Genomic DNA, 57,671 nt, shown 5'->3' with positions numbered 1-57,671 from the left:
CGTTCATACGTCCGACGCGAGGCCAAAACCTTGAGCTAGCACTAAGGAAACCGTGATTGTATTCACATTACGCGAATACAGATAAATTATACCGCAAAAAAGCATCAAACGTTTTATAAAATTTGTATTTTAAATACCGAACATTCGCAATTCGGTATCCGGCTTACGATTTGGCGTATCTATTCTGGCAGCGGTTCTGGACGGCAGTTCCGGAGAACGGTGCCATTCTACGGCTTCGCGTATGGTTGCCACATCCGGTTCCCGGTACCGGTTCCGTCGTGACGCTAAAAGACAGTGGTATCACGACGAAACGCTACAAAAATGGCGGTATCGCGACGAAACAACCACGAAGATGGCAACATCGCGACGAAACGCTATCGAACGATACCCAACAATAACGCTTACTTGCCGGCCGCAACGTGCTTGGCGAAGGCCTCGGCGAAACCGCGCAGGAAGTCTTCAGAGGCCTCCACGACCTTGCCGTTTTCGTCCAGGCCGGACGCGGCGTTGAAGTAGAGCTCGGGCTGGCCCATGAGCTTCATGTCGAGGAAGAGGGCGACGTTGCGCAGCGCCTGCTGGGCCTGCGTGGTGCCGAGCGCACCCATGGAAGCACCGACGATGGCCGCGGGCTTGCCAGTGAAAGAGCTCTTGCCCCAGGGGCGGGAAGCCCAGTCGATGGCGTTCTTGATGACACCGGAGAAGCTGCGGTTGTATTCGGGGGTGACGAACAGCACGCCGTCGGCGGCCTCGATCTGCTGCTTCATCTTGACGACCTTGGCGGGCATGTCGCCGTCGAGGTCCTGGTTGTAAAGCGGCAGGTCCATGTCGATATAGTCGAACTCGACGCCTTCGGGCGAAAGACGCTCGATGTTCTTGGCGAGGCTCTTATTATAGGAATCCTTGCGCAGCGATCCGACGAAAACGGCAATCTTGGTCATGATATTGACTCCTTTGAAGGTTGTGTATTTTGTGCTTCGATGTTCATATCGTCAAGCGAACTTGTAGAGGCAACACTAAACAAGATCTGACTTTGTGTCATATTTAGCTGCGAGGCAAGCGGGAATAAACGTCCGGATTTGAATCTGTCTAATTTTCGTTTCATCGATTTCCGAAAAAATTTCCTTCAAAACCTGTATTCGCAACGTTTCTGAGGTCTTCAAAGCCGTTCAGTAGACTTGAGATATTTATAGGAACCTATCGGAAACGGAGAGAAATTGAGCACCGATTTGACTATTATCAGCCCGATTTCCTGGGTTCAGGAGGCTTTCAAAGAGTATTTCGACAAAGCTCACATGACAGATAGCTCACATTGGCATGACGCTTCTGCACAGACGGAGAACAACGGGCAAAAGACGAGCCGCAACCCTAGCCACACACGGTTCGAAGCGCAGCCTGATAGGGAAAACCGAGCGGACCTCCCGGATACTTTTAGCAGAAAAACAAAACCGGAAACATCAACGACGAAGCAGACGCAATCAGAAAATCTTGTCGATAATTGGACAGCCACTTACGATTACGGATTCGAACCAGCTCGCGGAATCGAGAACGGCAACGCCGTCTGGATCACCCCCGACTTGCTGATTGCCAATAACGCCTGGCGAGCCCGACATAACCTGCCGTCACTGCTTTTTGAGGCACCAGCTGCCGATTGGCTTGCCAGGCTGCCCCAAGAATTGACGCAACGAAGCGTCATCACCCTCCCGGTTTCGCAAATTCGTGCCTGGAACGAACTACCGGACGGCTTGGGCGAACGGCCATGGTCTCAATTGAGCAGCGGACGGGTGCCGGAATTCAGAGCGGCTCGGCGAACTCTTCATCAGCTGAAACTCGACCTGAAGCAGGCTCCTGACGAGTCGTTGATTACAATCAGCAGTCATGTCGATTGCATTACGGAAGAATGGTGTGTCATTGTAGGCGGCGACAAAGCAGTAGCTTCCAGCGGATACTGCGTTCATCGTTCTGCTGACGAAGACAGCCATGACATTCTCACCGTCTTCGACGGCGCGCGATTCCATGATTCCTACCGCTTAATCGCCGAATCTCTCGCGGCCAAAGCGGCACAAGCAGTCCATCTTGACAACGCCAGTATCATTGTGGGATTCCGGGAATCGCGGGGAACGGCCGATAACGCGGGCGACGCAGAGCCATCAAATATGAATTTGCAAAGTCTCCAGTACCCAAAGGCTGCGACGCAACCTGTGATTATCGAGGCCGACCCAATCTGGTGCACCACCCCTTATCCTTTTGAAACAGCCAAGGAAGCCAACGCCTTTCTGAAAGCGATATCAGATAGTCGAATATATGAAACCGACGATGGCATGTTCAAAAAACGAAACGGGCAAAGCGTAATGGAGGCCGATGCCTACGCTCCCGATCCGTGGATGGTTCGCCATGCCGCACACCGATACGACCGGTTTTAAAGGACAGTTGACAAAACGGTCAAAGCGATTCTTCAAAAACGCATTGCTTCATTCAAACAAACGTATTGCATTAGAACATGTAGGAAATAGACACAAAGCGACTGAAAACACGGGAAATTCAACCAAACGGACGTAAAGAGTATCCTTGAAAACAGAGAAACGGCAATGAAGAAATGACCAATAGACGAAAGAGGACGACACGATGAAGTCCAATCCCCAACACGGCCCACGGCATGCAAACAACGCTTCCGGCAACGCCTCGGCTCACAGCGCCTCGACGCTACCTCGACTTTTGGGAGCGGGCATCGTGGTGCTGGCACTGCTCATCGTTGTGGGTGCAGCGCTGTTCTTCGGCATGAAACACCACAATGCGTCGACGGCTTCAAGCGACGCCGTGACTTCATCGAACGTTGCCGTCAACAAGAAAAACACGCCGAAACCGGTGGTGGTGCATCACGGCAACTCCCCCGACTGCCCGGACGACGACTGCATCGCCTTGTTTGTCAACGGCGACCTGCTTTTCCACGAGCATCTCTGGCAGCATTTCGCGAACAACCCGACCGCGACCGACGGCACCGCGTTCAACTTCGACCCGCTCTTTACGAATATGAAACCGTATATCCAAGCTTCCGACATTTCGGTGTGCGAGTTCGAGACGCCGATCGCGCCTCGCGGCGGGCCTTATGCCGCCTATCCCGTTTTCAACATTCCGCCGGAAGTTGTGGACGCTGCACAACATGCGGGCTACAACGCCTGCACCCACGGAACGAACCATTCCTGGGACCAGGGTGCGGCGGGTATCACACGGCTTTGGGATGCCTTGGACGCCGCTGGAATCAAGCAAACCGGCTCGTACAAAACCGAAGAGGATTCCGTCAAACCGCTGGTCATCGACTCACCGACCGGCGGCGGCAAACTCGGGCTTGTGACCGGAACCGTGTCGCTCAACGGCGAGGTGCCCGACCAGGATTGGCGCGTCGACCGGTTGCGCGAGTCCGGCGATCCGCATCATGATTCCGACATCCAGCGCGCCGTCGACAAGGCCAAGGCCGCACGAAAGCAGGGCGCAGACGTGGTGGCTATGGCCATCCATTCAGTGCAGGAATACCTGACAAAAGCCGATTCGTGGCAAATCTCGGAGGCCCACGAACTCGCGGACACCGGCGCATTCGACGTCATCTACGGGGCCGGATGCCACTGCGCACAACCGATCGAGAAATATCACAATACGTGGATTGTCTACGGGCTTGGCAATGCCATCACCGTCACCTCGCACATTCCCGGCCACGAAGTCAACAACCAGGGCGTGAGCGCGCGTATCCAGTTCGCAGGCAAACGCGGCAAACCCGGTTCTTGGCGGGTCAATCGCATCGACTGGGTGCCAACAGCCAACGAGCGGCAGGGGCAATACCAATGGTGTCCGATTGCGGGCGACCACCCCAACGGCGTGTGTTGGGACCCGGCCACCGACGCGAAACAGGAGCAACGCATCCACGACATCATCTACTCCATGGGCGCGGATAACAATGTCGTGCGTGAGTGGCGGCTTACCGACGAACATAAGTAGGTAGTCTCAATAATAAGAGCTGCGGAAAGCAAATATGGCAAGCTTTCCGCAGCTCTTACTTTATCTAAAATCTAAAGGACCCTTACGCCATAGACGCGCCAAGCTCCTTGATACGCTCGATGTGCTTGGCCGCGGCAGCATGGGCCTCAGGCGACGGATCCGCCATCTCAAGGTTGTCGACGTAGACCAGCTCTGCGTCGTCAACTCCGCAATAATGGTGGAACATGTAGTAGATGACCTGGTTGTAGATCGCGTCGTGAATGCCGGAATCGTGGTACCACTGTTCGGAACTGCCGGTGAGCATGATGAAGCGGAATTTCTTGTTGGCGATCGCGGACTTGCTGCCGTCGGGGTTATAGCCAAAGTGGCGGCACAGCACGCGCTCGGTGAAGCCCTTCATCATCGCGGGCATCGAGCACCAGTAGATCGGGCAGACCAGCGCGATGACGTCGGCGTCGAGGATCTTCTTCTGCAGTGCGACCACATCGTCGGGCATCGGCCCCTCCTTGAGGTACTGTTTGCGGTCGGCCATGCGATAGGTCGGGTCGAATCCGATGGCGTGCAGGTCGACGAACTCAGTGCCTGCGCCCTTGGTTGCCGCGCCTTCAAGAAACGCCTTGCCGATATATTGCGTCAGCGATTCCGAATCCGGATTCGCCGTAAATGCTAGGAATTTGCTCATGGCTCCATTGTACGGACGCAAGCCGATTTTTGAACGTTACTGCTTCGTTTGTTGCGTATAGTGCGACAAATGTAGCAGAAAGCATAAAATCCGCTGAATTTAACACTTTGCACGACATGGGAATATTCATGCTCAAAATCTCAAGAAAAGCAGGTTCAACAACGAACAATCAATACACCCGTTACAAAATATCCAGCGCAACTGTCATACTAATAACCAACAGTGACCCTCAAGCCTACTAACAGTGCTCAAATCGAGGGTCCGTTTATACCTGTAAAAACTGGCAGGTAGACAAGAAGGCTGGAATAATCTCAGCCCAACCATTTGCGTTGCTCCGGCGACCACTCTGCTTGAGATGACTCACCTAATTCATACAGCCGATTCAGCATCTTCTGCGCCAACGATTCGGTCTCTCCTAAACTGTAGTTTTCGGCGCCTGTATTTTTTGAAGATTTCCTAAATTGCATATCCGTCCAAGATTTGGGAATACGAAAATCCAAGGGCCAATTAAGTTTACGTTTGTTGGCCTCATCGAAAAGCGCCCTATAAAGCTCAGAAGCGTTCAGAGATTGAGTGGTCAATATAATGGTCAAATCAACAAGGTCCTTCACCCTTGTTGACTCACGCCCATTAACGAGCTCAACCACAGCACAAACCTTATCCGCAAATTGATTTGCGATTGGATATAGACGATATGGGAAAGTGGAAAGTTGACCCACTTTCACTCGGTTACGTGGTTCTACAGCTTTCCCGATATCCAACTTGCCAGTATGCTCCACTAAATCTATATTGACGTTTTCAAGCTGCTTCGCACCCAAGAACATTTTGAAACTAACGTTGATACCGGTGAGATATGGCTGATTATCGCCATTCGAAATAGACCTCACAGAATCGAAGACGAACGTGAAATAATCATGCAAATCGATAGCAGCCAACCTTTTCAAATCAGCTAAGGATTCATCGAGATCATAGCCATTACGGAAAATGTCTATATCAAGTGTTCTACGAGTCGAGGGAATACGTGCCAGCATGGCACTTCCGCCCTTAAGGACCCAATCACTTTCAGCACCTTCGCTGAAAACGCGACAAAGAAATCGGTCATAATGAATCTGACGAATGGTATCATCAACATTCCGGTTCGGTTCATGGACATGTACGGCTTTGGCATGCTCTCTAATCGCTGATTCAACAGCACTAGGGCTTAAATAAACTCCGTTCTTATTTGACATACTCGGCTCCTTCGCGGCGTACTTTCATTTATCTTTATTTGTTTCGGGCAAATGCCCATCCTTTGACGACGTCTTACCAAAAATCTTATCAGTAGACAAAGTTGAGATATTTTTCAACAAATGTGGAGAGAAAAGCGATTCCCCAATCATTGAGGCATTCTTAAGAAGTTCTTCCTGTATTAGTGATGCGACACGTTGCTGAGACCGATCAACGACATCCGTAATCACCTTTGCCCACTTATCCTGAAGCGGATGGAGTATCTCCAAACACAACGCTTGACCGTCATTCGTTTTGAAACCGTTTCTTTTAGCGAGTGGAGAAAGAAGCTTGGCCATGTAGTCAAAGTCCAGATTCTGAATAACCTCCATCGGAGCATTAAGAAACATATCCTGAATCAACGAAAAATCTGTATGGTCTTCCACCAAATCAGCCACGGTTTGTTCGACAGTGGTTGTAGGCAGCCCGGCACATATCGTCAGCGATTCTTTAGGATACTTTTTTATCTTCAAACGTACCTCATTGGAATTGACTTGTTTACGATCAGTGATGCTGAACCGATAAGGCTCCGGAACAAAATCGCCAAGACCATGCAGCCACGCCGCCGTTTCAAGACTTACCACCGAATCGTATGACTCACTGAAAATACGCTCATCGCCGGTACGACTTGGAGACAGCGCCAGCCAGGCCGCATAAAGTCCTTCTTTGGAATCAACAGGGACATTGGTGCTTCTGTAGACGCCTCGAAACACTCTCTCCAACTTGCCATTACCGACCATTCGAGAAAGCGTTGAGCGGGAAATGCCGGCACGACCGGCTTGAGCAGTGGTAATCATCCCCCACTGGGAGGCAACCAAATCTTTGAAAGATACTTCCAGCTTATCGCTTTTCATACTTCAATTGTATCCTATATTGCAACAAATAAAGTATCTATTATAACTTTTAAAGAATTTTATTGCATTTGCTACTTCGTTTGTATCATTTGAGGGACACAACAAACCAAGCCCTTAAAGGCATAAAGCACAAACATGAAAATTAGGAAAACATCGAGTGACACCTAACACCGAAATAGCCGTATTCCACGGATATAAAATGAGAGGCACCAGTATCGGACGCCTCTCATTAAAACCGCTTACCGACAATCCTTGCAGTGCGTATAGCCAGCAGGTTGCCCATGGCGCTTGTCTTCAGGCTTTATCTGCTTACCCGTAGGACAATTTGAATCATCATGCCAAACGAACGGCGGCTTATGAATAGCCGAATAATATGGCGAAACCCTCATCCTTCACCTCCTCTCCATCGGGAAGATCTATAACTTTAGTAACACAATGTATAACATTTTCTTGAATAAAATATTCCGACATTGCTTCTCTGCTCACTCGTAGACGGCAACGAGACGACCGCGGACGTCGCCGGCCTGCAGCTTCTTCAGGCCTTCGGGAATCTCGCCGAACGGGATCTTGGTGGTGACCGGGTCGAGCTTGCCGGATGCCATGAGCTCGTAAACGCCGGCGATGTCTTCCTTGGTGCCGCCGTTCGAGCCGCGCAGGTCGACCTGGCTCATGATGAGCGCCTTGGTGTTGATGGTGCTTTCGAGCCGGCCCATGCCCACGAGCACCACGACGCCGTGCTTGTTGCACGCCTCGATGGCCTGGGCCGTGGTAGTGCCGAAGCCCGCGAAATCGATGACCTTGTCAAACTTGATGCCGTCGGCGGCGAAATCGGCAATGGACTTCTTCACATCGATGGCGCCCAGATCCTTGGCCATCGGCCATGCGGACTCCTTGACTTCGGCGACGTAGAGGTTGGCGCCGAGCAGATACGCGACGCGAGCGCCAATCTGGCCCAGTCCACCGACACCGATGATGCAGACGTTCTCGCCTTTCTTCACGGCCGCGCGCGTGGCAACGGCGTGGTACGAGGTCATCCCCGCATCGGTGGCCGCCGCTCCCCTGACGAAATCGACCGAATCGGGAATCGGTACCAACGCCTGCGCCCCTATCTCGACCTTTTCGCCATAGCCACCATCGAAGCTACCGCCGGGAGTGCCGGCCGAGGTGGTCGGGCAAATCGCAACCCTATCGCCGACCTTGAAGCCTTCGACACCTTCCCCGACCTCGCTGATGACGCCCGCGTCCTCATGGCCGAGCGTGAACGGCACAGTGTGCCCAGTCATCCAGCCCGGATCGGTGAGGAACCCGACGTCCGTGTGGCAAAGCCCGACTGCCTTCATGTCGACGATGACCTCACCCGCCTTGGCGCGCGGCTCCGGCACCTCCTCCAGCTTCAGCGGCTTGTTAGTCCCGTAAAATCTCCATGCTTTCATAGCGGACACCTTCCTAATGCTATCTATAAACTTTTTGCAAATAACCGACATCAATACTAGTTGCCAAACATAAATATCGAGAACATATGACTATAATATTTATAGCCACTTGGCAAAGGAGATGCTATGCCTGAGAACAACAAACAACTCACATACATTGACCTTTTTGCCGGTTGTGGCGGACTCGCCATCGGATTACAGGCCGCTGGCTGGCATCCTATGTTTGCAATTGAAAAAAACGCACAAGCCTTTGAAACATACAAAGATAATTTAATCGATAAAGAGGAATACGATTGGCCTTCTTGGCTTGAAAAGACTAATCATGACATCAATGAAATACTAAAGAAATATCCCGATAAACTAGAGGCTTTACAAGGTAAGGTAGATCTAGTTGCTGGAGGCCCCCCATGCCAAGGTTTTTCTCTTGCAGGCGAACGGAATCAAGACGATTTACGCAATAAACTTGTCAAGGCTTATGTCAAGTTTATCCGTCTTGTTATGCCTCGCTTCATCATATTCGAAAATGTACGCGGCTTTACAGTTCGATTTACCGAAACTAAACGGCATGGGAAAACCCGTAAGTATTCAAGTTATATCGAGCATGCACTTGAACGTACCGGGTATCATGTTGCACATCAAATAGTTGACATGTCTGAATATGGAATTCCCGAGAAGAGGCATCGCTTTATTCTTGTAGCATCTTTAGATGCTTCTATACCCCCCTCCAATATCATGTCATTACTTTATTCAAATCGTGACGACTTTTGTAAATCAAAAGGATTGTCAACGACCGTTTCAGTAGGTCAAGCAATTAGCGATTTAGAGAAGAGCCACGGCACAGTTTCTTCACCTGATACTAAGGGGTTTATGGCAGGTGTCTATGGAGAGGCACAAAGTAATTATCAAAAACTAATGAGACACGGTATCATCATCAAGCAAAATAAAGCAGTGAACTGCCATCGATTTGTTAACCATACCGAAAAAACCATTAAGCTCCATGAAGCCCTTTTGGAAAAGGCTCCAAGGAATAAAAGATTAACCCCAAGCAATAATTTCGTACCAAATTTGAACCGAAGAGGGGTGACAGTGCTTGATTATAATTCACCCGCACCGACCCTTACCTCTATACCTGATGAGCTTGTTCATTACAGCGAGCCTCGCATTTTAACTGTACGAGAATACGCACGCATACAGAGTTTCCCTGATTGGTTCGAATTCAAAGGCCCCTATACTACTGGAGGGAAACGTAGAAAAATCGAAGTTCCTCGCTATACACAAATAGGTAATGCAGTCCCCCCACTTTTCGCTGAACAAATTGGTGTTGCACTCAAGAAAGCGTCTGCTTATGAACAAACAAATCAAACCTGAATATTTCAAAATCAGTTCCGGTCTGAAAAATATAATTGGCCGCGAACTAATTACCGACGAATACGTAGCAGTATTCGAACTCGTCAAAAATGCGTTCGATGCCAATGCAACTTATGCAAAAATTACCATTTCAAGAGATGACATTGGTAAACAACAGATTATAATATCTGACGATGGATGGGGCATGAGCATTAAAGACCTTATTAAAAAATGGCTCTTTGTTGCATACTCAGAAAAAAACAAAAAAAACAACGCAAGCAATTATCGTCACAATATTCGTAGGCAATATGCTGGTGCAAAAGGTGTTGGGCGTTTTTCTTGCGACCGCTTGGGATCTCAACTTATAATACAGACAAAAAAGAAAAACGAAACGAAGATTCACTCTTTGACTATCAATTGGGACGATTTTGAAGCTGACGAAAGCAAAGAGTTCGGTTCAATTCCAGCTTGGCTAGATGAACATCCACTTAATTCGGAGTTGCAAAAACAAAATTCGGGTACAGTCTTAATTATTTCCTCATTACGCGAAAACTGGGATGTACCTCGTGCAAGACATCTAAAGCAAGCTCTCACCAAACTTGTTAATCCAGACGCAGAAGATCAAAGTGATCCTTTCAAGATAGTACTCATTGATCAAGAAGCCGAAGAAGCAGACCAAAAAGCCGCCCAAAAACAAGAAAAGGGCTGGCAAAGAAATATTGTTAACGGAATTATCCGTAACGATATTTTTGAACGCATTAACGAGGGAACTTCAAAAATTTCTGTTATAATTAGTCCAGACGGGAAAACAATCGTCACAACTCTTTCTAATCAAAATCAACCCGTATTTTCTGTAAAAGAACGTAACACACGTTTTGTTAAGTTACATGATATTTCTATCCAATTGTATTACTTAGATCGTGGCGCGAAAATCCGATTTCATAAGCAGCAAGGATTACCCACAAAAGACTATGGGTCAGTTTTTGTATATAAAAATGGTTTTCGCATCAACGGCTATGGAGAGCCAGGCGAAGATTTCTTTCATATTGATGTAAGAAAAGCTCAGGGTTGGAAAAGGTTTCTTGGAACAAGAGACATTTTAGGGAAAATAGCCATCAAGGGGAAAAACGACGATTTCATAGAAACATCAAGTCGTGACCACGGTTTCATAGGCAATTCAACAGTTGATGCACTTGCTTCATTTTTTACTGAAAAAGTTCTTAAAGTTCTCGAGCGTTATCTTAAATATATGTTCTATTGGGGCATACCCATTTCAAAAAGGGAAACAGAAAAAATCCCACAAACTGAAGAACTAAAACAACAGCTTATAGCCGATTATGGAAAAGCATGGGATCCCAAAGATGTTTCAGACATTAATCTCAACCCAGTTGCATTTATCGCTTCTGAAAACCATAATGATAACTTACAAGATACGCTGAATTCCATCAGCAATATCGCGGCTTCACAAAACGATGAAGAGTTAAGTCGTTTAACAAAAAAGCTCAATCGTGGAACTAACGATATTATTTCAGATAACGAGCTACTTTCATCAAAAAACGATGAAACCCAGGCAGCCCTTGAACATAGTCAAACAGAGAATCAAGCCAGAAAAAAGCAAACTGATTTCCTTAAAAGTCTTACCAACCAGTCAGTAGAAAATCTCATTGATGGAATGCACTCAATCTTTACCAATACAGAGATTGTAAGAAATTATTTGATGAAAATTAACAGGCTCCTAGCACACCAAGGAGATGGAACATCAAAAAAGCTTGACAAATACTTCGCCATAATTGTCAACGCTAACGACAAAGCTAATAAATTCGCCGAATTAGCAATCAAAGGGAATAAGAATCTCTTACCATCCGAATCGGGAGATATTCAAAGTTTTATCCATGAATATATGACTTCTTCCACTTCTGATTCCGGTATAACATATGAGTCTTCCAGAAATGACAAAAAGATGCTCTGTCATTTCGAACCTGCAAATATCTGTATAATTATTGACAATATTGTAAGTAACTCTTTCAAAGCACATGCGGATCATCTCACAATTACATTTTCGGAAACTTCAAACAAAGTCATTATCGATTTTCTAGACAATGGAATTGGCCTAGATCCAGCATTATCAGTAAAAGATATTTTTGACTATGGACTAACCAAAAATCAATCGGCACATGGGTTCGGTATCGGGCTATATCAAATTAAAAAATTGGCCAACGAAATGAACGGCGATGTAAGTATCATTACTGATTATAAAAAAGGGTTTGGCCTACGACTGGAGCTTATAAAATGAATTATACATTCTCAGTTTTTTGGATTGATGACAGCGAAGATTGGTCTAAAGGAGAAAGCGAAGAGCTAGGTAATTGGCTTGCTGCAAAAGGAATGGAGCTAAAACCGTATTTCAGCAACGGACACGAACCGGAATTAAATGATTTTTTAGCCGGCAAAGATGGCGGAAAAACATCTCACTTTGCTGACGTTCCTGAGCTCAATGATATTGATCTTATTCTAATCGATTTCAACCTGCTCCAGGGTACCTGGGGTACAGAACTCATTTCGGAAATTAGAAAAAACCGAATTTACACAAATATTTTATTGTATTCTTCTCAAGATCTCTCAAAAATAGATTCTGAAAAAAATCGAAATGTTCCGTCTGAACAAAAAGATCTTTTAAAATCGCCACTAGGAGGAGTCTACTATGCAAAACGCGATGATAAATTTTCTTTTTTCCAGAATGAACTACATTCTGTAGTACAGAACCTCATTAAACGATCGGAAAATATAATCAATTTACGTGGCATGGTGATGGAAAACATGTCATCTTTTGAGGAACAATTCAATGACGGAATTCTGAGTTGCGCACAGCTTCTTCAACCAGAGCATGCAGTAGAACTTGACAATCTCGTAGAAAAAGCATTAAAGAGACAAACGAAACGAGACAAAGAAGAAATTGAGAAGTGGCACAATACTGGAACATCATTTTTTAATAATGCCATAAATGCACAATACGGACTTTCTTCAAGTCAAAAAGCAAATATTCTTTTCTGCGAGTTGCCATCCTTGCTTGAGAAGTACTGTAATCTAGATATCGGTGCTATTGGTAAAGAAGCCAATAAAGCTTATCGTGGGGAGTTAGGCGAGATTAGGAACAAACTCGGTCATGTTGGCAGTAAAGACAAAACAATCATACTTAAGGGGAAAAGCACGCCATTAGATTCTGATTTTCATCTCAGAGTTCGAAAAGATATTCAAAATTTTACTTCTGCTTTCACAAAACTGATGGAACTGATCGAAGATTCTAAAAATTCCCAGACTCAACCTGAAAACACTTAAGGCCTATTCTTCTCCACATCTCCACTACTTGATTACGATCATCAAATACCGCACAGACATTATAATTATCTTTTATACTATTAAGATAGATTTCTTCTTTAATGGTCGAATCCTTGCGGTTATCATCGTTTGCTCTCATAAACAATTTATCAATATTGGCGGTCCGACCATCTCCAAGATAATTTTTGAGCCAGGTTACGAGTACTGATCTACTTCGTTCTTTTCTTCCTGACACTAAAACAATCAAACAACCTGCATCCTGTAAATGACACAGGGTTCTTAATACCGGAATATCAGGAACATCATCCCCAGCAGCCAAATCATCATAAGGGTTGCGATCTAAACGATGCGCCAACGTACCATCGATGTCAAAAATATAAGCATCAGGAATTTCCTGTTTAACAGAAATATTACAAGGTTGACAATGCTTCTTCATGCCTCCGCACCCTCAATCAACATTGGATAAACCGGCGTAAGACTCTTATACCGGTTATAGAACGCGGTCAAGGAATCGACTACGTCTTGACGCTGCTCGGCGTAGGGATTGCCCTTGGCGAAACGGGATATTGGCTTCATGATGCGGCGGATTGCTGTACCTTCATCGGTCACTCCACCCGAAATGAAGGCTTCGGACATGAAGGATTTTGTTTCGGTTGGCTTCAGATTATGAGTTGCAATTATCTCGTCAAGTTCTCGCTCCATGGAGTCAGCAACGAAAGTCTTCCATTGGTCTGAAATAACCTCATGCCGTTCCTGACTGGTCAACGATTTAAGAAGAATGATTGGGTCTTTGTCACCAAAACCGACCAGTTGAAGGAATGCGTCGATAAGGTCAGCCTTGTCTCGAAGTTCCGGAGAAGATGCTACAGAGCTTCGAATCGTGTCGGCTATTTGCTTATCCTCAGTGTTTTCGCCGTGATACTGCTCAACCAACATGAGGATGTAATCGATGTTGACTTCAACCTGCTTCACAAGTTCCATTTCAAAGACCAAATCGTCGCCAATACTGACACGTTCGCCTTGATCACGTCGCTTGTATTTATCAGCGAGATCCAAATAATGGCTCTGATAATCCTGTAATTCGCGATCATGCCCTTTCAAGGGGTCACCGTCAGCAAACTGATCAAAGCAAGTAAGAATATTACGCAGCCTGAGCAAAGTGCCAAAGGTCTTGATGAAGTCTTTCTCTGCCTTCTCCCCCAATCCGGAGAAATCACTATCTAATGGGAAATCATCACGCAGGTGCGCCAAAGCTTCAGCATATTTCGAGAAATAATCTTCATACGGTTTAAGCAGAACAATACCTGCTGCATCAGGATCGCCGAAAAGTCCAAGTGCTTCGTCAACCTCATCAGACAAATCACGAAAACAAACGATATTCCCGAAAGTCTTGACTGAATTAAGAATACGATTGGTTCGGCTAAACGCCTGGATCAATCCATGAAGTCTGAGATTCTTATCAACCCACAATGTGTTGAGTGTCTTGGCATCAAATCCGGTAAGGAACATGTCAACGACAATGAGCAAGTCCAAATCACGGTTTTTCATATGCCGAGAAACGTCTTTGTAATAGCCATCAAAGCCCTTGCCATCGGTACCATAATTGCTCTTGAACATCCTGTTGTAATCTGAGATGGCCGAGTCAAGAAAATCTCGATCAGCCGGTTTCATACCAGCTGTGTCCATTTGCTCTTCGGTAAGCATGCCCTGGGCATCATCTTCTTCACCATTTGGAGCGTAAGTGAAAATCGTCGCCACTTTAAGATTTAACTCTGGATAGTTGGGAAGCAAGGATTGAATCTCGGTATAGTATGCCTTAGCCGACGAGATGGAATCGCAAGCCAGAATCGAGTTGAACCCCATGTGGTAGGCATCTTTGTATTGATATGCCGAATCCCTCTTGGTTTTCTGGACATAGTGGTCGAGTATATATTCAGAAACAAGTCGGATACGCTTCGGATTTTGCCAAGCCGTATTGGTATCGATACCTTCAACTTGTTCATCTGGGCGACCGTTTTTGTGGCTAAAAGTCTTAACGTAGTCCACTTTAAAAGGTAAAACATTGCCATCGTCTATCGCGTTGACAACAGTGTATTTATGCAAACAATCACCGAATGCTTGCTGAGTCGTCTTCAGTTCGGGATCCCCACTAGCTTGAGCATTCTTTGCAAAAATGGGCGTTCCTGTAAAACCGAACAGATGATAATTCTTGAACGCTGAAGTTATAGCCTTGTGCATCTTACCAAACTGTGAACGATGGCATTCATCGAATATAAAAACTACGTGCTCAGCAAATAACGGGTTATCCTTCTGAGCATGTGAAAGATACACTGCCAGCTTCTGAATAGTGGTAACGCAGATGCGTTTATCGGGATCATTCGATTCAAGATTCTCTGTCAATGCAGCAGTATTCGTTGAACCATTGACCGCGCCAGGCTGGAATTTGTTGTATTCCTTCATTGTCTGATAATCGAGATCCTTACGATCAACGACAAACAGTACCTTGTTGATTCCTTCCATCTGCGAAGCAAGAATAGCGGTCTTGAACGAGGTAAGCGTTTTGCCTGAACCAGTGGTGTGCCAAATATAGCCACCTGCAGCACTAGTTCCAAGACGTTTCTTGCTGATTTCAGAAATTAGAATTCGGTTAAGAATACGTTCCGTGGCACAAATCTGATACGGACGCATAACCAACAAATTGTCATCGACATCAAGCACACAATAATGAGTCAATATCATCAGCAACGTACCACGAGAAAGGAACGAGGCAGTAAAAGGTACGAGGTCCATAATTCTATGATTTTTTGCATCAGTCCACCAGCTGGTGAACTGATAAGAGGCACTCGTCTTTTTACCTCGCTCATTATGCGTCTTCTGCCAACGCGTTGTGTTGGAATAGTACTTGGTCAGAGAGCCGTTGGAAATGATGAAAAGTTGAACGTATTCAAAAAGACCTGATTGCGACCAAAAACTCTCACGTTGATAACGTTCAATTTGATTGAATGCCTGTCGCAGGTCAACGCCACGCCGCTTGAGTTCAATATGGACAAGAGGTAAACCGTTGACAAGTATGGTGACGTCATAACGGTTCTTGTGGGTACCTTCATTGGCTTCATATTGATTGAGCACCTGTAACTGATTGCGATGGATATGATTACGGTCAAGAAGCATGACGTTGTGAAGCGTACCGCCGCTAGTCGTAAAATCAATCACCGGCGAATGCTGGATAAGACGCGTCTTTTCTACAATGCCATCGGAAGCATTCGCAATTTTCATTTGAAAAAATGTTTCCCAATCCGCATCAGTAAATGTAAAACCATTAAGATTTTCAATCTGATGACGCAAATTAAGAATCAACTCTTCCTGGGTATGGATCAAGACTCGCTCATATCCCTGTGTGCATAGCTGTTTGATAAGCTGTGCTTCTAGCTCCGCCTCAGACTGATAAACGGCAGAATCACTCGGAATATTCGGAGCTTTAGCACAAACCGTTTCTTCCGGCCCCTCCAACAAGATGGAATACGTTTTGTCCAAATGCTCCGATGCAGAGGTTATCTGGTCATCAACGATCATGCCTCAGTCTTCTTTCTTGGAAAATCAAGTAACTTATTTCGATAATACTCATACTGTTGATGCCGTGCAGCAATCTCGGCGGGCAGTCCATCAGTGGATGAAGTCGTGAGCAAATTAAATCGGTCAAGAATATCTATAATCCTCTGTTGCTCGGCAAGTGAGGGCACCGGCACTCGGATAGTTCTTAGGCTTTTTTGAGTAAGTTTAGGCGGCGTACCATGCACCAATTCAGAGATATCAATCGAACTGAGAGCATACATAATATATCTGAGCATTGGCTTATTTTCCCTCTGCTCAAGAATATGGGCATGATTGTTCACCCAAATTTTTCCTGTTGCCCAATTTAATACCGGTTTACCAGCTTCTGTAAGTACTGATCCATCCTCTCCGACAAGCAAAAAAGTTCCGTCAAATATGAAATGTTTGACATAATCTTGAATCCCATTTGCACCATAATAAGGTATTTGCCCAGACTCTCTGTCCCCTCTCGTAACTGGCTTTCGCTGAGTATCAAGAATATTAACTAAATCGCCTAATTCCAGCCATTCAGCATTCGTCATAAAAGCAAATAGCTTCCCCTTATAAAAGTTGAATTGAATCTTACGCAACTCAAGCTCAGACTCAAGCTCAGACTCAAGCTCCGTAAATGTATCCAAGATTCGTAAAATCTCCTGTTGCACCTTTAAAGGTGGTACTGGAACAAGAATCTCTTTAAGTACACTTTGCGTAAGTGAAGGTCGAGCAGCACTGCTAGTACCCAGATTCTCAATATGCTCATTCAACATGACATAATATAAAAACCGCGGAATCATGCGTGCAGTATCAATAATCGTATAAAAAATAGTATCAACATTCCAAAATGGTTCGTCAACGTAAAAGATATTGCTAATTGATCCTTTGCGAGGCAATAGTACTGTTGGCTTGTCATATGCCGCTGCGTCGACTTTTACATCCATTTTGCCGCCACTACCATAAACGGAAATATTTCCAGCACCAAGATGCTTATAGTCTTTCCCGTTTTTAATATCGGCAACATCCTTTAAAGGCAGGTACGTTACTCCATCAGGACAAAGCTGCGTAAGTAATTTCTCGATGTTACTCATGGCTACCTTTCCCTCCAATAAACGAATCAAGATAATGACCACGGCAACAAAAAGCCCAATCCCATTCTTCCCCACTCAATGCTGCTCGGTTGAAAAGCCGCAAATCTTTACGGTTCAAAGATTTCTTCTCAAAGGTATGCTTATCATCATCAACAAGAAGAACGGCTAATCTGGAACTGAGAGGAAAATATAACAAACCATATGAACGCCCAAAATCATTTACTCCCTCAAAATGCGGCTCAGATATTCCGATAAAAGGCTGATCTACCGCCGTTGTTAAAAACTGAAAGCTACAATTTCTTAGATACTTTGCATATTCAATTAGCGGATACTTATTGCCCTTTTCTATACCTGATTTTGAGGGGGCTACTAACTCTGACAGTCCGAAAACCTGCGATGCCATTTTCGGCGTCAAATGAATTTTTTCAGACCAATTCGAACCCATCGTTTCTGAATATAACTGTTCGAGCGCATCGGATGTTCCCAACTGAGCCTGTTCAAAAAAGGGTATGAGATTCTTAGCATTTTTAAGCATCTTTCCGACGTTTTTAGGGTTTCTCACATAAAGCTCAGCAATAAAAATAGCTATTGCTTCGCAAATGTCTTGTAATTCTGTGTCTGTCCAACGTTTTCGGACTGATACTTCTAAAATTGTTTCAACTATTATACGAAAACGTTCAGCAAAAGAACTTTCAAACTGAGATAATAGCTTTTCAACCTCGTTCGGGAACAGATTATCCATTCCATTTTCCGCTTCCGGAACTTTTACCTCATATAAATTTCGTTCCACAGCCACATTCTCAACCCTTTGACTGTATAAACGAGTTACTCCAGAAGCTGTTCTCCGTAGAACATCAAACTTTCCATCTTTTTCGCGTGTGAAGCCTGATAAGAAAAATCTTGGAACATAGTGCTGTCTTTTGGTTTTCGCTTTACCTATTGGAGAAGGAACCGCTCTTTCAGCTAAAGTCATTATTCCTCCTTCAGACCAGCAACGATTCCGTCAATCTGCTTGCGCAATTCATTCTCACGTTTCACAATTTTTTTAATTTTCTGATTTAGCTCAACAATATCGACTTTCTCTGTTGTATCCTTTTTCTCCACCCAGATACCAACAGAAAGATTGTAATGGTTCACACTGTTACCGATTTCATCGATACTAACTAATTTCGAAAAGTACTGTTCTTCAGTACGTTCGACCACAGTGGAAGCAATCTTATCGATGTTTTCCGGCATAAGTTTGTTTTTGTTGCCGACATGTCCGAATTGCTCTGAAGCGTCCACGAACAATACTTTGTCATCAGATTTTGATTTGCTTAGCACCAGAATGCAAGTCGCGATAGTAACTCCGAAGAAAAGGTTAGCCGGCAACTGGATAACTGCACTGACATAATTTCCATGAACCAGATATTCTCTAATCTTTTCTTCTGCTCCACCTCGATAAAGGACGCCGGGAAACTCAACAATCGCTGCGGTTCCATCTGTAGACAACCACGAAAACATATGCATAGTAAAAGCCAAATCTGCATAACCTTTTGGCGCCAATACTCCGGCAGGAGAGAATCGTGGATCATTAATAAGTGTCGGGTCACTATCACCTTTCCAATGCGTCGAATACGGCGGATTGGAAACAATAGCATCGAATGGCTGGTCATCCCAGTGTTTAGGATTGATGAGTGTATCTCCTTGCGCAATATCGAAACGATCAAAATTAATATGGTGAAGGAACATATTGATTCGGGCAAGATTGTATGTAGTTGGGTTCTTTTCTTGTCCGAAGAAACCCTGACGTACGTTTTCTTGTCCAAGAATTTTTGCGAAACGCAACAACAATGAACCTGACCCACATGCCGGATCATAGACTTTGTTGACATAGGTTCGATGTCCTATCACGATGCGGGCAAGCAACTCGGCAACTTCCTGAGGCGTAAAGTATTCGCCTCCAGATTTACCGGCATTGCTAGCATACATATTCATCAGGTATTCGTATGCATCACCAAACAAATCAATATCAGCATCTCGAATGTTTCCAAAATCAAGATCTCGAATGCCAGTGATTATGCCAGCAAGTCTCGCATTACGTTCAGCAAGATTGGCACCTAACTTAGTACTGGTAACGTCAACATCATCAAACAACCCCTTGAAGTCGTCTTCAGAAGCAGTACCTACGCTTGAGCGCTCTATGTCAGAAAAGATATTTTTAACCGTTATATTGAGCTTGTCGTCTTTTTCGGGATTTTTCGCAACGTTCTGGAACAGCTGAGAAGGCAACACAAAGAAGCCCTTCTCCTTTGTCACATCTTCACGAGCCATCTCAGCGTCTTCATCATTTAAATCAACGTATGAAAAAGTTTTGTTGCCGGTTTCGTGCTCACCTTTATCAATATATTCAGCAAGATCTTCAGAAATGAAGCGATAGAACAGGAAGCAAAATATATATGCCTTGAAATCCCAACTGTCAACAGCATTGCGCTCCTTCTCAGCAATGTTCCAAATCGCCTTATGCAACTCATCGCGTTGGTTCTTGCTATCCTGCGTCGCCATGCCAAGTACCTTCCTGATAACGTCTAAAATGACATTATTCCTTCTGCATCAATCAAACAAATACTACTTTACCGTGTCTAATCAACACCCATACTTCATCAAGCTATTTACTACCCCAACAACTGCAACAAATCGTCCTTGGTGAGGTTCGAGATGCCGGCGGAAGTGCCGGTGCCGGCGTTGTCTACGAAACGATGGGCGAGATCGCTCTTGGACTGCTGCATTTTGAGGATGCGCTCCTCGATGGTGTCTTTGGCGACGATCTGATAGACGTTGACGTCCTGGGTCTGGCCGATGCGATGAGCGCGGTCGGTGGCCTGCTCCTGCGCGGCAGCGTTCCACCACGGGTCGGCATGCACCACCACGCAGGCGCCCGTGAGGTTCAGGCCCGTGTTGCCGGCCTTCAGAGAAATCAGGAAAACGGGAGTGTCGTCGGAGTTGAACTGGTCGACCAGCTCGAGACGCTTGCGCTTGGGGGTGGCACCGGTGATGACGTTGTAGGCGACACCGTTCTTGCGCAGACGCTCGGCGATCAGGTCGAGGAAGCTGGTGAACTGTGAGAAAATCAGCATCTTGCGGCCGGCGTCCTGACAGCTGGAGACCAGTTCCTCGATGGCGTCGAGCTTGGCGGACGTGACCTTGCGAGGTTTGGCGGACGTTCCGGATTTCGAAGTGTCAGAAGCATTGTGAGCCGTTGAACCGTCATTCCCTACAATCGCGTTCGCCGACGCATCAGCGGTTTCGCTGAGCTCGTCAATCGGCTCGTCATCGGCACGCTCGACCTCACGACTCGGTGCACCCCAGACGTGCGCGTCCTTCTTGACGACGTTGCTGCCGACATTGCTGAAGAGCAGTCGCGGGTCGCAACAGGCCTGACGCAGGCGGGTGAGCTGGGCCAAAATCTGAATCTTGCCGGTCTTGTATTCGATGTCGCGCTGCTTGTTGAGCGTCGCACGCAGCTGCTGCTCGAGCGCGGCGTAAAGCCTGCGCTGTTCCCCTTCCAGCTGGACGGTGATGACGTTTTCGATCTTGTCGGGCAGATCCTTCAGAACCTGCGACTTCAAACGCCGCAGAATGAATGGGCCGACGAACGCCTGCAGTTTGGCCTGCGCGTTTTCGTCGCCGGAGAGAATCGGCATTTCGAAGCGGTCGCGGAAGTGCTTGTAGGCCCCGAGCATGCCAGGCATCAGGAAATCGAAGATGCTCCACAGCTCGGAAAGCCGATTTTCGATCGGCGTGCCGGTCAGGGCGAAACGGTGTCGTGCGGTCACGGTTCGCACGGCACGGGCGGATTTGGTGGCGTGGTTCTTGATATATTGCGCCTCGTCAAGCGTCATACAATAGCATTGGAGGCCATCGTAATCGTCGATATCGCGGCGCAGCAAGTCATATGAAGTAATCAGCACGTCAGGCGCAACCCATTGTGGCGTGTCAGTTTCGTCATCTTCAAGCGGCTGCGGGCTATCGGCGCTTTGCCACCCGTCGTCATCCACTGCAGCGGATGCAACAGTATTACCGCTACCGACGCGTGCGGCGGAAACCGACGGATTATGAGACTGCGGATTTCCCGAAACCAACGAATTAGAATTACCACTCCGCTTCCCCGAGACTGACAGATTAGAAGTCAGTAGCTCGTCATCCGAACCATAGAGCACCTGATTGCGCTTCAGAAGGTCCGAATCATCCATCGAAATATCAAAACTCGCCTGCTGCACCCCGGAGACATTCTGATTAACAGTCAGACGCTCGGATTTGTCGGTATTCGAACCAGAATTACGAGACTTGTTATAACTGATTCCCGTTCCAGATCTACCAGCACTAGCCGCTTTTCTACCTTCGTACCAAGCTTTCGTATTCTTGAGCATCGCGCGGCGTTCGGCCTTGGAACCGGCAAGCACCTGCACGCTGAGTTCGGGAGCGAATTTGGCGCATTCCGCGGCCCAGTTATAGACCAGAGACGCCGGGCAAACGATGAGGTTCGGGCCGATTTGGCGTTGTTCGTCACGCCGCGCAACCAGATACGAAAGCATCTGCACAGTCTTGCCCAAGCCCATCTCATCGGCAAGAATACCGCCGAAACCTTTGTCGGCCACGGCGTTGAGCCAGCGGAATCCCTCGACCTGATACGGGCGCAGCACGCGCGCGAGCGACTTCGGCACCTTGTAAATCTTCGGGTCGATGACGCGCAAATCGTTCAAATAGCTGCGGAACTCGTCGCTTTTATCGCTGTCTTCAGCTTCATTGTCAAGGTAATAGGCCTCGTAAGCGGGCACGGAAACGGCGCCGGAATCGAGGTCGACCGGCTTCAGCCCCAAGTCACTGCTGACCTCGTCGAGCTTGCTGGTGTCGACGTCAGCCATGTTGACGAAAGCGCCGTTGCGCAGGCGGTGGAACTTGCGACGCTTGCGGTAGCTGTTGAGTAATGCCGGCACTTCGGACGGGTCGATTTCGTCGGCAATCGGCGAGATCTCAACCAGGCCGGACTTGATGGACAGGCCGATCTTAAAAACGGGATGCGGCGAAGAGGTGAGTCCGTCGAAACTCGGCGTGGAGAACACCTCGCCGAGGCCTCGCAAGACCGGTAGCCCCTCGTTCAGCAGCTTGTAAATCGCCTTGTCGTTGTCTTCCTTGATGCGCGCAATCGGACCGTCGGGCATCGGGAAATACTGGCGCACGGCTTCAACGGCCAGGCGCTCGGTTTCACGGTCGCGCGCAACAGGCTCGTTGGGACCAATACCTGAGAAGACATGGAAACGTTCGTCGCCGTAACGCGCCTGCACGTCGCAGGTGATGCCGTTCTTGTCCCGGTCGAGATACGTCTCGATATGGCAGGGCACGCGGCGCATTTTGATCAGTTCGGGCGGCAGCTTGACGGCGATACCATGATGTGAGGTGCCCCGCGAAGTGTTCGGCGTCAAATCGTCGGTTACTGCAGAATCTGTATCGGAAGTCGCACTCGCACCGTTTTGCAATAATCCATTTGACGGAGTCTTGCCAGTATCGCTTTGCACCAGATTATTGGAATCAGATACGTCCATCCCGTTTTGCGACGGATTTTCTGAATCGCCTTTGCTCATACCATCTTGCGACGGTTTATCCGCCGACGGATCGTCCACATTGGTTTTGCCGGATAAGGAATTACCTTCGGAATCGGTATCATTGGCAGCGTTGTCAATGTCGTCGGCGTTATTCGAATTACCAGCTCCGTCAGCATTACCGGCGTTCCCCGCAGGAATTGGGTCGAGTGCGGGCAGTACCGTGCGCGAAAATTCCTCGATATCATCGCCGCTCAAATACAGATCGCCGCGTTCGTCTGAAGCGCAGAGCACTCCCAGCAGGTTGCGGTTCGTGGTCATGGCACTGGAACAACGGTGAATCTCAGGCGTGTCCAAATTAAACGAACCACTCGCCGGTGACCCGGCGACTACAAACGACGAGCCTCGCCCAATAATGAATTTCTGAATATTCAGGGAATGACGAATAACATAACCATATTTTTGCGACGATTTATCATCTTTTTGTCTCGTAGATTTTTGAATCGACGCTGACGTTGAACCATCCGTCTCACCATCCTCGTCATCGGCACGAACGACCTCAAGGCCCAAATCAGGGTCACCTTCGACAACGCGAACCGGAACCGCCGAGGCGAAATTGCCGTGAAGCGGTACGTAGTCCAACGTCGCGTCGGCGTCGACGAACAAATCCAGTAGTTCCGCGGTCTCGTCGTCGGAAAGCCGCATTTCTTGGGCTTCCGCTTTGCTCTGATAAAACTCGTAATCGCCGGAAACGCTTTTGCGAATCTCGATGGCACGGCCGAGAATGGCCAGAATCGAGCGTGAACGTTCGTCGAACGAATCGCGGGAATGCACAAACGCCAGCTTTTTACCATACGTGACGAATTCTCGGTGTTGCACGGCCTCGACCAACGCACGCACGTCCTTGACGACGTAGGAAATGCCTTTGGACGGAACGGCGATATGCAGGCGCAGATACCAGTCGCGGCCCGAATTTTCGAGCATCGGGCGCAGCACGACCGAGCCGATGGGCATGTGACGGCTCAGCGCCACCCCGCTGCCGATGTCGCCGGAGGCTCGGCTGCTGACCTCCTTGAGCAAATCCAGCTGACGGTTTTTGGCCTGCTCTTGAAGCTGGGTATCCTCCTGCTGCATGAACGAGCGCAGCACACGCGAGGTGCGACGAACAACCTTCTGACGGCGAGCGCCGATTCCCGCGCCGCCCCGCGCTCCCGTTGCCGCGACACCGTTGCCCCGCTCCTCGAACTTTTGCGGCGTGTCATTGTATTGCATAATCAATGCGATGACATGCTTGCAAATAGTTCCGAAACGGCCGAACGCCGGGCATGTGCAATACGAGTCGATGATTTCACCATGATTCTCATCGATGCGGGCACTCACCGCGTAATCGTCCGCGAATTCGTCCGCCGGCTCCACGGAAGCAGCCAGCAACGTACCGTCCTCGCCGGGCGTGCAGGTCAGATTGTGCATACGCCCGCTGGAAATGACCTCATAGGCACGGTAGAAAGCCTTGCCTCCACGCTGTCGCAAGACCTTTTCGGGCACCGCCGGCTCGGCCGCACCGAAGGTCACGCCGCCGTCAGGGTCAGCAATCCCGCCGAACGTATCGTCGTCGGAACCTGATCCAAGCCCGAATCCCCCCGAGCTCCCAGTCCTCGACCCGTACACCGACGCATGCCAATCCAAATCGCGTTCCCCTTTTCGCCGCCAATTCAATGTCAGATTTTCGCTGGTTTCAATATCGTCAGATATCATCGTCAAATATCAAAGACCGCAAAGTTCTATCCTACCCCTTTTCAAATTCCGGTGAAATGCTGTTTCTTTCAAAGGGACGAAATAAGGAGAAACAGAATAAAAATATCGCAAAAGAACAGTCTGAGGAATCAGTTAAGCCAGCACAAAATATGATGGGAAACCACAGAAAATGCGAGAAAACACCGGGAAACGCAACCTTTCAGCTTTGACTGAACGTTCTATATCCTTTTGGGCAGATTTGTGGCACACTGTGAGCAATGCGCGAATAACGGAAACAGCAGGAAATGGATATGGAGGAGATATGACGAGCACAGACGATTTCTCGGGCATGGCGGCCGGAACCACGGAAACAAAGGCGGGCAAGGATAACAATATGGCAAAAAACGAAAACCAAAATGGGAACACGACCAGCGCGGAGACCCAGACCGCTTACTTCGCCGGCGGGTGTTTCTGGGGCATCGAACGGTATTTCCAAGGCGTCGATGGGGTCACCGACACGCAGGTCGGCTACGCGCAGTCTCGCAAGGCGAACCCAACGTATGAAGAGGTCTGCTCCGGGGCCACCGACGCAGCGGAGACCGTGCGCGTGAGCTATGACACGAAACGCGTAACCTTGCGGACGCTGACGCTGCTGTTTTTGGACGTCATCGACCCGTTCTCAGTGAATCAGCAGGGCAACGACACCGGACGGCAGTACCGAAGTGCCATGTTTTGCCTTGACGAAGTGCAGAAGGCCATATACGAGAAGGCTTTGCAACAGCTTGCGGCACGTGAGGGACGCGAACCAGCGGTGATTGTCGAGCCGCTGCGCAACTTCTACCCCGCCGAGACCTACCATCAGGATTATCTTGACAAGAACCCCGGCGGATACTGCCATATTCCGGTGGCCAAACTCCTGAACGTCGGCAAGCGCCAGCGTTATATCGAGCGCGTCTGGGATCTCGACCCGGAGCAGTATGCGGTCACCCAGGAGGCCGCTACAGAGCGTCCGTTTACCAACAAATACGACCAGAACTTCGAGCCCGGCATCTACGTGGACGTCGTGAGCGGCGAACCGCTGTTCCTTTCCACTGACAAGTTCGACGCAGGCTGCGGCTGGCCGGCGTTCTCGAAGCCGATCGACGCGTCTGCCCTGACCGAGCACCGCGACACCAAACTTCCCGGCCGGCCGCGCATCGAAATCCGCACCGCCAACTCGCAGATTCATCTGGGCCACGTCTTCGATGACGGACCACAGGAGCGCGGAGGGCTGCGCTACTGCATGAACTCGGCCTCGCTGCGTTTCGTGCCGCGCGACCAGATGGAAACGCAGGGGTACGGCAAGTATCTGAAGCTGCTCGACAGCGCTCAGTGAGCTGGAGCCGGGGCTGGGCTGAGTCCGGGGATGGAACTCAACCAAGACCGAGTCTCTACACAAAGTGAACGCAGCTGAGGCGAGATAAAACCGAAACCTGAATCAGGCGAAATAGGAACCCGAGTCTGTTGCAAACGACTGAATCAGGTTTTGGACCCGACTCGGGACGCAGAACCGAAACCCAGATCGAGCTGGATTCAATATAGCTCAACCGAGGTTTTGGCTTGTACATGGCGGTGTGGATAAGAAAATAGTTATCCACACCGCTTTTTGATACTCAAATCGGCTTCGTTCCAAGGGTTTCGAGCATCCGACCACAGTACCCGTTTCAGCTTGCATCGAGGCGTATAGCACCAATAGACTTGATGAATAAGAGAAATGATACGGCTATTGGAAGGTTATTATGGGTACATTGACTATACAACATACTGCTACTCGTCCTATACTGAAGATACCGAAAAATACGGTACGGAACTTCAAAGAGGACGACATGGCAAAACTGACGATGAACATCGACCCGGAACTCAAGCAGGACGCGGCGGAGCTTTTCGAAAAAATGGGGCTCAATATGACCACGGCCATCACGATGTTCCTGAAACAGAGCGTGCGCGACGGCATGCTACCCTTCCAGCCATCCTCCTACCCCACCGGGTTCAAAATCGGGTACCCGAAGCATCAGATGGATCCCGAGAAAATGATTGAAGAAGCCAAGGCAGATAGGGCGTCGATAAAATTGCCTTCCTATATGGGAAGACTCACACCGGATGACGTCAAAGAGGAGTTGTCACACCGTGAAAAATAAAATTTTCCTAGATACCAATTTTCTGCTTGATATCATGGCCACCGACCGCCCAAATTCGGATGCAGCATTTTCGTTCTTCATGCGAGTCTCCCATAGCCACGAGCCCAATGTCGCAGTCTGCGCGGGAAGTCTTAAAGATGCCTATTACATCTCGCGTCATGACATGCCAGAAACGAAACGACGCAATTGGATGCGCAGATTTATCGACGCCTTCGAAGTTCTCCCAATCGACAATGCGATTTGCAAAACAGCAGTCAATTCCGACGAACCAGATTTTGAAGACGGGATTATCCGCGCATGTGCCGAGCGTTGGCAGGCCGACTGCCTTGTCTCGCGCGATGCCAAGGCATTCCTCAATTCGTCAGTGCCCAAAATCAGCAGTGACGAGTTTGTCAGTAATCTCGATGACGGACTAACCGAAGGATAAAACAGCGTTTCACTTTGCTGCTTGGCTATCACTACCAGCCAGATGTTGGGCCAGGTAGCGTCCGGTGATGCTGGCGGGGTCATCGGCAATCTCGTCAGGCGTGCCGGTGGCGACGACCGTACCATCTTCCTCGCCACCGCCTGGGCCCATGTCGATGACGTAGTCGGCGTTGGCGATCATATCGAGGTCGTGCTCGATGAAGATCACCGTGGCTCCGCCTTTGATGAGGCGTTGCAAGACGTCAATCAACGTACGCACGTCCAGTGGATGCAAACCGGTCGTCGGTTCGTCAAGGACAAAAAGCGACGTGCTCTGCCGCTTGCCGAGTTCGTTGGAAAGCTTGAGACGCTGAGCTTCGCCACCGGAAAGGTTCGGGGTGTCTTCTCCCAAGGTGAGGTAGCCGAGGCCGAGGTCGTGAAGCGTTTCCAGCGCCTTGTGAATACGTTTAAGCAGGGCCAAGGTGATCATATCGCCAGAATCGGAATCATTCAAAGATTCATTGGCATCTGAGGCACCAGACAAAGCTGACAGCCGTTTTTGATTAGATGTATTACGTGAAGATAAACCGGAAGTCGAACCAGCCGGAGTTAGCCGTTTTTGGTTAGAGGAACGACGTGAAGACGAATCAGAAGACGAACCCGCAGCCGAGCCAAAATCGGCATTGAGGGCAAAGACATCGAGGGCATCGTCCACCTCCAAATCCAGCACTTCGGGAAGCGTCAACCCTTGTGGATGCGTCGGCGTCGCGAGCCGCACATCGTTGACTTCCGGACGATATCGCCGTCCTTCGCAGGTCGGGCAGATGATGGTGACGTCAGGAAGGAACTGGATATCGAGGCTGATCTGACCGGTACCGTCGCATTGCGGGCAACGGAGCGTTCCGGTGTTGTAGGAAAACGCGGAGACCTTGAGCTTGCGCTTCTTGGCTGATGCCGTAGAAGCGAATGCCTTACGCAGCATATCCATGATGCCTGTGTAGGTGGCGACCGTCGAACGAACGTTGATACCGATGGGCGTGGAATCGACCAAGCGCACACGTGTGATGCCGGCAGCATCAAGAGAACGAACATGTGACGGCAGCGGCGTGTGGTTCTCTTGCGCCTGCAAAGCGGGAATCAGCGACTCCAGAATCATCGTCGTTTTACCGGATCCTGAGACGCCGGTGACTGCGGTCATCCGCCCGCGCGGAATGGCGACATGCAGCGGATGCACGGTATGGATGGTATCGGTGGCCATGGTGATCCAATGGGAATCAGTCACTGCGACATTCGCCGAGACATTGGCTTGATCACCAACCGTTGGCGTGGTTACAGCCTTGGCTGAAGTCACTTTTGCATGAACATGATTCGATTGTTGATCACCTTTGCGTTGATAATTGGCGACCTCATCATTCGGACTTGGCATATTCATAAACCTGCGCAAGTCCGGAGAAACCGGCGGCAGCGCGAGATGTTTGCGGACAACTACCGGCTGGGAACCGTCAAGAAAACCGGCGATACGTGACTTCGGGTTATGTAATATTTCAGCCGGCGCACCTTGCGCGAGTATACGCCCACCCCGGCTTCCGGCACCCGGACCCATTTCGATGAAATAATCCGCAGCGTTGAGAACGTGGACATCATGGTCGACGAAGACCACAGAATTGCCGGAAGCCAGCAAGTCTCGCATCACACCAATCAGTCCTTCGATATTGGCCGGATGCAAGCCGGTGGAAGGCTCGTCGAGCACGTATAGCACGCCCGTGGTCTCGTTGCGCACTGCACGCGAGAGCTGGGCACGCTGCCGTTCGCCGGTGGAAAGTGTGGTACTGGCGCGATCGAGTGTCAAATAACCCAAACCAAGCTGGATGAGCCTGCGACCCATGTCCTCTAACGTATCGACCAGACTTTCGGCCATCTGTCGCATATCCTGCGGCAAGGATTCCGGAACCGTTTTGGCCCATTCGAGCACCTTGCGCAACGGCCATGCCGTGACCTCGGCAAGGTTATACTTGCCGATTTTCGGAGCTCTTGCTGCAACATTCAAACGCGACCCGCCACAATCCGGGCAAGTCCTCTCGACCAGAAACTTCGAGACTTTGGCCAGACGCTTCTCGTCGTTGGCACGATCGAGTTCCTTGGTCACCGTCAACCTCGCGTTGCGGAACGTGAAGTCGATATGGTGCACGCCTTTGATCGAAGTGATGGTAATCGGCTTCTTCTCCTCCGGCCCATTGAAAACGACGTCACGTTCCTTGTCGGTCAGTTCCTTGAACGGAACATCGGTGCGCACCCCGAATTCGCGGACGATATCGGGCTGGACGTTGAAACCGAACGTGCGCCACGGCACGACGGCACCTTCGTCGATGGTGAGGTTTTCGTCAGGAACCAACGCGGAATCGTTGACTTCGTGAATGGTTCCGGTTCCCTGACATTTCGGACAGGCACCGGTAGAATTGAACGCCATCTGCTCGGCGCTGGGAGGTTCGACGAGTGCGCCACAGACAGCGCAATGAATCGGGATTTCGGCGGCGACATCGAGCGTCGGTTTCTGATAATGCCCGTTCGGGCAGCGATGCGAGGCGAGTCGCGAGAACATCAACCGCAGCACGTTCAGGGTCTCCGTTGAAGTGCCGAAAGTCGAGCGCATGCCGCCGACGTCCGGACGCTGTCGCAGCGCCAAAGCCGGCGGGATGAACCGTACGGAATCGACCTGCGGTTTCTCGGCCTGAGTCATCCGGCGACGGGTATAGGTCGAAAGCGCGTCAAGATAGCGACGCGAACCCTCGGCATAGAGCACGCCCAACGCCAGCGACGATTTGCCGGAACCTGAAACCCCTGCGATGCCGACAAGTTCGTTCAACGGAATGGAAACGTCGATATCCTGAAGATTGTGGACGCGGGCGCCCCGCACTTCGATGGCCTGCGGGATTGAAGAACCGGCTACATTGGTTCCGGCGCGATCTTTCCGATTATTGTCGTCACCACTCGTCGCGTTCATCGTATGCACCCCATCTTTGCCATCATTCACGATGTCAACTCTATTCGCTGCACCCACCCAGTGTCTTATAGGAGCATAATCATGGCCTTTACGCCGGAAAAGCGCACTTTACACGACGGAGCTTGCACATTGCCGACATCAGCGTGCAAAAAGTGCACCTTGCCCTCCATAGTCCGCACTTTTCTAACGCCACTGATGGAAAAGTGCACCTTGTCAGCGATAACACGCATTTTCCCGACGCTACCGTAGAAAAAGTGGACTTTACGACCCATAACCTGCACTTTCGTGACGCCACCGTGTAAAAAGTGCACCTCAACCGCCCGATTGTATCTTCTTGACACCACCGTACGGAAAGTGCACCTTGCCCTCCACAATTTGCACTTTCTCGACGGCAACATTGAAAAAGTGCACTTTACGACCCATAACCTGCACCTTTTCGACGTTAACGTCACAAAAGTGCACTTTACGTGATACAAAATGCACTTTTCTGACGGCAAAGCAAAAGATGCCATGGGAATCCATGACATCTTTGATGAGATAGGTTGAGCTAACGGACAGCGAATCGAACTGTCACAGCACGCTTTCAGAGCGAACAGCAGACGGGGCGAGTTGCGTTTTCAGCGTGAACGACGGAACGGGGTCGAGTTGCGCTTACCATGCGAACGGTGGAAACCGTCGGCCTTGCGCGAGCGCTGGTTGCGGTTTCCGGAACGACCTTGGTAACCATCGTTGCGGTCACGGCTGCCATCGCGTCCGTGACCACCTGAACGGCCTTCGTAACCTTCGTCACGTCCACGACCACGACCGCCGGACTTGCCGTAGCCACCGTGACGGTTTGACTTTCCGGAACCGTAGGAATCGCCATAACCCTCGGAATAGCCGCCATTGCGTCCGCCGGAACGCTTGCCTTCATAATGACGGTTCTTGCTCTTGCCCCCGTGCTGGCCACGTTCATCGAAATCGGAATGGCGCGAACGCTTGCCGCTACCCTTGCGGTAATCGTCATCATAGAATTTATGCGAGCGACGATCATCACGACGACCGCGCGAGGAACGACCATCGATTGGCCCCTGACCGTCATCGTAACGCGGATTGCGGTTCTTGTGCCCGTCACGGCGTCCGCCATGCGAACGTGAATCATTGAAATCTCTGGAATCGTTGAAACCGCCATCACGGCCACCACGGCCACCGGCATCTTCGAAGGAATCGTCACGGCCACGTTTGTTGAACGAACGTCCGGAATCACCATGTCGGTTGTTACGATCACGACGCCCGCCACGGTCTTTGCGTCCGTAACCACGCCCGCCGCGACCTTCGTTGCGTCCACCGCGGCCAGTGCGCCCGGCCCTGCGATTGACCACGGGCACCGTAAGCGTCCAGCCTTCGACCAGCGGGGCGTGCTCCCCCACCAACTCTTCCAGCTCAGGAGCTCCCGGAACGATCTGCTGGCTCTTGGCCTTGATACCGGCCCGATGCAGCATCTGACGCGCGTCGCGGCGCTGCTGCGGCAAAACGAGCGTCACCACGTCGCCGGATTCACCAGCGCGCGCGGTACGGCCGGAACGGTGCAGGAAGGACTTCGGGTCCTCCGGCGGCTCAGTCTGCACGACCATCGCCACGTCGCTGACATCGATGCCGCGCGCGGCCACATCAGTGGCCACAAGCACGTTGACGTCCCCGGAAGTGAACGCGGCCAGATGCCGGTCACGCTGGTTCTGCGAAAGGTTGCCCTGCAAGTCGACGGCGGGGATGCCCTCCTTGACGAGCTTGTCGGCCATCTTTTTAGCCTGATATTTGGTGCGGGTGAAGAGGATACGCTTGCCCTTGCCGCTGGCGAGTTCGCGGATGACTTCGTATTTGTTGCCCTGCGAGACCTCGAAGACGTGATGGGTCATGGTGTCGACCTGAGCATCGGCGGGTGCGATCTCGTGGATCTTCGGGTCGTGCAGGAATTGCTTGACCACCTTATCGACGCCGTGGTCAAGCGTCGCGGAGAAGAGCATGCGTTGGCCGTTGGGATCGACTTGCTCAAGCAGGCGTTGCACGGAAGGCAGGAAGCCCATATCGGCCATTTCATCGGCCTCGTCAAGCACTGCGACCTCAACGTCCTCGATGGAAAGCGCGCCTTGGCGCAGCAGATCCTCGAGACGCCCGGGGCAGGCGACGATGATTTCGGCACCGGCCTTGAGCTCGGAAATCTGGCGACTGTATTTGACCCCGCCGTAAATGGTAGCGGTCTGCATGTCATAGGCAGCGGCGAGCGGAGCCACAACCTCGTTGATCTGGTTGACCAGTTCGCGCGTGGGAGCAAGAATCATCCCATGCGGATGAGGCAGCATGGCGCGCTTCTGAGCCTTGCGGTCGCCGCGGTCCATGCGTTCGAAATCGCGCATCGCGGCCTCGCCTTCGCCCTGTTCGCCAAGACGGGTGACCAGCGGGATGGCGAATGCCAGCGTTTTGCCGCTTCCGGTCTCGCCTCGGCCAAGTACATCGCGGCCTGCCAGGGAGTCGCCGAGGGTGTCGGCTTGAATCGGGAAGGCAACGGTCTTGCCGTCACGCGCCAGCACGCTTACCAGCGGGCCCGGCACGCCGAGTTCGGCGAAGCTGCGCTCGGGCTGGTCGCCGGTCTTGGCGTAGGCAGCCGCGCTTTCGGCAGCTTCTTCGGCCTGTTTCGATTTGGACTTGTTCGAGTTATAGGAATCAGGATTATTCATTGGTGAGCCTGCATATTCTCCGCCCCTAAAATCAGCAGAGTTGTCTGAATTATTTTTATGAGTACGACGCTTCGGCACAATAGCCTTTCAAAAGATTGAAGCCGACCTGTCTCTCATATGTGCGGACCCCGGCTTCTCAATGGACAATTCACTATATCAGACGCGCCCCACAACGAGGATATTGGCAATTCCTGCTTCCTCGGCACGAATTCAGCATATCGTACGGCATTAGAGACATCGGATACTATCGTTGGAAGTCAAGTAACGACGCGGACGACATACGAAGGACGACATCATGCAGCAACCCATCACAACCTCATCGGCGTTTCTCGCCCAGCCCAGCTCCCAAGCGACACCAGACGACTTGAGCTGCGCACAGGATCTAAAGGATACGCTCGAAGCGAATGCCGAACGATGCGTGGGCATGGCCGCGAACATGATCGGCGAACACAAACGAATTATCGTATTCAACGACGAGTTGACCGGCCGCATAATGACGATGTTCAATCCCGAAATCATCGAAAAGACAGGTCCGTACGAAACCGAGGAAGGCTGCCTTTCGCTGGAATCAACCAGAAAGACAACAAGGTTCGAAACGATACGGGTACGCTACCAAGATAGGAGATTCAAGGAGCGTATCGCCAATTTCAGCGGTTGGACGGCACAAATCATCCAGCACGAAATCGACCACTGCAACGGCGTGCTCATCTGAGACATTGCCTAGAACCTGAATTTCGGATTTTCTCGTTCAGTTTGATTCGACGACGGCATCGCTGGGCGGGGTTTGCTTCTTGTGGCGCGGACTCGGCTGTTTGGCCGGTGGAACATCGGTATAGGGATGGCCCATGCTGGCTGTGGAAGTATAGAAACTCTTGGAGGTGCCGTTCGGGTTGACATTCGGGAATGGCGAGCTGGGAGCGCTTTGGACACCGTCGGCATGGCCGGTTTCGCCACGACGGTAACGTTCCATCATCTGTTTCTGCAGTTCGGTGGCACTCGGAGGCGTCCACGAAAGTGCGTTGGCACCGGCCTCGATGGTCTCGTGAATGGATTGCGCGGAACCGCCGGAACTGGCGACCACAGGAATCTCCGGGTAACGGTCCTTAACGTGCGCCACCACTTCGGCGGTGTTCCTGCCGGCGGCGACGTTGATGATCTTTGCCCCGGCCTCGATCTTGCGCTGCACCATATCGTCCCATTGCACAATCGTCGCCATCACGGGTACGTGCACGGTCATGGCGACCTCGCGCACGATCTCGACCTCGCTGGGTGCGTTCAACACAACGCCAGCAACACCTTGCATCTCGGCAAACACGGCCAGTTCGAGCACGCGCGTGCCGGTGGTGGTGCCTCCCCCGACGCCCACGAACACCGGGGCCTGCGCCACGGAAAGCACGGCCTGATTGATGACCGGCTGGCCAGTGAACGGGTAAACGGCGAGAATGGCGTCGGCATTGGTGTTATGTATTACAGCAGCGTCGGTGGTGTAGGCGAACGAACGCAGACGTCTGCCCTGCAAAAGCAGCCCTGAAGACTGTTCGATTTCGGCCGGCACCCGGGCATCGGCCGAGCTCAGCGGGTTTTCAATAGGCAAAGCCTCCGGCAGATTCGCCGGCAGGTTGGTCAGTTCCTGTTCCATCGTGCCGCTCCCTTCACGGGTTTCCGAGTACTTCTCAATCCGCCAGTCGCGGAGGTCATATCAAATACAGCATAATCGTATGACGTCACAACATACAGGTTGAAACGAGCACATTACCAGACCCAACATATCACCGCGTCGATTTGTTCCCAAGTAAGCGTCATTTCTTGACAAAATGCACAAAACCGTCATTAAACCGAGCGCAAAGATTCGCCGAAACGTCTACTCGATATGCCAAAATTGGCTTGAATCCGCGGGTAAGGCAAACCTTGCGGAATGTTTGAAACGCAATGAGACATAGCACACATCAGAACGAAGGAACGAATACTTGGCTGAATTCATTTTCCAGATGATCAATGCTCGCAAGGCCTATGGCGACCGTGTGATCCTTGACGACGTGACCCTGAGCTTTTTGCCGGGCGCGAAAATCGGCGTCGTCGGCCCCAACGGCATGGGCAAGTCGACCCTGCTCAAGATCATGGCGGGGCAGGAAACCGTCTCCAACGGCGAGGCGAAGCTGACCCCCGGCTATTCCGTAGGCATCCTGCAGCAGGAACCGCCGCTGGACGAAGACAAAACCGTCGGCGAGAACATCAAAGCCGCTTTCGGCGACATCACCAAGAAGGTCGACCGATTCAACGAAATCGGCGAGGAAATGGCCAATCCGGACGCCGACTACGACGCTTTGATGGCCGAGATGGGCAAGCTGCAGGAAGAGATCGACGCGGCCGACGGCTGGGACATCGACTCCCAGCTCGAGCAGGCGATGGATGCCTTGCAGTGTCCGGACCCGGATACGCCGGTCAAGGTCTGCTCGGGTGGCGAACGCCGTCGCGTGGCGCTGTGCAAGTTGCTGCTGGAAGCCCCCGATTTGCTGCTGCTCGACGAGCCGACCAACCACCTCGACGCCGAATCCATCCTCTGGCTCGAGCAGTTCCTGCACTCCTACAAAGGCGCCGTCATCGCCGTCACCCACGACCGCTACTTCATGGACAACGTAGCCGAATGGATCTGCGAGGTCGACCGCGGCCATCTCTACCCCTACAAGGGCAACTACTCCACGTACTTGGAGACCAAAGAAAAGCGTATGGAAATCCAGGGCGCCAAGGACGCCAAGCTCGCCAAGCGCTTGAAGAACGAAATCGCATGGGTCAAGAGCTCGCCTAAGGCCCGTCAAGCCAAGAACAAGGCCAGGCTCGAGCGCTACGACGAGATGGAGAACGAGGCGCGCAACTCCAAGAAGCTGGACTTCTCCGAAATCGTCATCCCGCCGGGGCCGCGTCTGGGCTCGCAGGTGCTGGAGGCCGAACACATCCACAAGGCGTTCGGCGACCGCGTGCTAATCGACGACCTCTCCTTCACTTTGCCGAGAAACGGCATCGTGGGTATCATCGGGCCCAATGGCGTCGGCAAGTCCACCCTGTTCAAGACCATCGTGGGCAAAGAACCGCTCACCAGCGGCAAGCTGACCATCGGCGAGACCGTCAAGATCTCGTACGTCGACCAGAACCGCGAGGGTCTCGACCCGAACAAGAACCTTTGGGAAGCGGTTTCGGACGGCAACGACTTCATCGAGGTCGCCGGCGTCGAAGTGCCGACCCGCGCCTACGTCGCCAGCTTCGGTTTCAAGGGCAGCGACCAGCAGAAGTTGACCGGCATGCTTTCCGGCGGCGAACGCAACCGCCTGAACCTTGCACTGACGCTGAAGCAGGGCGGCAACCTGCTCCTGCTCGATGAGCCCACGAACGATCTTGACGTCGAAACGCTGGAATCGCTGGAGAACGCGCTGATCGAGTTCCCCGGCTGCGCCGTGGTCATCTCCCACGACCGCTGGTTCCTCGACCGCATCGCCACGCATATCCTCGCATGGGAGGGCGATGACGACAACCCGGCCAAGTGGCACTGGTTCGAAGGCAACTTCCAGGCCTATCAGGAGGACAAGGTCAAGCGCCTCGGCGAGGAGGCCTCCCGCCCCCACCGCATCCATCGCAAGTTGACCCGATAGACAGCATCTTCTGCTAGTAACAAGACAATCCCGCTAGTTTTCGTATGTTTTTGATACTCAAAACGTACGTTTTCTAGCGGGATTGTCTTGTTACTAGCGGGATGGGGACCGAGAAGAAGTGCCACGGACAATTGACAACCGTCTGAAGGGTCAGACAGCCATCATCGGGTATTGTGGATTGATGTGGATTGCTGAAAGTTATCCACAGACACGCCGAGATGCCGATCATTCGACCACAGCACCCTATTTTTCCCTTGTATACCAATGTTTTACGCTAATTTGGTGTTATGGGACAAAAACTGGTGGAAATCAACCGCATGCTGGCACAAGCCGAAGCAAAAGGCAGATATTGCTATGGCAGGGATGACGGGCAACGACGCGCATTGGCCCGCAAACGAGAATCTGGCTTACTGGTCAGCCCCTATAAGAACATCTATGCACGTGTGGAGTACGTCTCCACCTTGGACCCGATTGAGCAAAACCGGCATCTGATCCGCACCTTGGCGAGGAAACATCCCCATTGGGACTTCGCCGGACCAAGCTCGGCCGTGATGCTGAGGCTTGAACACGGATGGTCGATGCATCATGACAAATCAGTCTTCATCGCCACCAAGGATTCGAAATCGGCAGTTTCAGACCGGCACCTGCATCGTCTATACATTGCAAATGTTCATCGCTGGAAAGTAGAAAACGTATCGGTTACCGACCCTTCACGAACTTTGGTGGATTGTGCCTTGCTTTTCCCGTTTTCCCAAGCATTGGCGTTATTCGATTCGGCTGCAAGACAACAGCTTCTTGAGACTTCGGCAATCGAAAAAATCTGTTCAACAATGCATAAGAACACTCTGGCGGTATCGAAATTATTACATTATGCCAACGGTGCAAGTGAGAATGGCGGGGAATCCTTGTGCCGGGCACTTATCATCGAGGCGGGATTCGCAACTCCGGAGCTGCAACATGACTTTACCGACCCCCAAGACGGTTCTCACTATCGCGCTGATTTTCTTTGGCACACGGCTGGCGGCAAGGTTATTGCCCTGGAATACGACGGTCTGCAAAAATATATCAATCCCGAGATGACACATGGAAAAGACACATGGCAGGTGGTCAACGAAGAACGTCGTAGGGAATCGGCATTAAAGCGTGCCGGGGTCACCGAAATCGTTCGAATCTCCTCACAGGAAGTGAACAGACCGAATCTATTATCTCATCGCCTTGTCTGCGCAGGAGTTCCCAGAATCAGGTGAACATGTTGTTCATTGTGTCCAGATCCTGATTTTAACAACCGACGAGATTTACTTTTCCTTATCGTCCTTCTTTTCCGGCACGCGGATGGTGGCTTCCTGCGTCATCGCGGCCAGAAGCCTGCCGTCGGCCGAATAGACCTTGGCGATGCCCAACGCGCGGCCATGGCCAGCGACCGGAGCGTCTTGTACGTAAAGATGCCATTCGTTCATATCGATATTGTCATACCACCACATCGAGTGGTCGATCGAGGCATAAAAGATGCCGGGCGTCGAAATGCTCAGGCCAGCGCGACGCAAATCCGGCTCCATCATCACCTGGTCGCACTCGAGCGCCAGCAGCGCACGGTAGACGTTTTGCGACGCCTTGACCGGGCTGGCCATGCGCATCCAGACCATCTGTTTACCTGAATCCTTGTCGGCACTTTCCTTGTCGGGTTCGAGCATGACGGTCGAGCCGATATGACGGATGTCGAACGGCGACTGGGAGGAATAGTATTTGGCGAACCCGGACTTTTCAGCGTAAGGCTCCATCAGGTCCTTCGCACTGGTCAATGTTTCTGGGTCGGGAAGGTTACGTGGCATGTCGTCGTTGAACTCCACGCCGGACTGTCCGGCCTTCTGCAGGCTCACCGTGGCGGTGAAGAGCAGCTGGTTGTCCTGCTTGGCGTCCACGCGGCGTGTGGAGAAGGAGCGGCCGTCACGCAGCGATTCGACCTCGTAGCGGGTCTCCTCGTCTAGCTTGCCGACCTTGATGAACGTGGCATGGATGGAGTTGGCGACCTTGTCATCGTCGGCGGTGTCGGTCGCAGCGATGATGGCCTGCGCGGTCATCTGGCCACCGTAGATGCGTTCGGTGGGGTAGTAGAGGTTCGTGGCGTCATGGAAGACGGTCCGTCCGCCTTGCTCTTGCCCGGCTTTCAGCTTGAGCGCCTCAACCGCTTGCTGCGCTGCGTCGCTTGCCTTGACTTCCGCCATGTCACTCCTCGATTCTGTCGAATTAACGCTTATGTGAGTCTATCCGCGCCGCCCAACTTTTCGCCCGAATTTCGCCAATATCTGAACCTGTCCATTATTTGTTTATTGTTCCAACCAACCGGAATGACTCAGATCCATGTGTTCATCAGTAAGTTCTGCGAGAAAACGTACATTTTTGGCCCCAAAAGTATACGAAAACTAGCGGAATTGACCGGTTAGTCGCAGGAAAGCATCAGGTCAGGGCTGTCAAGGAATGTGAAACCGCCAGCGGCTTCGAGCAACCTACGCGCAAGCCCCAAAGCCAGCAGCGTCGATTGAACTCCGTCGATACCCCCGATCTGATGGGACCACACGATGCCACTGTCGCGCTCCAGTGTGACTTTCGTCCAGAATTCCCCGGAGTCCCCTGTTGCGGTTCAGAAACCAACAGGTCGTAGGGTTCACCGTTCTTTTCAAACGTTCGTGTGAGCACTTCGCTGTGTCCTTGCGTTTGGAGCATTGCCAATCTGAAGATTCAGACATTACCAGTCAGATATTTGATGTGTTACGGACCAAATATTCGAAGTGTTACCGGTCAGCTATCGCTTCTTTTGCTCATAGAGCCTCCGGCGGCAAGTTTGCGCTGGCGTTCGCGACGCTTGGCGGCCTTGATCTTCGGGTTCTCGGCACCTTCGCTCGGCGGCAGCTGGCAAAGCCATTCGCCGACGATGCCCACCACCATGTCGCCGATGCAGATGACGCCGGTCACCGCGCATTGGATGACCACGTTCTGGAAATACGGGATGCTCCAATGAGGCAGACATAGCAAAGCCTGCGCCAAATACCAACCGGCAAGACCCGCCCCGGCAATACCAAGCGCCTTGCATAGCACCAGCGTATACACGGCTTTGGTCGGGTCGATCCAGCTTTTGCGTCTTCTTGGGTCAGTGATGGCGTATTGGTGAACCTGCAAAGCCAATATCAAAACCGCGGCACCCAGCAGTATCAGGACGAACGCGACGAACCATGGGGCACCGATCAGCGAGAGACCGCTCACTTCATCGGATTTGACCAATATCGCGCCGAGCAGCAAGCCGACCAACGCTGCTATTACGTAATACCACCATGGGGTCCGTCGTGCACTCATTGCGTATCCCCCAGTATCCAGCGGTCGTCAACCTTGCCGACGCGGGCGGCATCAGGTGCCATCGCAAGCAAGAAAGAGACCGGGTCGCCGTCGAGCTCGGCATCGGGATCCATATCGAGCCATGGCGCGAGGATTTCGGCCTGTTTTTTCGCCGCAGCCAACGGCAGTTCGATGGAGTAGGCCAAATCTTGAGCAACGTCCTGTGCAGCGTTTTCAGAGGCATTTTCGGCAACACTATCAGCAAGGTTGTCAGAAGGATTATCAGCGGCGTTTTGCGCCGTGTTCTGAGCGTTCATGGTCTCGCCCTCGACGTCAATTAAACGCAACGTGACAGCGCCTTCGTGGGAGGCCGACAAAGAATCAAGCAGCGAGATGATGGCCTGCGGCTTCAACTTGGTGGTCAGCTGGATCACTGCGGCGCTGGCATCGGAACTGTCGACGCCCATGACGTGATAGAGCGGCGAAATGCCTTCGACCTGATTGCCTGGCACCGCGTCAAGCGAGACGATAGCTGATCGGAACCGCTTGGCGGCATCGCTGGTTTTGCTGCGCATGGCGATGATGGCACGACGCGGAACGGCATAGACATCTTCCGCATCGTTTTGCTGCCGGGCTTGTTCCTTGTCCGCTTCGTCACGACGCTGCTGCTCGGCTATCGTCGCACCGGCCAGCGAAGCCTTGGTGGGAACCGTACTTCCGGCTGCCTGCGAAAATGCGATGCTGTTCTCATCGTCGGTCTGGCCCGTACCAATCGTTACCGGAACATCAGCAAACGTAATACTGTTTACAGCGTTTTCGTCCGCACTTTCGCCTTCATTGTTTCGCGCGCCGACCCCATCATTGAGTTTCAGCGTGACTTCGGCATGTGCCCTGCCGCTCTTAACGGCCTCAAGCAACTGCTGCCAAACCTCGGCCCCGGCGGCGATATCCTCACTCGTCGTTTCATCGAACGAGAGCGAAAGGCGCGCCTGAACGCCGAGGGGCGTGCCATCAGCTGCCACGCCCCTCGATTCCTGCGAATCGTCAATCAATGGATTCGACATGTCGCTCACTCGGACTCTTCCGGCTTCATACCGACCGAACGCTTGAGCGATTCGGGAATCGGAACCGGCGGAATGTCGGAATCGGGACGAGAGGAATCGGAGAGCCAGAGCTTGCGTTCCGGAGCCATCCTCAAGTTGGCGAAGATGACCTTCAGTTCCTTCTCGTTCAAGGTTTCCTTGACCAGGAGCTGGCGTACCAGCTCATCGAGCACATCACGGTTTTCGGTGATGATCTGCCAAGCCTCGGTGTGTGCGGTTTCGAGCATGCCGTGCACTTCTTCGTCGATGACGTCCTGCGTGCGCTCGGAGTAGTCGTGGATGAAGTTGTTGGCGGAATCCTCACCGTGCTCGGAATCGCCCCACTTGACGGCTCCCAGCTTGGAGGACAGACCGAATTCGATGACCATCTTACGAGCGATCTGCGTGGCCTTCTCGATATCGTTGGAGGCGCCGGTGGTCGGGTCGTGGAAGACGATCTCCTCGGCGGTACGCCCGCCCATGGCATAGGCCATTTGGTCGAGCAACTCGTTGCGGGACTGCGAGTAACGATCCTGTGTCGGCATGACGGCGGTATAGCCCAAGGCGCGGCCTCGCGGCAGAATCGTCACCTTGGTCACCGGGTCGGTGTTGTGAAGCGCAGCGGCGACCAGCGCGTGGCCACCCTCATGGTAGGCGGTGTTGCGCATCTCGTCCAAAGCCATGCCGCGCGACTGACGCTTCGGGCCGGACTGGACGCGGTCGATGGCCTCGTCGATGGCGCGGTTGTCGATCAACTGGGCTCCCACACGGGCGCAGAGCAACGCGGCCTCGTTCAACACGTTGGCCAGATCAGCACCGGTGAAGCCAGGCGTGCGCACAGCGACGGTATGCAGGTCGACGTCGGGGACGAACGGCTTGCCCTTGGCATGGACCTTGAGAATTTCCTCGCGGCCTTCCAGATCCGGTGCCTCAACGGCCACCTGACGATCGAAACGACCGGGACGCAGCAATGCCTCGTCCAGGACGTCAGGACGGTTCGTGGCGGCGATGATGATGAGGTTGGTGTCGTTGTCGAAACCATCCATCTCGACCAGCAACTGGTTCAGGGTCTGTTCGCGTTCGTCATGGCCGCCGCTCATGCCGGAACCGCGCTTGCGGCCGACGGCGTCGATCTCATCGATGAAGATGATGGCCGGAGCGTTCTTCTTGGCCTCGTCGAAGAGGTCCCGCACACGCGAGGCACCGAGGCCGACGAACATCTCGACGAAGTCGGAACCTGCCATGGAATAGAACGGCACGCCCGCCTCGCCTGCCACGGCTCGTGCGAGCAGCGTCTTACCGGTTCCAGGAGGGCCGTAAAGCAGCACACCACGCGGGATGCGGGCACCAAGAGCCTTGTACTTCGAAGGATCTTTGAGGAAGTCCTTGATTTCCTCGACTTCGGCCACGGCGGCTTCCTCACCGGCCACATCGGAGAACTTGGTGGTCGGTGTCTTCCCGTCCAAAAGCTTGCCGTTGTCCTTCTTGCCGCCCATGCCGAGCATACCGTTCATACCGCCGCTCATGCGGCTGAACAACCACCAGCAAAGCGCCAGCAGAATCACGAATGGCAGCAAAGTGGAAATCAGGTAGGCCATCATGGAATCGGACTGCATGTCCGCCGTCCAGCCGTTCTTAGGATCGGCCTTCTTCACGGCTTTCAGGACTTCCGGCCCTTCGGCCTGCGTGTAGTAGAACTGCACATCACGTCCGTAATCGTGGTCGGCCTTCGTGTTCGGGTCGATCTTCTTGAAGTTCTGATCGAGTTTCAGCTTGACCATCTGCTTGTTGTCGATGACCTGGATGCGGTTGGCGCTTCCCTGTTGGACGAGCTCCATGCCGTCCTTGGTATCGATGGTCTGTGTGCTGTTGGAATTGAACAGTTCAAAGCCTGCGAACACCAGCAGGACCAATACGACAATCCAAAGTATCGGCGACTGCCAGAACGGCCGCTTCTCGTTGGGGTTCCGATCGCCCTTGTTGCTGTTGTTATTGCGGCGATTGTTGTTATTGTTCCTGTTGCCGTTGTTGGGGTTGTTGCCCCGGTTGAAGGGGTTGAAAGGATTGTTGTTGTTATTGTTTGATCCGTTCTGGTTACCCATCGGCCCCATGGGATTGCGAGGATTCTGAGGATAGCTCATGCTGCTGCTCCTTCATAGACAGACGGCTTCAAAACCGCGATGGAATCAAGATTGCGGAAATGCTCCTTATAGTCAAGCCCAAAACCGACCACGAATTCATCGGGTACTTCGTAACCCTTATATTTCAGGGGCACCTCGACCTCCCGCCGAGATGGTTTCTCCAGCAGCGCAAACACCTCGACGCTTGCCGCACCACGCCCTTTTAGCTCACGAACCAGCCAATCGAGCGTATAGCCGGAATCGATGATGTCTTCGACAATCAGAATGTTGCGACCCTTGACGTCACAGGAAAGATCCTGACGAACGGTGATCTTCCCGCTGCTTTCAAACCCTTCCCCATAGCTGGAAAGGCTCATGAAATCCATCTGCACATTGATGCTCAACGCCTGCGAAAACGCGGCAAGCGTGTTTACCGCCCCTTTGAGCACGGCTACAAGCAAGAGATCCTTGCCTGCGTAATCCTTGCTCACCTGCGCAGCCACTTCCTTGATTTTGCCTTCAATCTGAGCTTTTGACACCAGTTCATGGTCAATTTCGTCTTGTACATCCGCGATTTGCATGTTATCCATTTTTACACACGCGAATGACGTGTTTCTGCCTACTGACTGAATATTTACTGGGAATTGAAAGCGCACCCTGGCCATGCCAATCGGTCACCAGCGTCTCGATGGAAAGAACGTGCGAAGAAACGAACGGGATATCGAGTTCGGCAAGCACCCGGGCAATGACACGACGGCGAATCGCAGGATGGGCATCGGCAAGCGGCTTGACGAGCATAACGACCGCAGCGTCAACGCTGTTCCGCTTGACTGCATTGTGATACAAATCCTCGGTCGCGGCCTCGAGAAAATCCTTGTCCTCGCTCGCCACGCGTGCCGCCTGAGCCAAATGATCCGAAACGTCGCCGTCGAAAAAACGCGAAAGATAGGGTATCAGGGTGTGTCGCACGCGCGAACGCAGCGGATAGCTTTGCGGCAAAGGCTGGTCGAGAGGAACAGTATCGCCGTTGGTCGGATCATCCCACCAGGTCATTTTCAGTTCCCGGCAAATCGCGGTGGTCTGGGAACGGGTGAGGTCAAGGAACGGTCGGACGAAACGGATACCGTCACGAACGAACGTTGTGGGCATCCCGGCCAGCGCATCGATACCGGCGGAACGGGTCAGCACATCCATCAGAACCGTTTCCGACTGATCGTCGCGGGTGTGCGCCAGAAGCACCGCAACGGCATCGATACCGCGTGCGGTTTCGATGATGGACTCATAGCGCGCCTGTCGTGCCGCATCCTCAACGCTGCGCCCTTTTCCAATTCCCCCGACATTGATGGTACGTACGATGACCGGTTGCAGACCCAAGTCTTTGCAACGCGACGCCGCATCCTGCGCGATCTCGCCGGAACCGGCCTGAAGCCGATGATCGACGATGACGGCCCCACAATGGATTCCCAGCATTCCCGAGACGATATGGCTCAGCGCGGCGAGCGCCATCGAGTCCCGTCCCCCGGAACATGCCACCAAAACCGTTGGGGCGCCGGGCAAGGGAGCATGCTCGCCGTGTTCGGCGAAGCGAACGTCCTGCCGCTCGATTCCTATTTCCGCCAAGGTTTTGCGCAGGTCGCCCACAGCCTTTTTTATTGTCGCCGAATATGCCATCTCCCGATCCTCACAGCCCGGCAAGTGCCGAAATGAAGGCATCGACCGCTTTCCTGGCGGCCAGATAATCCTGCGGCTTGTTGACGATGACCGCGAAGGCCAGCACCCCGCCATTCTTGCGTGAAACGTTACCGGCCATCGACGTCACCTGATCCAGGGAACCGGTTTTCACCCGCAGCAGCCCCGCCGCGCTGGAATCCTGCAGACGGTTTTTGGCAGTGCCCACAAAACCGGGGACAGACAAACCCTCACCGGCGGCGGCACCTGGACCGGATTTGAGGTTGTGACTCTGCACTTCGACCAGCGTCTTGACCTCAAGCTGGGAGCCTTCAGAAAGACCGGAGCAATCGGCCATATGCAGGTTCGCCGTATCGACGCCAAGTTTGTCGAGCCTAGACTTGACGGCCTGGGTTGCGGCTTCCGGGCTGTTGCCTGCACCTGTTTTCAAGGCCAGAAGCCTGCCGAACTCCTCTATCAGCGTGTTGTCGGAATGACGCAGCGTGAAAGCCATCACCTCGGCCAACGTCGCGGAAGTGACCGTCGCGATGGTTTTGGCGTTTTTCGCGGCTTTTCCGCCTGCGACGTCGCCGTCCACGCCAATGCCGCGCTGGGCCAGCAAGGAGCCGAACACCACTGCCGCATCGTGCGCCGGCGTCGTGGACATTTCCGGATAAGCGCTGTAAAGGTCGGGATCGTGCTCCACGCCTTTCCATTGGCGCCCGCCATCCACTGCCATCGAGGAGATGCCGGTGAAATTGGTGTTGCCCACGTTGTTGGAGGCGATGGCGGCGGGGGAACGAACGGAGCCGAAAATCGTGTCATCGTATTTGAGATGAACCTGGCTGATGTTCTTGCTTTTCAGCTGCGCCACGGTCTGATCGGCGAGGGTGGCGAGTCCAGCTCTGCCGTTGATATGGTTGGGGTCACTCGCGCCCGCCCCGAGGAGCATGTCCCCGTCTGATTTGAGCGTCAACGTTGTTTGCTGCTGCTTCTGGCCTGCACCGGCAGGTACCGGGTCAAGCAGGGCGTCGGTGTGGAAGCTCGAACCCATATCAAGCGTCGAGGAGGAGGCCAACGCAGTCAGGGTCTTCATCGTCGAAGCCGGTTCACGAGGCGTATCAGCATTGCGCGAATCGACAATCTTGCCGTCAGAGTCGGCGATGGCAAGCGAAAAATCACCGCCCAGACCTGGGGTGGCGGCAAAGGCGTTGATTATGGATTCCGTCGCGTTTTTGTCGATCGGCTTATTGAGATCCACCGAATCCGCGATTGATTGGGCGGCGCGGACGGAACCGGAAATGGAGGATGTCGTTTTCCCTGCGGGAAGTATCGTCAGCGGGCCGGGCATAACCCCGTTGATATCGGCCATGAAATAACCGGCCGCGACAAGCAGGGTCACCAAGGCCGACACGACGATACGCAATACACGATAGCGCGCGAGGTGCAGGGCCTGACGCGAATGCGCCCCATGAGACGAATAAGATGGTCCCGCTGTATTTACAACCGTTCTTCTATGCTCGTTCAAAGCCAACCTAGCCCTTGTGCTCGATGGGCTTCCACTGGGCCTTCGAGAAGATGGCCTGGAAGGAAATCGGCACGTAACTGGCCATATAGATCGGGAAGCTCAGCACATAGGCCAAAAGCTCCTTGTTGGAGGCACCGATCTGGTCGCGTTCGGCAAAGACGGTGAGCGCTGCCAGAAGCATCATACCCAAGAGGCCCATGCAGCCACCGACCAGCCATCCGGACAGCGAACCGATCTGGCTCGACCATGAGACGAAGCCGAAGGCCGCAAAAAGAATGCCGAATACCACACGCAGAACGCCAAGCACGGTGAACGGGCAGATGAGCATGGTGAAATCGACGGCGGAGAAATCGCGCTCGCGCACGGCTCGTTTGATCAGCAGTGGCCCGTAGTAACGGAACACCTGCAGGAACCCTTTGCTCCAACGCAGCCTTTGCCGCCAGCTCTGGCCGAAGGAATCAGGCTGTTCGTCGTAGAGGATGGCCGTGCCGCAGTAACCGATGCGGTCGCCGTGAAGCACGGAATCCATCGTGAACTCGAGATCTTCGGTCAACAGGTGGAATTTCCAGCCGTTGTTGCGTTGCATCACCTCTCGCGAGAACATGAAGCCGGTGCCGCCGACGTGGCAGCTTGAGCCGAAAAGCATGCGCGAGTTGTTCAAGAAACGAGATTCGCGGATGAACCAGAGCGCCGAACCCGAGGAGACCCAGTTGTCGGAAAGGTTGGTGGAGTTGCGGTAGCTCGTCAGTATCTTGAAGCCGGACTGGAAGGCCTTGTTCATTTCCTCGATATAGTGCTTGTCAAGTCGGTTGTCGGCATCAAAGACGAAGAAGGCGTCATAGTCGTTGGCCACGCCCTTGTCGATCATCGCGTCGAGCAGGTAGGTCAGCGCGTAGCCTTTGCCTATCTGCTGCAGATTATGGCGTTCGACGACATTGCAGTCCATCTTACGCACTTCTTCGGCGGTTTTGTCGGTGCAATTGTCGGCCACCAGCCAGATGTCGACAAGGCGTGAAGGATAGGTCTGGTTCCTGATGGAATTGATGAGATTGGGAACGACAGTTTCCTCGTTACGCGCCGAAATCAGCACCGCATAACGCTTGTCCATCGGCGCTTCCGGAAACGTAATACGATGATGGAAGAGCGATGCTACAATGCAGACCGCTTGGTAGCCGAGGCTTACGACACCCAGAATGAACATCAGGATGTCCAGGATATTCAGCAATACCATATCAGCGCCACCTGCTCCTCGGATTATCCGTCTTCTCGTTCTCCGTTTTGTCGTTGCCCACTCTACCTTGGGCGGCACCCTTCGCCTTAACGTCTGGTTTTTTGCTTTCCGCGGCACCGGTGGCTTTGGCCTTGTCTTGCTGCAACTCCTGGGTGTCGAGATCGTCGGAACCGTCCTCTGCGATTCCCTTAAGCGGCTTGCGCTCCCTCTTCTCGGTTTCGGAAAGCACGCCCTTGGGGATGGCGATGGTCTCGGATTCATCGAGGTCGCGAGACGTGGACTTGGCATTCGATTCGACGGAGATGCGATAGGCCTCGTCGCGCAGGTTGCGCAGCGTATCGTCGACGGGGACCCTTGCGCTCGAGCCTTTGGCGGCACGCGGCATACGCTGGGCGACCGGCTGCACCACATGTTCGTTGAACGCTTCGGCCCCGGCGACGACCTTGGACTTCTTGACCGGCACCGGATCGCTCATCAACGGCGATTCCACCAGCTCATAACGCTTGGTATACACCTTGAAGAGGGCCTGCAGGCTTGCGGTGATAGGCAGGGCGAGGAACGCGCCAAGGGCGCCGAAGACGGCCCCCAATACCAAGACCGAAAGGAAGGCGATGGCAGGGTTCAAGTCCATGGTCCGCTGGGAGACCTTCGGCGAAATGATGAGGTTCTCAATCTGCTGGTAGATGACGATGAAGACGACCACGGCCACTCCGTAGAGGAAGCCACGCGAGGACCAGGCGAAGATGACCGGCAAAGCACCGCCGATATATGTGCCGATGGTCGGGACGAACTGGGAAACGATGCCGCAGAAAAGGGCCAGGGGCAGCCAATTGGGCACCTTGATGATCATCAGGAATATCGAGGTGAAGAACGCGTTGAACGCGGCAAGGATCGTACGCGAGAAAAGGAAACCGGAAATCTGGTCCTGCACGACGGTCCAGGCCAAAAGGAAGCGGCGTTGGGTGACCGGGCCAAGCCATTGGCACAGGCTCCTGCGCATCTTGGGACCTGCCGCAGAAACGTAATACGTTACCATGACGATGGTCAGGATGTTGATCAGGGCGCTCACGAGGCCCACGGTGGTGCTCAGCGCCTGACCCGCGAAATCGGTGACCCACGAGGTCTGCAGGTTTTTGGCGATCTCGCTGCCGAGATTGGAGATTTCCGGAAGCTTGAAGTCGGTGTATTGCGCAACGAGGTGTTGTGCCTGTGAGTACAAGTCGGGAATCCCCTTGATCATCGAAATCATTTGCTGCACAAACATGTTGCCGAACAGCCCAAGCAGCGCCAGCACGATGACAATGAGCCCGACCAGGGTGGCCGCCGCAGCCGCCCCACGCTTCCAGCCATGCCGCACCAGACGAACGACCAGGGGCTCCATGGCGAGCGCCACGAAGATGGAGATGACGATGTCGAGGACGATGAACGATACCTTGCTCCACGACCTGAAGATGAAAATGCAGACGAAAACCGCTATCGCGGTATACAACAGGGCCCGCCCCCACCAATCCGGCGGCCTGCGGGAGTCCCCTTTCTGGGGAAAAACCGAAGCGAAATCTATTTTCTGGCTCTCGATGGCGCCATCTTTTTGTCCGCGTTCCTTCATGATTTCCAATCCTACCCCGCCCCATGTGTAGGCAACTAGGCATATCCTCGTATATCATGGTCAAAGTTTCTATCGTAATACCTGCATACAACGAACAGGACCGTATCGTCAGCTGCCTGACGAACGCCGTCTGCCAGTCCATTGCGCCTTACGAAGTCATCGTCGTCGACAACAAATCGACCGATCGGACCTGTGAACTCGTGCAGCGATTCATTGACCAACATGGTGATTCTTCTTGCGTTAAATTAGTCCATCAGAATAACGAGCAGGGTCTCGTTCCCACCCGCAACTTCGGATTTTCCGTGGCCAAAGGCGACGTATATGGACGCATCGACGCGGACTGCATGCTCAAACCAGACTGGGTCAAGGTCGTCACCGGCATCTTCGGGCACGACCCGAGCGTCATGGGCGCCACCGGACCGGCGGTCTATTACGATATGCCGGCCAAACACCTTGGGCTTCATGGTGACAACAAGGTGCGCAAAGTCACCTATCGCGCGGACAACGACAAGGTGCTGCTCTTCGGCTCCAACATGGCCCTGCGCGCCAGCGCATGGGAGAAAATCAAAGACAAGGTGTGCCGCGACAAGCCCGACATCATGCACGAGGACATTGATATCTCCCTGCACCTGCTCGATCAGGGGCTTAAGACCGTCTATTGCGAGCGTATGATCACAGGGGTCTCCGCCCGGCGTATGGACACGCCCTTCTCCTCGTTCCGCAAGTACATGCAACGCTTCCAGAATACCTTTGACGCCCATCCCAACCATACGCGGTCGCACGATACCGAACGCACGCTTTACGCCCTTTACCCGATGCTGCGGGCCGTCTACCCGGTCTATCAGAACTACCTGGTCCACAAAAACGTCAATCCAGCCCAACGCATATGGAGCAAGGAGCAGCGCACCCTCGAAACGAATGACGCGGCGGAAGCGGTCGGAAAGGAAAAACAATAAAAAATGGGAACACAACTGACGGTGTGGGGCTGGCAGGCCCTTTATCTTTTTGAGGCGTTGGTTCTCTCGACTCTCATCGGCCTTGAACGTCAAGCAAGACACAAGGACGCAGGCACACGCACCCATGCCTTGGTAGGCGTCGGCTCGGCGCTCTTCGTCATCATCAGCAAGTACGGCTTCATCGATATGCTCACGGCCTCGCCCAACATCAGGGTGGACGCCTCACGTGTGGCCGCACAGATCGTCTCCGGCATCGGCTTCATCGGCGCAGGCGTCGTCTTCACCCAACGCTCGCATGTGCGCGGGCTTACCACGGCAGCCTCCATCTGGATGACAGCGGCCATCGGCTCGGCATGTGGGGCGGGCCTTTTCGTACCGGCTTTGGCATGTACGATCCTCTATTTCCTGGCGGTGACGCTGCTGCCCTTCCTCACCAGGCTCATCGCACCTGGCATCGGCAGCGACGATATGCTGCGCCTCAAATATCGGGACGGCCACGGCATCCTGCGTTCAATCCTTTCAGTCTGCGCCCAACACGGGGTTTCCGTCGAAGGCTTTTCGACCAGAAAATCCAAAGACCAGGAGGACGAGGAGCCTGGCAGCCGAGGCCACATTGTTTCCGCAGACCTTGAAGTACGCGGACGCGACAGCAAGGAACTCATCGGGGACCTGAGCGACATCGACGGAGTGATTTCCGTCACAAGAATCAATAATAACGATTGACCTAGAGTGAATTAAGTCCTAGCTATATAGCTGATTCGATCACTTTGGTCTTTCTTTCACGTTTAATATCGGCCAACATGCTATATTAGGTACGTTCGTCTGATTAGTGAAGACTTTCGAGAGGTTAGGTAGGCATGCCAAATCAACAGGAACTCCTGTTGCGCGATGATTTGAAGCGCGTGGTGCAAACGATGCACTCAGAAGAGGATAATGTCACCCCCTATCGCGAGGATTACCGTCATTTGCTTGACAACCACGGCAAAATGATTCGCGCCTCACTGGTACTGCTTTTCTCTTATGTCGTCCAGGAAGGCAAACCCCGTCACGTCGATGAAAAGATTATCACCGGCGCAGCGGCAATCGAAATGCTTCATCTGGCGACCTTGGTGCACGACGACGTACTCGACAACGCCTCGGTACGCCGCAACCAGCCGACCATCCAGACCGTGCGCGGCAACAAGGCCGCGATTTACCTGGGCGACCTCATTCTCTCCCGCTATATGGAAATCATCGCCACCATAGCCCCCGACACGGCTTTCATCGCCGAACAGGCACATACCGTCAATGAAATCGTCTCGGGAGACCTGCTGCAGGAAGCTGCCCGCCACGATACCAGCACCACCAAGGAATACTACGAACGCGCCATCACCGGCAAGACCGCGGCCCTCTTCCGCTTGGCGGCCATTACCGGAATCAAGCTGACCACAGACTCCCCCTCACCCCAAACGCTTGAGCAAGGGGCGAAATTCGGTGAGCATCTGGGCATCGCTTTCCAGATTCTCGATGATATCGGAGATTTCGACGTCGCCCACGACACCGGCAAGCCAAAGCTCGAAGACATCCGCGACGGCATTTACACGTTGCCCGTCATTCTGGCGTTTGAGGCCGACCCCTCGTTCGTGGACATCGTCAAACTCGACGACCCGCTCAAGGTGCTCGACTATTTCAAGGCCAATCCCCAATTCATCGACGGCGCCAAACATGAGGCGCTGAAGCACCTTGAAGCCGCCAAGGACGTCATCGCCGACAAGAAATACCCGGCAATCAATGCCGGCACCGTCAAGGCATTGGTCGACGTCATCGACAAATACATCGCCACGCTCTGAAGCTGCGGTTTTCCGATTCCCTCGGAACGGTTAGATCACCAAGCAGCCGAACAGGTATCCGGCAGACGATGAATAGTTGACGTTCAAACCGCAAATTTCAAAGTGTAAATTCCAAGCAATAAACTTCAGATTTAGAACCGCAAATTTCATCAACCCTAATACAGTGAGCGGGCGGATGCCAGAAAACATCCGCCCGCTCACTGTATTATCAACGGCTTAATCCGCTACGTTCCGTTCAACGTCGTTCAATGTCGCGTTTAACGCGCCGTTTCCAGCTCGCCGACATCGAGACGGTAAAGCTCGCGGAAACGCTCGTTCGTCCGATAAAGCTCGGTGGGAGCGCCCTGCATGGCGATCTTGCCATTGTCGAGGAAGATGACCTTGTCCGACTGTTCCAGACCCTGCAGATGGTGGGTGACCCAGAGCATCGTGCGGCTTCCGGCAGCGGAGAAAATCATCGACATCAGTTCGCGTTCGGTAATCGGGTCGAGGCCGATGGTCGGTTCGTCCAGCAAGATTACCGGGGTGTCCTTCAACACGATACGGGCCAAAGCGATGCGCTGGCGCTGGCCTCCGGAGAAGCGCTGGCCGGCCTCGTCGACTGAAGTGTCGATGCCTTCGGGAAGCGCCCGGACGACTTCGTCGAGCTGGACGGCCTTGAGCGCCGCCCACACTTGTTCATCTGTGGCGTCCGTCGCGCCCAGACGCACGTTCTCGGCGATGGTGGAATTGAAGAGGAACGCCTGCTGATTCAGATAGCCGAAGATGCGGGCGCGCTCATCCTGCAATGCCGCCACGGGGATGCCGTTGATGGTGATGCTGCCTTGTTGCGGAACCAGGTCGCCAAGCAGAAGCTGGAGAATCGTGGTCTTGCCTTCGCCGCTTGGGCCGAGCAGCGCGACCTTCTCCCCCGCCTTGATATGCAGTGTGAAATCGTCGAGCAGCACCGGCTGGCCGGGGCCGTAAGCAAAGGTGACATGGTCGAAATCGATCTCTTCGATGGGGCCGTTGAGCTTTTGTTGCGTCACCGGGGCCTGTTGACGGCCTTCGACACGATTGGTCAGGTCGTTCAGATGCTCCAAAGAATCGCTGTAAAGCGGTATCTCGGCGGTGGCCTGGGCCACGTTGATGAAGCAGTCCACCAGCGGGAATACGGCAAGGACGATGGAGGCGGACCAGTCGGCGACGGACTTGGAACCGGTCATGGTCATGCCGGCCCCGACCATCAGACCGATGGCGATAACGCCGAAAACCACCTGGATGGCGAAGTTGCGCCAGCGTTCAAAGATCTTCTGCTGGTCCTTGCTCTCCTGGATCCGCTGGTATTCGTCGGCTCCGATGGAAACGAAATCCTTGTCCTTGTGGGTGATGACCCAGTCGCTCAGGCCGAGGTAGCTTTCGGTGACCTTGGTGTATTCCTGCGCCTGCTGTTGCTTTTCCAGCGCAAAATGACCGGTGGAGAAGCTCAGCGAGACCAGCGGGATAAGTATCAAGACCAACGCGAGCATCAGGAAAAGCAGCAGCGAGGAGACCCAAGAGAAGATGCCCATGGCGATGGTGACGATAAGCCAAATGATATAGGCCACTACCGTCGGGAAAATGGTGCGCAGGTAGAAGTTCTCGAGATGATCGAGATCGTCCGCCAGAAGGCTCAACACGCTGCCTGTACGCTCGTGTTCGTTGAGGAAGGCGGCGTCCTTGGAGAGGGTGCGGTAAAGCTGCACGCGCAGCTTGGAGATGACGTGGAGCACCCAGTCGTGGCTTTTGAGCTGTTCGACGTATTTGAACACGGGCCGGCCGATGCCGAAGGCGCGGGTCAGGACGATGGGCACGTAGACCATCAGAATGTTATAAGGCATACGCGCAGAACGATTGATGAGGTAGCCAGCGGTGAACATGAGGGCCGCCGCGCAGACGAAGGTCATGGACCCCAAGAAGAAGATCAGAGCGAGCGTGCGCTTGTTTTCTTTGAGATATGGCCAGAACCAGTGGTCGTTGTTCCAGATCTTGAGGTAATCGCGCAATCTGGTCTTGCCGCCTTGCGATGCTGCGGAAGGTGTAGCCGCTGCTGTTTCACCGGTGTTGTTCATTGTCTTGCCGTTCGTACCCGTTTTCCGAGAGGTGTTCATGGTTGATGTCGTCTGTGTTTCAGTCGAGGTACTGGTCAATCTGGTTACCTCCCATCTCGCCGATGAGGTGGTCCAGCGGACCGCCTGCGCCTATCAGTTCCTTGGGTGCGCCCGATTCGACCACTTTGCCTTCGTCGAGCACAAGCACCTGGTCGACGTCTGCCAGCCAGTGCAGACGGTGTGTGGCGAGGATCACCAGATGGTTCTCCATGATCGACAGCAACGTCTTCTTAAGGTCGTATTCGGTTTCGATGTCAAGGTGTGCGGTCGGTTCGTCGAACAGCAGCACCTCACGGGACTTGTCAAGCAGGACGCGGGCAAGGGCGATGCGTTGGGCCTGACCGCCGCTGATGCCGCGGTTGCCCTCGCCTATCAGAGTGTCAAGTCCGTCACCGAGCTCTGCCAGCCACTCGTCTAGACCGGCTTCATGCGCGGCCGATCTGACATCCTCATCACTGGCGTCGCCCACATAGAAACGGATATTGTCGGCGATGGAGCCGCTGAAAATGTACGGGGTCTGCGGGATATAGCTGATATGGCGCTGCCATGCCTCGACATTGAAATTCTTGAGGGGCTTACCGTCAAGTTCGATGGAACCTGCGTGGGGGATATTGAATCCGGCGAGCAGATTGACCAATGTTGATTTGCCGGCTCCGGACTTGCCGATGACGGCGATTTTGCCATAACCTTTGAAATTCATCGAGATATGATGCAAAGCATCAGGTTGTGCCGGCGTCTGAACCGCGGCGGCAACGGCCGGACTCTCGCCATCGGAAGCCATCCCGGCAGTGCTCCCGGCCTGATTCGTCTCGGAAGCATTTTTCCTCTCGCGCTTATTACGCCCTCGACGGCCTTTGGCCTTGGAATTCGTGGAATCAGCGGACGTCTTATCATCTTCGCCTTCGCGCTGTTGCTCCACCGCGTTCATGGCCACACTATGGCTGGCCACGGTCTGCGTATCATCGCCATCCTGCGGCTTGCTGCCGGCGGGATAGGCGAAATCGATATCCTTGAGCTTGAGCTCGCTGTCGGCCTTCCAGCCGTCCCACTTGGTCTTAGTATCCTGCGGGGTTTCAGGGCTGTCGATGAAGCTCATGATGTCATGCAGAGCGTTCTTGCCATCGAGCGTGGCATGGTAGTTGTCTCCGAACTGGCGGACCGGCAGGAAGTAGTCAGGTGCCATAATCAGGGCGAACATGGCCGGGAAGAGCGGCATGGTGCCGTTGACCAGACGCAGGCCCAGGAATACGGCCATGATGGCGATGCCCAGCGTGGTGAACCAATCGAGAGCGAAGGTCGAGGTCATCGCCACCTTGAGCACGTCGATGGTCCGTTTGCGGAACCGTTCGCTGACGCTGTAGATCTCACCTTCGTATTCCTTGTCGACGCCGAGCATCTTCAGGGTCGGCAGGCCCAGGATGCTGTCGACGAATTTGGTGTTGAGGATATTGAATTGGGCATACTGCTTGTTGGAACGGTCACGGGCGGCAAGTCCCAAAATGACCATAAAGAAGATGATGAGCGGGTACATGAGCAGCAGAATCAGGCCGCTGACCCAGTCCTGCCACCATACGGCCACAAGGATGACCAGTGAGATGAGCATCATATCCGTCATCTTCGGCAGAAGAATCTCGATATAGCTTTTGACCTGGTCAAGTCCGTCAATCAGCATCGTCACCGTCGAACCGGTGCCGCGCGAAGCAAGTCCCTGCGGACCGAGACGGAAGATCTTTTCCTGCAGTTGCGGGCGAATCTGGCCGGCGACATATTTGCCGTATTTGCTCGAGATTCTCTGCTTGGCCACATCGCACAAGTGACGCAACGCATAAAAAACAAGAAATTCTATAGCTGGGCCGACCAACGTGGAGACGGCGTGCAACTTCCATATCTCCACCAGTCCCCGTGCCAAGCCGTGGGCCTGTCCGACGATGCACAGCGCCTGTATCAGCGAGAGCAGGGCCAAAAGCCCCATACGCTGACGCACCCCGTCGAACCTGAATAGACTTTTATCGATCACGACCAGTCCCAACTACTAACAAATAATTTTAAAAGACAAAGAAAAACCCGATGTTCCCTGCGGCAACGAACATTATCGAATATTCATTGCCGCAGGAAGAAGACATCGGGAATTGATGATTTTCCATCGAAAAACTAACGTTAGTTCGTTAGTAGACCGAGGCCGCCTTGATTGAAGCCGGCGAATCGTCGGTAATCAGACGCTTCCTCTGGATATAGTACGACCAGATGAAGTAGATCAGGACGATCGGCAGCAGGCAGCAGAGCACGATGGTCATGATTTCCAGCGTGTACTGCGAGGACGAGGCAACGGACACGGCCAGGCTCTTGGACGGGTCGGTCGCGATCATCACGTTCGGGAAAAGCCCGTTGAAGATGAAGGCGATGATACCGGCAAGGGTGACGCCAGTGGAGATGAAGGCGAAACCGCCGCGCTTCTTGTACGTTGCGATATGGCCGCAAATCGTCGCGGCCAGGATGACCACGGTGATCAGCAGTGTGGACTTGGTGCGACGCTGATAGAAATCAGTGAAGATGAACGCCAAGATCACGAAGATCACGAGTGCCGGATAGGCGATCCAGTAGACCTTCTTGGAGGTGTTGAGCATCCTCTCGGAGGTCTTCGCATCGAGCTTCAGGCTCAGGAAGTGCAGGCCGTGCAGGAAGCTGAAGAACACCACAGCAACGCCGCCGACGATGGAGAGCCAGTTGACCACATCGAAGAATCCGGCGTGAACGTTGCCCTGCGCATCCATCGGGACGCCCTGGATGACGCTGGTTAGCATCATGCCCAGGCCGAACGGCGCGATGACGCTGCCGGCGAAGTTGGCCCACTGCCAGACGTTGCGTTCACGATCGGTGACCGCATGAGAGGCGAACTCGAAGGAGACACCACGCAGGATGAGGCCGACCAGCACGATGAAGAGCAGCAGGTAATAACCGGAGAAGAGGCTTGCATACCACAGCGGGAAGGACGCGAACATCGCGCCGCCACCGGTGATGAGCCAGACCTCATTGGCGTCCCAGTGCGGGCCGATCGCACGCATGTAGAGCGCACGTTCGTCACCGTTGTGGGCCAGAACGCGTGTGGCCATGCCGACACCGAAATCGATGCCGTCAAGGAAGAGGAAGATGGCGAATACCAATGCAATCACAAAGAACCACAGCAATTGCAGGAAATTGTTGCCATCGATCAAAGGCTTAGCGAGAAACTGGGTCATGCCAACGCCACCTTCCTATTGGCTGCGTGGGCACCGACATGAGAACCTTCGGTAACCGGCTGCGTAGCGGTTTGCGGATCCGGCTCCGGCCCCTGATGGAGCACGCGACGAGAGTAGAAGATCA

42 protein-coding genes (1 of these 42 cut by a window edge) are annotated in these 57,671 nt (G+C 52.8%); 14 read left to right on the top strand and 28 right to left on the bottom strand.

Features of this window, described 5'->3' with window-relative positions; genetic code table 11:
* Nucleotides 1–401 precede the first annotated feature (401 nt).
* Entirely contained in the window at nt 402–938 is a 537-nt protein-coding gene (locus tag OZX67_RS03115) for an NAD(P)H-dependent oxidoreductase (protein ID WP_277144079.1), read from the bottom strand.
* 288 nt (nt 939–1,226) lie between these two features.
* Between OZX67_RS03115 and OZX67_RS03110 the strand changes: the two genes are divergently transcribed.
* Together OZX67_RS03110 and OZX67_RS03105 are read left to right on the top strand one after the other, a co-directional pair.
* The gene (locus OZX67_RS03110) at nt 1,227–2,420 is read left to right on the top strand and encodes a hypothetical protein (protein ID WP_277144077.1); all 1,194 of its coding nucleotides are present in this window, start codon (nt 1,227–1,229) and stop codon (nt 2,418–2,420) included.
* A 355-nt stretch (nt 2,421–2,775) separates the two neighbouring features.
* Complete coding sequence (locus OZX67_RS03105; RefSeq protein ID WP_277144878.1) at nt 2,776–3,987, top strand: CapA family protein; 1,212 nt, start codon at nt 2,776–2,778, stop codon at nt 3,985–3,987.
* 82 nt (nt 3,988–4,069) lie between these two features.
* On the opposite strand, the gene OZX67_RS03100 is transcribed toward OZX67_RS03105, so the two are convergent.
* The 4 genes from OZX67_RS03100 to OZX67_RS03085 all read right to left on the bottom strand — a co-directional run bounded on the left by OZX67_RS03100 (nt 4,070) and on the right by OZX67_RS03085 (nt 8,222).
* Complete coding sequence (locus tag OZX67_RS03100; protein WP_277144075.1) at nt 4,070–4,669, bottom strand: NAD(P)H-dependent oxidoreductase; 600 nt, start codon at nt 4,667–4,669, stop codon at nt 4,070–4,072.
* A gap of 311 nt (nt 4,670–4,980) precedes the next feature.
* The gene (locus OZX67_RS03095; RefSeq protein ID WP_277144072.1) at nt 4,981–5,898 is read right to left on the bottom strand and encodes a nucleotidyl transferase AbiEii/AbiGii toxin family protein; all 918 of its coding nucleotides are present in this window, start codon (nt 5,896–5,898) and stop codon (nt 4,981–4,983) included.
* A 24-nt stretch (nt 5,899–5,922) separates the two neighbouring features.
* The gene (locus OZX67_RS03090; protein WP_277144070.1) at nt 5,923–6,789 is read right to left on the bottom strand and encodes a type IV toxin-antitoxin system AbiEi family antitoxin domain-containing protein; all 867 of its coding nucleotides are present in this window, start codon (nt 6,787–6,789) and stop codon (nt 5,923–5,925) included.
* A 482-nt stretch (nt 6,790–7,271) separates the two neighbouring features.
* Nucleotides 7,272–8,222, bottom strand: a complete 951-nt coding sequence (locus OZX67_RS03085; protein ID WP_277144067.1) for a zinc-binding dehydrogenase — start codon at nt 8,220–8,222, stop codon at nt 7,272–7,274.
* A gap of 126 nt (nt 8,223–8,348) precedes the next feature.
* Here OZX67_RS03085 and OZX67_RS03080 point away from each other — a divergent pair, with 126 nt between their 5' ends.
* From OZX67_RS03080 to OZX67_RS03070, 3 genes are read left to right on the top strand one after another with little or no spacing between them, the layout of a single operon-like run.
* Nucleotides 8,349–9,590, top strand: coding sequence for a DNA cytosine methyltransferase (locus OZX67_RS03080; protein WP_277144065.1), 1,242 nt, complete (start codon nt 8,349–8,351; stop codon nt 9,588–9,590).
* Nucleotides 9,568–11,862 (top strand): ATP-binding protein, encoded by a 2,295-nt coding sequence (locus OZX67_RS03075; RefSeq protein WP_277144063.1) that lies wholly within the window; start codon nt 9,568–9,570, stop codon nt 11,860–11,862. The genes OZX67_RS03080 and OZX67_RS03075 overlap by 23 nt, the downstream gene beginning before the upstream one ends.
* The gene (locus OZX67_RS03070; protein ID WP_277144061.1) at nt 11,859–12,905 is read left to right on the top strand and encodes a hypothetical protein; all 1,047 of its coding nucleotides are present in this window, start codon (nt 11,859–11,861) and stop codon (nt 12,903–12,905) included. Before OZX67_RS03075 ends, OZX67_RS03070 begins: the two co-directional genes overlap by 4 nt.
* Here OZX67_RS03070 and OZX67_RS03065 read toward each other — a convergent pair.
* From OZX67_RS03065 to OZX67_RS03040, 6 genes are all read right to left on the bottom strand, one after another.
* Nucleotides 12,871–13,341 (bottom strand): hypothetical protein, encoded by a 471-nt coding sequence (locus OZX67_RS03065; protein WP_277144059.1) that lies wholly within the window; start codon nt 13,339–13,341, stop codon nt 12,871–12,873. The two genes, OZX67_RS03070 and OZX67_RS03065, sit on opposite strands and share 35 nt — an antisense overlap.
* Nucleotides 13,338–16,478: a type I restriction endonuclease subunit R gene (locus tag OZX67_RS03060; RefSeq protein WP_277144057.1), complete on the bottom strand. Its 3,141-nt coding sequence runs from the start codon at nt 16,476–16,478 to the stop codon at nt 13,338–13,340. The genes OZX67_RS03065 and OZX67_RS03060 overlap by 4 nt, the downstream gene beginning before the upstream one ends.
* Nucleotides 16,475–17,581, bottom strand: coding sequence for a restriction endonuclease subunit S (locus OZX67_RS03055; RefSeq protein WP_277144055.1), 1,107 nt, complete (start codon nt 17,579–17,581; stop codon nt 16,475–16,477). Before OZX67_RS03055 ends, OZX67_RS03060 begins: the two co-directional genes overlap by 4 nt.
* Entirely contained in the window at nt 17,574–18,554 is a 981-nt protein-coding gene (locus OZX67_RS03050) for a DUF4238 domain-containing protein (RefSeq protein ID WP_277144053.1), read from the bottom strand. The genes OZX67_RS03055 and OZX67_RS03050 overlap by 8 nt, the downstream gene beginning before the upstream one ends.
* A complete protein-coding gene (locus OZX67_RS03045; RefSeq protein WP_277144050.1) occupies nt 18,554–20,125 on the bottom strand; it encodes a type I restriction-modification system subunit M in 1,572 nt (523 codons plus the stop codon). Before OZX67_RS03045 ends, OZX67_RS03050 begins: the two co-directional genes overlap by 1 nt.
* Nucleotides 20,126–20,235: 110 nt before the next feature.
* Nucleotides 20,236–24,846 carry an SNF2-related protein gene (locus OZX67_RS03040; protein ID WP_277144048.1) on the bottom strand — a complete coding sequence of 1,537 codons (4,611 nt, stop codon included), beginning with the start codon at nt 24,844–24,846 and terminating at the stop codon, nt 20,236–20,238.
* A gap of 442 nt (nt 24,847–25,288) precedes the next feature.
* Between OZX67_RS03040 and msrA the strand changes: the two genes are divergently transcribed.
* From msrA to OZX67_RS03025, 3 genes are all read left to right on the top strand, one after another.
* Entirely contained in the window at nt 25,289–26,269 is a 981-nt protein-coding gene (gene msrA, locus OZX67_RS03035; protein WP_277144876.1) for a peptide-methionine (S)-S-oxide reductase MsrA, read from the top strand.
* Between the two features lie 490 nt (nt 26,270–26,759).
* Nucleotides 26,760–27,071 (top strand): type II toxin-antitoxin system RelB/DinJ family antitoxin, encoded by a 312-nt coding sequence (locus OZX67_RS03030; RefSeq protein WP_277144046.1) that lies wholly within the window; start codon nt 26,760–26,762, stop codon nt 27,069–27,071.
* Entirely contained in the window at nt 27,061–27,498 is a 438-nt protein-coding gene (locus tag OZX67_RS03025) for a PIN domain-containing protein (protein ID WP_277144043.1), read from the top strand. Before OZX67_RS03030 ends, OZX67_RS03025 begins: the two co-directional genes overlap by 11 nt.
* A 9-nt stretch (nt 27,499–27,507) precedes the next feature.
* Here the strand turns inward: OZX67_RS03025 and OZX67_RS03020 are convergent, their stop codons facing one another.
* A complete protein-coding gene (locus tag OZX67_RS03020; RefSeq protein WP_277144041.1) occupies nt 27,508–30,477 on the bottom strand; it encodes an excinuclease ABC subunit UvrA in 2,970 nt (989 codons plus the stop codon).
* 617 nt (nt 30,478–31,094) lie between these two features.
* A complete protein-coding gene (locus OZX67_RS03015; RefSeq protein ID WP_277144039.1) occupies nt 31,095–33,191 on the bottom strand; it encodes a DEAD/DEAH box helicase in 2,097 nt (698 codons plus the stop codon).
* A 295-nt stretch (nt 33,192–33,486) separates the two neighbouring features.
* Between OZX67_RS03015 and OZX67_RS03010 the strand changes: the two genes are divergently transcribed.
* Nucleotides 33,487–33,903, top strand: coding sequence for a peptide deformylase (locus OZX67_RS03010; RefSeq protein WP_277144037.1), 417 nt, complete (start codon nt 33,487–33,489; stop codon nt 33,901–33,903).
* A 36-nt stretch (nt 33,904–33,939) separates the two neighbouring features.
* Here OZX67_RS03010 and OZX67_RS03005 read toward each other — a convergent pair whose 3' ends face one another.
* Nucleotides 33,940–34,830 carry a dioxygenase gene (locus OZX67_RS03005; protein WP_277144035.1) on the bottom strand — a complete coding sequence of 297 codons (891 nt, stop codon included), beginning with the start codon at nt 34,828–34,830 and terminating at the stop codon, nt 33,940–33,942.
* Between the two features lie 328 nt (nt 34,831–35,158).
* Between OZX67_RS03005 and ettA the strand changes: the two genes are divergently transcribed.
* A complete protein-coding gene (ettA, locus tag OZX67_RS03000) occupies nt 35,159–36,835 on the top strand; it encodes an energy-dependent translational throttle protein EttA (RefSeq protein WP_277144033.1) in 1,677 nt (558 codons plus the stop codon).
* A gap of 287 nt (nt 36,836–37,122) precedes the next feature.
* On the top strand, nt 37,123–38,082 hold the full coding sequence (locus OZX67_RS02995) for a hypothetical protein (protein WP_277144031.1): 960 nt from the start codon (nt 37,123–37,125) through the stop codon (nt 38,080–38,082).
* A gap of 48 nt (nt 38,083–38,130) precedes the next feature.
* Here the strand turns inward: OZX67_RS02995 and OZX67_RS02990 are convergent, their stop codons facing one another.
* The 10 genes from OZX67_RS02990 to OZX67_RS02945 all read right to left on the bottom strand — a co-directional run bounded on the left by OZX67_RS02990 (nt 38,131) and on the right by OZX67_RS02945 (nt 49,397).
* Nucleotides 38,131–39,057, bottom strand: coding sequence for an acyl-CoA thioesterase domain-containing protein (locus OZX67_RS02990; RefSeq protein WP_277144029.1), 927 nt, complete (start codon nt 39,055–39,057; stop codon nt 38,131–38,133).
* A 215-nt stretch (nt 39,058–39,272) separates the two neighbouring features.
* Nucleotides 39,273–39,410, bottom strand: a complete 138-nt coding sequence (locus OZX67_RS02985; RefSeq protein WP_277144027.1) for a hypothetical protein — start codon at nt 39,408–39,410, stop codon at nt 39,273–39,275.
* A 221-nt stretch (nt 39,411–39,631) separates the two neighbouring features.
* Nucleotides 39,632–40,183, bottom strand: coding sequence for a DUF3180 domain-containing protein (locus tag OZX67_RS02980; RefSeq protein WP_277144025.1), 552 nt, complete (start codon nt 40,181–40,183; stop codon nt 39,632–39,634).
* The gene (locus OZX67_RS02975; RefSeq protein ID WP_277144022.1) at nt 40,180–41,235 is read right to left on the bottom strand and encodes a hypothetical protein; all 1,056 of its coding nucleotides are present in this window, start codon (nt 41,233–41,235) and stop codon (nt 40,180–40,182) included. The genes OZX67_RS02980 and OZX67_RS02975 overlap by 4 nt, the downstream gene beginning before the upstream one ends.
* The gene (gene ftsH / locus OZX67_RS02970; RefSeq protein ID WP_277144020.1) at nt 41,232–43,385 is read right to left on the bottom strand and encodes an ATP-dependent zinc metalloprotease FtsH; all 2,154 of its coding nucleotides are present in this window, start codon (nt 43,383–43,385) and stop codon (nt 41,232–41,234) included. The genes OZX67_RS02975 and ftsH overlap by 4 nt, the downstream gene beginning before the upstream one ends.
* Nucleotides 43,382–43,945: a hypoxanthine phosphoribosyltransferase gene (gene hpt, locus OZX67_RS02965; RefSeq protein ID WP_277144874.1), complete on the bottom strand. Its 564-nt coding sequence runs from the start codon at nt 43,943–43,945 to the stop codon at nt 43,382–43,384. Before hpt ends, ftsH begins: the two co-directional genes overlap by 4 nt.
* 1 nt (nt 43,946) lies before the next feature.
* The gene (gene tilS, locus OZX67_RS02960; RefSeq protein ID WP_277144018.1) at nt 43,947–45,035 is read right to left on the bottom strand and encodes a tRNA lysidine(34) synthetase TilS; all 1,089 of its coding nucleotides are present in this window, start codon (nt 45,033–45,035) and stop codon (nt 43,947–43,949) included.
* 10 nt (nt 45,036–45,045) lie between these two features.
* Nucleotides 45,046–46,560: a D-alanyl-D-alanine carboxypeptidase gene (locus OZX67_RS02955; RefSeq protein ID WP_348519612.1), complete on the bottom strand. Its 1,515-nt coding sequence runs from the start codon at nt 46,558–46,560 to the stop codon at nt 45,046–45,048.
* 7 nt (nt 46,561–46,567) lie between these two features.
* Nucleotides 46,568–47,791: a glycosyltransferase family 2 protein gene (locus OZX67_RS02950; RefSeq protein WP_277144016.1), complete on the bottom strand. Its 1,224-nt coding sequence runs from the start codon at nt 47,789–47,791 to the stop codon at nt 46,568–46,570.
* A 1-nt stretch (nt 47,792) separates the two neighbouring features.
* A complete protein-coding gene (locus OZX67_RS02945) occupies nt 47,793–49,397 on the bottom strand; it encodes an AI-2E family transporter (RefSeq protein WP_277144014.1) in 1,605 nt (534 codons plus the stop codon).
* 56 nt (nt 49,398–49,453) lie between these two features.
* Between OZX67_RS02945 and OZX67_RS02940 the strand changes: the two genes are divergently transcribed.
* The 3 genes from OZX67_RS02940 (at nt 49,454) to OZX67_RS02930 (ending at nt 52,182) form a co-directional block, all read left to right on the top strand.
* On the top strand, nt 49,454–50,353 hold the full coding sequence (locus OZX67_RS02940) for a glycosyltransferase family 2 protein (protein ID WP_277144011.1): 900 nt from the start codon (nt 49,454–49,456) through the stop codon (nt 50,351–50,353).
* 3 nt (nt 50,354–50,356) lie between these two features.
* The gene (locus OZX67_RS02935) at nt 50,357–51,076 is read left to right on the top strand and encodes an MgtC/SapB family protein (RefSeq protein WP_277144009.1); all 720 of its coding nucleotides are present in this window, start codon (nt 50,357–50,359) and stop codon (nt 51,074–51,076) included.
* 134 nt (nt 51,077–51,210) lie between these two features.
* Nucleotides 51,211–52,182, top strand: coding sequence for a polyprenyl synthetase family protein (locus tag OZX67_RS02930; RefSeq protein ID WP_277144007.1), 972 nt, complete (start codon nt 51,211–51,213; stop codon nt 52,180–52,182).
* A 257-nt stretch (nt 52,183–52,439) separates the two neighbouring features.
* On the opposite strand, the gene cydC is transcribed toward OZX67_RS02930, so the two are convergent.
* The 4 genes from cydC to OZX67_RS02910 form a co-directional block, all read right to left on the bottom strand.
* Nucleotides 52,440–54,272 (bottom strand): thiol reductant ABC exporter subunit CydC, encoded by a 1,833-nt coding sequence (gene cydC, locus OZX67_RS02925; RefSeq protein WP_277144005.1) that lies wholly within the window; start codon nt 54,270–54,272, stop codon nt 52,440–52,442.
* 58 nt (nt 54,273–54,330) lie between these two features.
* Nucleotides 54,331–56,328 carry an ABC transporter ATP-binding protein/permease gene (locus tag OZX67_RS02920; protein WP_277144003.1) on the bottom strand — a complete coding sequence of 666 codons (1,998 nt, stop codon included), beginning with the start codon at nt 56,326–56,328 and terminating at the stop codon, nt 54,331–54,333.
* Nucleotides 56,329–56,476: 148 nt separating this feature from the next.
* Nucleotides 56,477–57,547 carry a cytochrome d ubiquinol oxidase subunit II gene (gene cydB / locus OZX67_RS02915; protein ID WP_277144001.1) on the bottom strand — a complete coding sequence of 357 codons (1,071 nt, stop codon included), beginning with the start codon at nt 57,545–57,547 and terminating at the stop codon, nt 56,477–56,479.
* Nucleotides 57,544–57,671, bottom strand: the 3' end of a protein-coding gene (locus tag OZX67_RS02910; protein WP_277143999.1) for a cytochrome ubiquinol oxidase subunit I. It continues 1,339 nt past the right edge of the window; 128 of the gene's 1,467 nt are visible here — the last part of the coding sequence; its start codon lies off the right edge, out of view; its stop codon occupies nt 57,544–57,546. The genes cydB and OZX67_RS02910 overlap by 4 nt, the downstream gene beginning before the upstream one ends.

The organism is Bifidobacterium sp. ESL0728 (assembly GCF_029392015.1).
GTDB lineage: Bacteria > Actinomycetota > Actinomycetes > Actinomycetales > Bifidobacteriaceae > Bifidobacterium.
This window is presented reverse-complemented; position numbering and strand designations above follow the sequence as displayed.

Coding starts and splice junctions, on each gene's coding strand:
- OZX67_RS03015 (WP_277144039.1), bottom strand. CDS start 33,191: ATGAATAATCCTGATTCCTATAACTCGAACAAGTCCAAATCGAAACAG.
- OZX67_RS03090 (WP_277144070.1), bottom strand. CDS start 6,789: ATGAAAAGCGATAAGCTGGAAGTATCTTTCAAAGATTTGGTTGCCTCC.
- cydC (WP_277144005.1), bottom strand. CDS start 54,272: ATGAACAACACCGGTGAAACAGCAGCGGCTACACCTTCCGCAGCATCG.
- OZX67_RS03085 (WP_277144067.1), bottom strand. CDS start 8,222: ATGAAAGCATGGAGATTTTACGGGACTAACAAGCCGCTGAAGCTGGAG.
- OZX67_RS03010 (WP_277144037.1), top strand. CDS start 33,487: ATGCAGCAACCCATCACAACCTCATCGGCGTTTCTCGCCCAGCCCAGC.
- OZX67_RS02950 (WP_277144016.1), bottom strand. CDS start 47,791: ATGGTATTGCTGAATATCCTGGACATCCTGATGTTCATTCTGGGTGTC.
- OZX67_RS03115 (WP_277144079.1), bottom strand. CDS start 938: ATGACCAAGATTGCCGTTTTCGTCGGATCGCTGCGCAAGGATTCCTAT.
- OZX67_RS02990 (WP_277144029.1), bottom strand. CDS start 39,057: ATGGCGGAAGTCAAGGCAAGCGACGCAGCGCAGCAAGCGGTTGAGGCG.
- OZX67_RS03045 (WP_277144050.1), bottom strand. CDS start 20,125: ATGGCGACGCAGGATAGCAAGAACCAACGCGATGAGTTGCATAAGGCG.
- OZX67_RS03060 (WP_277144057.1), bottom strand. CDS start 16,478: ATGATCGTTGATGACCAGATAACCTCTGCATCGGAGCATTTGGACAAA.
- OZX67_RS03065 (WP_277144059.1), bottom strand. CDS start 13,341: ATGAAGAAGCATTGTCAACCTTGTAATATTTCTGTTAAACAGGAAATT.
- cydB (WP_277144001.1), bottom strand. CDS start 57,547: ATGACCCAGTTTCTCGCTAAGCCTTTGATCGATGGCAACAATTTCCTG.
- OZX67_RS03075 (WP_277144063.1), top strand. CDS start 9,568: ATGAACAAACAAATCAAACCTGAATATTTCAAAATCAGTTCCGGTCTG.
- OZX67_RS03105 (WP_277144878.1), top strand. CDS start 2,776: ATGAAACACCACAATGCGTCGACGGCTTCAAGCGACGCCGTGACTTCA.
- hpt (WP_277144874.1), bottom strand. CDS start 43,945: ATGCAAATCGCGGATGTACAAGACGAAATTGACCATGAACTGGTGTCA.
- OZX67_RS02935 (WP_277144009.1), top strand. CDS start 50,357: ATGGGAACACAACTGACGGTGTGGGGCTGGCAGGCCCTTTATCTTTTT.
- OZX67_RS03055 (WP_277144055.1), bottom strand. CDS start 17,581: ATGAGTAACATCGAGAAATTACTTACGCAGCTTTGTCCTGATGGAGTA.
- OZX67_RS03095 (WP_277144072.1), bottom strand. CDS start 5,898: ATGTCAAATAAGAACGGAGTTTATTTAAGCCCTAGTGCTGTTGAATCA.
- OZX67_RS02945 (WP_277144014.1), bottom strand. CDS start 49,397: ATGAAGGAACGCGGACAAAAAGATGGCGCCATCGAGAGCCAGAAAATA.
- OZX67_RS02930 (WP_277144007.1), top strand. CDS start 51,211: ATGCCAAATCAACAGGAACTCCTGTTGCGCGATGATTTGAAGCGCGTG.
- msrA (WP_277144876.1), top strand. CDS start 25,289: ATGGCAAAAAACGAAAACCAAAATGGGAACACGACCAGCGCGGAGACC.
- OZX67_RS02995 (WP_277144031.1), top strand. CDS start 37,123: ATGGGACAAAAACTGGTGGAAATCAACCGCATGCTGGCACAAGCCGAA.
- OZX67_RS03080 (WP_277144065.1), top strand. CDS start 8,349: ATGCCTGAGAACAACAAACAACTCACATACATTGACCTTTTTGCCGGT.
- OZX67_RS02940 (WP_277144011.1), top strand. CDS start 49,454: ATGGTCAAAGTTTCTATCGTAATACCTGCATACAACGAACAGGACCGT.
- OZX67_RS03050 (WP_277144053.1), bottom strand. CDS start 18,554: ATGACTTTAGCTGAAAGAGCGGTTCCTTCTCCAATAGGTAAAGCGAAA.
- OZX67_RS03005 (WP_277144035.1), bottom strand. CDS start 34,830: ATGGAACAGGAACTGACCAACCTGCCGGCGAATCTGCCGGAGGCTTTG.
- OZX67_RS03100 (WP_277144075.1), bottom strand. CDS start 4,669: ATGAGCAAATTCCTAGCATTTACGGCGAATCCGGATTCGGAATCGCTG.
- ftsH (WP_277144020.1), bottom strand. CDS start 43,385: ATGAGCTATCCTCAGAATCCTCGCAATCCCATGGGGCCGATGGGTAAC.
- OZX67_RS02980 (WP_277144025.1), bottom strand. CDS start 40,183: ATGAGTGCACGACGGACCCCATGGTGGTATTACGTAATAGCAGCGTTG.
- OZX67_RS03070 (WP_277144061.1), top strand. CDS start 11,859: ATGAATTATACATTCTCAGTTTTTTGGATTGATGACAGCGAAGATTGG.
- OZX67_RS03020 (WP_277144041.1), bottom strand. CDS start 30,477: ATGAACGCGACGAGTGGTGACGACAATAATCGGAAAGATCGCGCCGGA.
- OZX67_RS03030 (WP_277144046.1), top strand. CDS start 26,760: ATGGCAAAACTGACGATGAACATCGACCCGGAACTCAAGCAGGACGCG.
- tilS (WP_277144018.1), bottom strand. CDS start 45,035: ATGGCATATTCGGCGACAATAAAAAAGGCTGTGGGCGACCTGCGCAAA.